At 38.6% G+C, this 57671-nt stretch carries 43 protein-coding genes and 2 tRNA genes (1 of these 45 running past the window's edge); 31 read left to right on the top strand and 14 right to left on the bottom strand.

Going from position 1 to position 57671, the window contains the following annotated elements; genetic code table 11:
- The 7 genes in view from rsmH to I2F23_RS03645 are tightly spaced (at most 43 nt apart) and all read left to right on the top strand, a layout consistent with a single transcriptional unit that may run on beyond the window.
- Window positions 1-475 carry the 3' portion of a 16S rRNA (cytosine(1402)-N(4))-methyltransferase RsmH gene (gene rsmH / locus I2F23_RS03675; RefSeq protein WP_195771220.1) on the top strand. Its footprint begins 452 nt before the window's first position, so the window shows 475 of its 927 coding nt (coding positions 453-927); its start codon lies beyond the left edge, outside the window; it ends in the stop codon at window positions 473-475.
- Window positions 472-810 carry a cell division protein FtsL gene (gene ftsL / locus I2F23_RS03670; RefSeq protein WP_195771219.1) on the top strand — a complete coding sequence of 113 codons (339 nt, stop codon included), beginning with the start codon at window positions 472-474 and terminating at the stop codon, window positions 808-810. Before rsmH ends, ftsL begins: the two co-directional genes overlap by 4 nt.
- Window positions 811-819: 9 nt before the next feature.
- A complete protein-coding gene (ftsI, locus tag I2F23_RS03665; RefSeq protein ID WP_195771218.1) occupies window positions 820-2643 on the top strand; it encodes a penicillin-binding protein PBP3 in 1824 nt (607 codons plus the stop codon).
- A gap of 10 nt (window positions 2644-2653) precedes the next feature.
- Window positions 2654-4156: a UDP-N-acetylmuramoyl-L-alanyl-D-glutamate--2,6-diaminopimelate ligase gene (locus I2F23_RS03660; protein WP_195771217.1), complete on the top strand. Its 1503-nt coding sequence runs from the start codon at window positions 2654-2656 to the stop codon at window positions 4154-4156.
- A complete protein-coding gene (locus I2F23_RS03655; RefSeq protein ID WP_195771216.1) occupies window positions 4156-5556 on the top strand; it encodes a UDP-N-acetylmuramoyl-tripeptide--D-alanyl-D-alanine ligase in 1401 nt (466 codons plus the stop codon). The genes I2F23_RS03660 and I2F23_RS03655 overlap by 1 nt, the downstream gene beginning before the upstream one ends.
- Window positions 5557-6675: a phospho-N-acetylmuramoyl-pentapeptide-transferase gene (gene mraY / locus I2F23_RS03650; protein WP_195771215.1), complete on the top strand. Its 1119-nt coding sequence runs from the start codon at window positions 5557-5559 to the stop codon at window positions 6673-6675.
- A gap of 43 nt (window positions 6676-6718) precedes the next feature.
- The gene (locus I2F23_RS03645; RefSeq protein WP_228284747.1) at window positions 6719-7561 is read left to right on the top strand and encodes a putative RNA methyltransferase; all 843 of its coding nucleotides are present in this window, start codon (window positions 6719-6721) and stop codon (window positions 7559-7561) included.
- A 19-nt stretch (window positions 7562-7580) separates the two neighbouring features.
- Here the strand turns inward: I2F23_RS03645 and I2F23_RS03640 are convergent, their stop codons facing one another.
- A complete protein-coding gene (locus I2F23_RS03640) occupies window positions 7581-10127 on the bottom strand; it encodes a penicillin-binding protein 1A (RefSeq protein ID WP_195771214.1) in 2547 nt (848 codons plus the stop codon).
- Window positions 10128-10298: 171 nt separating this feature from the next.
- Here I2F23_RS03640 and I2F23_RS03635 point away from each other — a divergent pair, with 171 nt between their 5' ends.
- The 19 genes from I2F23_RS03635 to I2F23_RS03545 all read left to right on the top strand — a co-directional run bounded on the left by I2F23_RS03635 (window position 10299) and on the right by I2F23_RS03545 (window position 31508).
- Window positions 10299-11357, top strand: coding sequence for a pilus assembly protein PilM (locus I2F23_RS03635; protein ID WP_195771213.1), 1059 nt, complete (start codon window positions 10299-10301; stop codon window positions 11355-11357).
- The gene (locus I2F23_RS03630; RefSeq protein ID WP_195771212.1) at window positions 11357-11992 is read left to right on the top strand and encodes a PilN domain-containing protein; all 636 of its coding nucleotides are present in this window, start codon (window positions 11357-11359) and stop codon (window positions 11990-11992) included. The genes I2F23_RS03635 and I2F23_RS03630 overlap by 1 nt, the downstream gene beginning before the upstream one ends.
- Before the next feature lie 3 nt (window positions 11993-11995).
- Window positions 11996-12706: a type IV pilus inner membrane component PilO gene (locus tag I2F23_RS03625; protein WP_195771211.1), complete on the top strand. Its 711-nt coding sequence runs from the start codon at window positions 11996-11998 to the stop codon at window positions 12704-12706.
- Window positions 12706-13230 (top strand): pilus assembly protein PilP, encoded by a 525-nt coding sequence (locus I2F23_RS03620; protein WP_195771210.1) that lies wholly within the window; start codon window positions 12706-12708, stop codon window positions 13228-13230. Before I2F23_RS03625 ends, I2F23_RS03620 begins: the two co-directional genes overlap by 1 nt.
- 57 nt (window positions 13231-13287) lie before the next feature.
- Window positions 13288-15390, top strand: a complete 2103-nt coding sequence (locus I2F23_RS03615; RefSeq protein ID WP_195771209.1) for a type IV pilus secretin PilQ — start codon at window positions 13288-13290, stop codon at window positions 15388-15390.
- A 36-nt stretch (window positions 15391-15426) separates the two neighbouring features.
- A complete protein-coding gene (gene aroK / locus I2F23_RS03610; RefSeq protein WP_195771208.1) occupies window positions 15427-15957 on the top strand; it encodes a shikimate kinase AroK in 531 nt (176 codons plus the stop codon).
- 29 nt (window positions 15958-15986) lie between these two features.
- On the top strand, window positions 15987-17075 hold the full coding sequence (gene aroB, locus I2F23_RS03605; protein ID WP_195771207.1) for a 3-dehydroquinate synthase: 1089 nt from the start codon (window positions 15987-15989) through the stop codon (window positions 17073-17075).
- Between the two features lie 2 nt (window positions 17076-17077).
- On the top strand, window positions 17078-17806 hold the full coding sequence (locus tag I2F23_RS03600) for a hypothetical protein (protein ID WP_195771206.1): 729 nt from the start codon (window positions 17078-17080) through the stop codon (window positions 17804-17806).
- A gap of 145 nt (window positions 17807-17951) precedes the next feature.
- On the top strand, window positions 17952-18092 hold the full coding sequence (locus I2F23_RS03595) for a hypothetical protein (RefSeq protein ID WP_195771205.1): 141 nt from the start codon (window positions 17952-17954) through the stop codon (window positions 18090-18092).
- Window positions 18093-18195: 103 nt separating this feature from the next.
- A complete protein-coding gene (gene gltB, locus I2F23_RS03590) occupies window positions 18196-22671 on the top strand; it encodes a glutamate synthase large subunit (protein ID WP_195771204.1) in 4476 nt (1491 codons plus the stop codon).
- Window positions 22672-22747: 76 nt separating this feature from the next.
- Window positions 22748-24169, top strand: a complete 1422-nt coding sequence (locus I2F23_RS03585) for an FAD-dependent oxidoreductase (RefSeq protein WP_195771203.1) — start codon at window positions 22748-22750, stop codon at window positions 24167-24169.
- 354 nt (window positions 24170-24523) lie between these two features.
- Window positions 24524-25012, top strand: coding sequence for a pilin (locus I2F23_RS03580; protein ID WP_195771202.1), 489 nt, complete (start codon window positions 24524-24526; stop codon window positions 25010-25012).
- A gap of 63 nt (window positions 25013-25075) precedes the next feature.
- Window positions 25076-25543, top strand: a complete 468-nt coding sequence (locus tag I2F23_RS13880; protein ID WP_323127650.1) for a pilin — start codon at window positions 25076-25078, stop codon at window positions 25541-25543.
- Between the two features lie 388 nt (window positions 25544-25931).
- Window positions 25932-26008, top strand: a tRNA-Met gene (locus I2F23_RS03570).
- An 80-nt stretch (window positions 26009-26088) separates the two neighbouring features.
- Window positions 26089-26165 (top strand) — tRNA-Met (locus I2F23_RS03565).
- Between the two features lie 210 nt (window positions 26166-26375).
- Window positions 26376-26888, top strand: a complete 513-nt coding sequence (gene rimP / locus I2F23_RS03560) for a ribosome maturation factor RimP (RefSeq protein ID WP_195771201.1) — start codon at window positions 26376-26378, stop codon at window positions 26886-26888.
- Window positions 26889-26918: 30 nt separating this feature from the next.
- Window positions 26919-28403: a transcription termination factor NusA gene (nusA, locus tag I2F23_RS03555; RefSeq protein WP_195771200.1), complete on the top strand. Its 1485-nt coding sequence runs from the start codon at window positions 26919-26921 to the stop codon at window positions 28401-28403.
- A 10-nt stretch (window positions 28404-28413) separates the two neighbouring features.
- Window positions 28414-31110 carry a translation initiation factor IF-2 gene (gene infB, locus I2F23_RS03550; protein WP_195771199.1) on the top strand — a complete coding sequence of 899 codons (2697 nt, stop codon included), beginning with the start codon at window positions 28414-28416 and terminating at the stop codon, window positions 31108-31110.
- On the top strand, window positions 31110-31508 hold the full coding sequence (locus I2F23_RS03545) for a ribosome-binding factor A (RefSeq protein WP_195771198.1): 399 nt from the start codon (window positions 31110-31112) through the stop codon (window positions 31506-31508). The genes infB and I2F23_RS03545 overlap by 1 nt, the downstream gene beginning before the upstream one ends.
- Before the next feature lie 26 nt (window positions 31509-31534).
- Here I2F23_RS03545 and I2F23_RS03540 read toward each other — a convergent pair whose 3' ends face one another.
- From I2F23_RS03540 to I2F23_RS03515, 6 genes are read right to left on the bottom strand one after another with little or no spacing between them, the layout of a single operon-like run.
- Window positions 31535-31960 (bottom strand): Na+/H+ antiporter subunit G, encoded by a 426-nt coding sequence (locus I2F23_RS03540; RefSeq protein ID WP_195771197.1) that lies wholly within the window; start codon window positions 31958-31960, stop codon window positions 31535-31537.
- A gap of 14 nt (window positions 31961-31974) precedes the next feature.
- The gene (locus I2F23_RS03535) at window positions 31975-32250 is read right to left on the bottom strand and encodes a monovalent cation/H+ antiporter subunit F (protein WP_195771196.1); all 276 of its coding nucleotides are present in this window, start codon (window positions 32248-32250) and stop codon (window positions 31975-31977) included.
- A complete protein-coding gene (locus I2F23_RS03530; protein ID WP_195771195.1) occupies window positions 32247-32768 on the bottom strand; it encodes a Na+/H+ antiporter subunit E in 522 nt (173 codons plus the stop codon). The genes I2F23_RS03535 and I2F23_RS03530 overlap by 4 nt, the downstream gene beginning before the upstream one ends.
- Complete coding sequence (locus tag I2F23_RS03525; protein ID WP_407647993.1) at window positions 32769-34589, bottom strand: monovalent cation/H+ antiporter subunit D; 1821 nt, start codon at window positions 34587-34589, stop codon at window positions 32769-32771.
- Complete coding sequence (locus I2F23_RS03520; RefSeq protein ID WP_195771193.1) at window positions 34589-34960, bottom strand: Na+/H+ antiporter subunit C; 372 nt, start codon at window positions 34958-34960, stop codon at window positions 34589-34591. Before I2F23_RS03520 ends, I2F23_RS03525 begins: the two co-directional genes overlap by 1 nt.
- Before the next feature lie 5 nt (window positions 34961-34965).
- Complete coding sequence (locus I2F23_RS03515; RefSeq protein ID WP_195771192.1) at window positions 34966-37791, bottom strand: monovalent cation/H+ antiporter subunit A; 2826 nt, start codon at window positions 37789-37791, stop codon at window positions 34966-34968.
- A gap of 853 nt (window positions 37792-38644) precedes the next feature.
- Between I2F23_RS03515 and fbaA the strand changes: the two genes are divergently transcribed.
- On the top strand, window positions 38645-39724 hold the full coding sequence (gene fbaA, locus I2F23_RS03510; RefSeq protein WP_195771191.1) for a class II fructose-bisphosphate aldolase: 1080 nt from the start codon (window positions 38645-38647) through the stop codon (window positions 39722-39724).
- Between the two features lie 38 nt (window positions 39725-39762).
- Here the strand turns inward: fbaA and I2F23_RS03505 are convergent, their stop codons facing one another.
- The 6 genes from I2F23_RS03505 to I2F23_RS03480 form a co-directional block, all read right to left on the bottom strand.
- Window positions 39763-41241 (bottom strand): UvrD-helicase domain-containing protein, encoded by a 1479-nt coding sequence (locus tag I2F23_RS03505; RefSeq protein WP_195771190.1) that lies wholly within the window; start codon window positions 41239-41241, stop codon window positions 39763-39765.
- 1 nt (window position 41242) lies between these two features.
- Window positions 41243-42028 (bottom strand): bifunctional phosphoribosyl-AMP cyclohydrolase/phosphoribosyl-ATP diphosphatase HisIE, encoded by a 786-nt coding sequence (gene hisIE, locus I2F23_RS03500; RefSeq protein ID WP_195771189.1) that lies wholly within the window; start codon window positions 42026-42028, stop codon window positions 41243-41245.
- A gap of 95 nt (window positions 42029-42123) precedes the next feature.
- On the bottom strand, window positions 42124-43743 hold the full coding sequence (locus tag I2F23_RS03495; protein ID WP_195771188.1) for an ABC1 kinase family protein: 1620 nt from the start codon (window positions 43741-43743) through the stop codon (window positions 42124-42126).
- A gap of 3 nt (window positions 43744-43746) precedes the next feature.
- Window positions 43747-44418, bottom strand: a complete 672-nt coding sequence (locus I2F23_RS03490; protein ID WP_195771187.1) for a ubiquinone biosynthesis accessory factor UbiJ — start codon at window positions 44416-44418, stop codon at window positions 43747-43749.
- Window positions 44419-44435: 17 nt separating this feature from the next.
- Window positions 44436-45362 (bottom strand): bifunctional demethylmenaquinone methyltransferase/2-methoxy-6-polyprenyl-1,4-benzoquinol methylase UbiE, encoded by a 927-nt coding sequence (gene ubiE, locus I2F23_RS03485; protein ID WP_195771186.1) that lies wholly within the window; start codon window positions 45360-45362, stop codon window positions 44436-44438.
- Between the two features lie 137 nt (window positions 45363-45499).
- Window positions 45500-46204, bottom strand: coding sequence for an FFLEELY motif protein (locus tag I2F23_RS03480; RefSeq protein ID WP_195771185.1), 705 nt, complete (start codon window positions 46202-46204; stop codon window positions 45500-45502).
- A gap of 127 nt (window positions 46205-46331) precedes the next feature.
- Between I2F23_RS03480 and I2F23_RS03475 the strand changes: the two genes are divergently transcribed.
- Window positions 46332-47747, top strand: a complete 1416-nt coding sequence (locus I2F23_RS03475) for a phosphate--AMP phosphotransferase (RefSeq protein ID WP_195771184.1) — start codon at window positions 46332-46334, stop codon at window positions 47745-47747.
- Between the two features lie 15 nt (window positions 47748-47762).
- Here I2F23_RS03475 and I2F23_RS03470 read toward each other — a convergent pair whose 3' ends face one another.
- Entirely contained in the window at window positions 47763-48272 is a 510-nt protein-coding gene (locus I2F23_RS03470) for a class I SAM-dependent methyltransferase (protein ID WP_195771183.1), read from the bottom strand.
- Window positions 48273-48490: 218 nt separating this feature from the next.
- Between I2F23_RS03470 and I2F23_RS03465 the strand changes: the two genes are divergently transcribed.
- From I2F23_RS03465 to recD, 3 genes are all read left to right on the top strand, one after another.
- Window positions 48491-52165 (top strand): exodeoxyribonuclease V subunit gamma, encoded by a 3675-nt coding sequence (locus I2F23_RS03465; protein WP_195771182.1) that lies wholly within the window; start codon window positions 48491-48493, stop codon window positions 52163-52165.
- A 19-nt stretch (window positions 52166-52184) separates the two neighbouring features.
- On the top strand, window positions 52185-55922 hold the full coding sequence (locus I2F23_RS03460) for a UvrD-helicase domain-containing protein (protein ID WP_195771181.1): 3738 nt from the start codon (window positions 52185-52187) through the stop codon (window positions 55920-55922).
- Window positions 55923-56019: 97 nt separating this feature from the next.
- Window positions 56020-57671, top strand: a 1652-nt coding sequence (recD, locus tag I2F23_RS03455) for an exodeoxyribonuclease V subunit alpha (protein ID WP_195771180.1), incomplete at its 3' end; no start/stop codon positions are given.

The following is a 57671-nucleotide window of genomic DNA, read 5'->3' as shown; positions in this document are numbered from 1 at the left end:
TCAATATGGTGAAGAGCGTTATAGTCGCCGTATCGCACGTGCAATTAAGCAAGCAGGTGATATTACAACAACAGGTGAATTGGCTGAAATTGTAAAAAAAGCACATCCTAAATGGGAAAAAAATAAACACCCTGCAACACGTGCATTTCAAGCGATTCGAATTGCAATTAATAAAGAACTTGAAGATATTGAAGTTTTTTTACCTCAAGCAGTGGCATTGATTCAACCACAAGGTCGTCTAGCTGTGATAAGCTTCCATTCGCTTGAAGATAGAATGATTAAACAGTTTATTCAAAAAGAATCGACATTGTCTGAAGATAGCGGTTGGGGGATGCCACAACAACAAGAAGATACAAGACGACTCAAAAAAGTTGCGCGTATTTGTGCGAGTCCTGAAGAAGTAAAAAGTAATCCAAGATCTAGAAGTGCATGGCTTCGTGTTGCAGAAGGGCTTGTAAATAAAGGCAAAAAATGAACTTAGAAGAAGCAATAGCACCTCAGCCTTCTCGGCTGAGCATTACTCATAAAAAAATCATTGCATATGTTGTTCTTGTACTTCTTATTTTTGCCAGTGCAACAATGGTTGTATTTGAAGTATTTGAATATCGGCATGACTATAGACAAATGACAACCTATTTACGTGAAGAAGATGATTTAAATGCGGAATGGGGTAGGTTGCTGATTGAACAACAAACTTTCGGATCGACCTCCCAAATTGGAACGCGTGCAGTAACACAGTTAAGAATGTTTTCCCCACCTACTGCAGATACTGTTGTAATTTCTTTACCTTCTTTGGAGCAAAAAAAGTAAGGTTGCTCTATGGCTGAAAAACAAATGAAGCAAACACGTAAACTAAAACGTTCAATTACAGAAAAACCAACCGCTACATTTGATCAATGGCGTTTCTATTTAATTTGGGGTGTTATTCTATTCTGCTTTGTCGCATTGGTATGTCGTGCATTTTATGTTCAGATTATCAATAAAGAATTTTTGCAAAATAAAGCAAATGCTTTAATTCAGCGTGATCAGACCGTAGAACCTATGCGTGGGGTTATTAGTGATCGTAATGGAATTCCATTGGCGATTAGCTCCCCAATTATGAAAATTGTTCTTGATCCAAAAGATTATTTTGAAAATAAAAAATTATATGAATTGATGACAGCACCATCTGCAGATGGTAAGAAACGTAAACCAAAACAAAAGCTTCCAGATAAAGATTTTAATTTAGATGAGTTGGCTGATGCTGTTGGAATGGATCGTGCAACACTAAAAGCACGCATGAAGGCACATCCAAATTCGCGTTATTTGGTATTAAAAACCGAAGTGCCACCACCTGAAGCAGATATGATTTTACAGCGTAACTTTCAGGGGGTATACACTGAAAAATCGTATAAAAGATATTATCCACAGCCTCAGCCAAATGCTCAAATTATTGGTTTAACCAATAATGATGGTAAAGGTGTAGAAGGCTTGGAAATGAAGCTAAATACACAGTTAACAGGGCAACCTGGTTTACAAACCAATATTCGAGATAAATTTGGTAACCGTGTACGCGATCCAGATATCATTCGACCTGTTCAAAATGGTCAAGATTTTACATTAAGTATTGACTCTCGGATCCAATACTTGATGTACCGTGAGTTAACCGCTGCAGGTGTTGCAAATAACGCACGTTCTGCAACAGCAATTGCTGTTGATGTAAAAACAGGTGAAATTTTAGGGCTTGCCAGTTGGCCATCATATAATCCGAATGATAAAGACGATCTAAATAATAAAGATGCGATGCGTAACCGTGGCGCAATTGATATGTTTGAACCTGGTTCGACCATGAAGCCATTTACTATTGCAGCTGCACTCGAAAGTGGAAAATATACGACCAATTCGATTATTGATACACATCCAGGTTCTATGCGTATAGGTTGGCATACAATTCGTGATACACATGACCATGGTGTGCTTACACTTGCCGGTGTCATTATAAAATCTTCGAATGTGGGTGCTGCAAAAATTGCATTGTCTTTACCAGCCACTACCTTACCAACGACTTTTAAGCGTTTTGGTTTTGGTTCTAAATCGGCAGTTCATTTTCCAGGTGAAAGTGCTGGTTTAATTTTGCCTCAAAAATATTTAAATGTTTCTGAAATTGGCACAATGGCATATGGTTATGGCTTAAATGCCACTGTATTACAACTAGCACAAGGGTATGCCATGTTGGCCAATCATGGTAAAGAGCTACCATTATCTTTGTATAAGCTAGATCAACCTGCCGAAGGCAAACAAGTACTAGAACCTAAAATTGCTGATGAAATTGTGAATATGCTTGAGCAAGTCACATTACCAGGAGGGACTGCACCTCAAGCACAAATTCCTGGATATCGTGTTGGAGGTAAAACTGGTACAGCGCATAAATTAAACCCAGACCGTAAGGGATACTCTAAAACGCAGTATCGTGCATTGTTCGCAGGTGTTGCACCGATTAGTAATCCGCGCATTGCAATGGTGGTTGTAGTAGAAAATCCACAAGGTGCTTACTATGGTGGTTTAGTTGCGGCTCCAATTTTCTCAAGAATTATGCAAGAGTCTTTACGTCTACTTAATGTTCCTTTAGATAAGCCATTACAATCTACGAATGTTCGGCGATAAGTGAGTTTTTATGTCTATTACGTTGCAAGAAATTTATCCCGTTGAATCTCAGGAATCTTGGGTAAATCAACCTTTCGAAGGTTTTTGTTTAGATAGCCGATATATTCGTTCAGGGCAAATTTTTATTGCATTAAATAGCTATACTCAACCTGAGAAAACACTAGAATTTGCACAAGCTGCTTTAGCTCAGGGCGCCTTAGGTATTATTTCTGAGCAGCCATTAAATATTGAACACAGCATTTGTTGCCCAGATGTTCGGTATTTAATGGGTGCATGGCAAAAGCAATACTTAGAAAAAGTACAACCAGTTCAACCTGCACAAATTCTTGCCGTAACAGGTACCAACGGTAAAACGACAATTGCACGTCTGATAGCAGAGCTATTAACCCTACAGCATAAGCGCTGCGCAGTGATGGGAACGGCAGGAAACGGAATCTTACCTCATCTTACACCATCCTCTCATACCACATTAGATGCTTTACATTTACAACGCGAACTTCACCACTATGCTGAACAGAGCGCGCAGTTTGTTGCATTAGAAGCGAGCTCACATGGATTGGTACAAGGCCGTTTAAATGGCTCGAATATTGAGGTTGCTGTTTATAGTAATCTCAGTCGAGATCACTTAGATTTTCATGGAACATTAGAAAGTTATGCACATGCAAAGGCTCAACTTTTTGCGTTTCAGAGTTTGAAAACGGCTGTCATTAATATTGACGATGCATATGCCCATGTGATGTATGAAGCTGCACGAATGAATCCAAGTCAGCCAAAAGTCTTAACATATTCAATGAAAACTGCTACGGCAGATTTTTATGTATCTGATATCTCATTTAGCTTGGAAGGTGCCAAATTTACCTTGCATACAGCAGAGCAGAACTATGCTGTAAATAGCCCATTGTTAGGTCATTTTAATATTGAAAACCTCATTGCTAGCTTAATTGCTGTATCTGAGATGGGTGAGTCGCTTGATGCATTAATAGATTACTGTACGCAACTAGAAGGTGCACCAGGGCGAATGCAGGTGATTCGCGATGATGAGCGCATTTTTGTGGTTGACTATGCACATACACCAGATGCTTTAACACAAGTGCTTAAAAGTTTGAGACGTCATGTGCATGCTGAGATTTGGGCAGTATTTGGTTGTGGTGGTGATAGAGATCGCGGTAAACGGATTTTAATGACACAAGCCGCCATAAGTGGTGCAGATCGTATTATCTTAACTTCAGACAATCCACGTACAGAAGATCCAGCACAAATTTTTGCAGATATGAAGCAAGGTTTGACCTTGTCTGAAACATTACAAGAAATTGATGATCGAAGAGAAGCGATTAAGTATGCTGTCAAATATGCTAAGACAGGCGATATTGTGGTCATAGCTGGTAAAGGACATGAAAACTATCAAGAAGTAAGTGGTGTAAGACATTGGTTTGATGATGTGGTTGAAGTGAGATCTGCAATAGAAGCACAACATATACAGCCAAATGCATACTCAGTAGGAGATCATCAGTAATGCATACGTCGACAACAAGCTCTGGAGAGCTTACACCATGGTCAGCAGATGATTTAGTACAAGCAACACATGGCTATTGGTATAAAAATAATAAACCCACGCAATTATTGAAGCGAATACTCACCGACTCTCGTCATGCCGAAAAAGGAGATATTTTTCTTGCATTGAAGGGTGAGCGTTTTGATGGGCATAGTTTTATTTCACAAGTAATTTCAAATGGTTGTACAGTTGCAATTGTTTCTGAACCTATAGATATAGAAAATCTTTGTCAGCTCGTTGTACCCGATACACGTATAGCACTTGGCCATTTGGGTGCATTTCGTCGTCAAAGTTGTCAGAACTTAAAAGTAATTGCACTGACTGGTAGTAGTGGCAAGACAACCACAAAAGAAATGTTAAACAGTATTTTAAGTGGTGTTGCACCTACACTTGTTACACGTGGCAATCTAAATAATGATTTAGGTGTACCCATGATGTTATTAGAGCTATTGCCTGAACATCGTTATGCCGTTATGGAACTTGGTGCAAATCATCAGGGTGAAATTGACTATACATCAAACTTAGTACGTCCTGATGTTGCTGGTATTTTAAATATTGGTACGGCTCACTTGGGTGAGTTCGGTGGTCGCGAAGGTATATGTCGTGCAAAATCTGAGATATATCGTCATTTATCTCAAAATGGTACTGCTATTGTGCCTGCAAAAGATGACTTCACCATCAATATTTTAAATACTACTCAGCATTTAAATACACTTAGCTTTGGTTTAGGTGGTGATATTTTTGCTACAGATATTCAATTAGAAGCACAGCGTTCAATTTTTTGTCTGCATACTCCTCAAGGCAAAGCAGATGTCAGTTTGCCGTTTGCTGGAGAGCATAATGTATTCAATGCATTGGCAGCAGTCGCATTCTCAATGGCATTAAATATTCCACTTCAACAGATTGTTAAAGGCCTTGAGCATGCAGTTGGTGCTCAAGGTCGTTTAAATTTTATTCAGCATCATCAATATACTTTTATTGATGACACATATAATGCAAACCCAAGTTCGATGCTTGCGGCTGCAGATGTACTGTTGAAGCAAAATGGCTTAAAAGTCATGGTAATAGGCGATATTGGTGAGTTAGGTAGTGAAGCAGAACGTGAACACGTTGCTTTAGGCCAAAAACTTGCCGAAAAAGAGATCGACTACATTGTGGCTGTGGGTCAGTATTCAAAAGCGATTAAGTCGGGTGCCTCGGCATCGGATAAAATAATAAATTTTGAGACGCAGGCACACGCGTTGCCTGCTTTAATTCACATGATTGAAAAACATCAACCTCAGTCTATGAACTTCTTGTTTAAAGGTTCTCGCTTTACCCATATGGAGACGTTGATGGCTGACTTGATGGAGAAGCTTTAAATGCTGTTATGGTTGTTTAAACAATTGGCAGGGTTTGATACATCCTTCCTTGTTGTTCGGTATCTGACATTGCGTGCCTTACTAAGTGTAATCACGTCATTGTTAATTGGCTTGGGTCTTGGCCCAATAATGATTCGAAAATTACGTGCACTTAAATATGGCCAAGCTGTAAGTAGTTTTGCCCCTGAAGGTCATGCGCAAAAAATGGGTACACCAACAATGGGTGGTGTGCTTATTCTTATGTCAATTGGTATTAGCACATTATTGTGGGCAGATTTGTCCAACCCATACGTATGGATTGTATTGGGTGTAATGGTCATTTTTGGCGCTGTTGGTTGGGCAGATGACTGGATTAAGATTCGCTACAAAGATAATGCTGGTTTACCTGCACGTAAAAAATTCTTTTGGACGTCAGTTGGTTCACTCGGTGCAGGTATTGCATTGTATTGGATTGCGAATTCACAGGGTAATCCGATTGTTACTCATAACATGTTAGACCTCCTTGTACCTTTCTTTAAAAATATTAGTATTCCACTGTCTGCTATTCCATTTGGTCTTGCATTTTTGGCTTTTACTTATTTAGTCATTAATGGTGCATCGAACGCCGTAAACCTAACAGATGGTTTAGATGGCCTTGCAATTATGCCTGTGGTTCTTGTAGCAGCAGGTTTGGGTGTCTTCTCTTATTTGTCTGGCGATATTCGTTTTGCGAGTTATTTACATATTCCTTATGTGAAATATACCTCTGAGCTTGTCGTGATTTGTTCTGCTATGGTGGGAGCAGGTCTGGCATTCTTATGGTATAACGCACACCCTGCACAAATTTTTATGGGCGATGTAGGTGCTTTAGCACTTGGTGCTATGCTTGGTACAATTGCGGTCATGGTAAGACAGGAAATTGTATTTGCGATTATGGGTGGTGTTTTTGTTATGGAGGCAATTTCTGTTTTCTTACAAATTGGCTCACTCCGTATGCGTAATAAACGTGTTTTTTTAATGGCGCCTTTACATCATCATTATGAGAAAAAAGGTTGGAAAGAAACTCAAGTTGTGGTTCGTTTCTGGATCATTACGATTTTCTTAGTAGTTTTAGGTCTAATGACGTTAAAATTACGATAAGCTAAAAAGAAACAAAAAAGCTGGCAATTGACCAGCTTTTTTTATGATGGAGTCTGAACAAGTGGAAGCAATTGCTAAACCTTATTTAATGTGTCCTGTTTGTCGGGAAGCACTTCTCTTGCAGGAAAAAACTTGGCAATGTGTTCAAAAACATAGTTTTGATGTGGCGAAACAAGGCTATGTAAATTTACATATAGTTCAGCACAAACATAGTAAAACACCAGGAGATACGCCTGAGTCTGTGACTGCAAGACGTGCTTTTTTATCAGAAGGCTATTATGCACCTTTAAAACAAGCGATTACTGCTTGTATAAAAAAGTATGGAGTAAAATACTTACTTGATATTGGTTGTGGTGAAGGGTATTACACCAGTTCGATGCAAGCATCGACGGATATTTGTGTAGGTGTAGATATTTCTAAAAGTGCAGTACAAAGCGCCGCAAAAACAAATAGATCGGTCACATGGATAGTAGGTACAGGCGCTGTTTTACCCGTGCTTGATACATCTATGGATATGTGCACAACACTTTTTAGTCCTATTCCTACTGATGAAATATTAAGAGTTTTAAAGCCTGAAGGTTATTGCTTGGTGGCTGTTGCAGCATCTAAACATTTGTATGCAATGAGAGAGGCCTTGTTTGGTGAGGTGAATTTACATGATCCTGATAAAATTGAAAAACAACTTGAAGATCACTTTGAACTTGTTGAAAAAGAATGTATTCATGCTCCTTTAAACTTAAACCAACAGGCTTTAAAGAATTTAATTGCGATGACACCTTATGCGTATAAAGCAAAACAAGAGCGTCGTGAACAATTAGAATTACACACCTCTTTTGATGTGGTTGCGAGTTTTCAGCTATATCTATTTAAAAAGAAAGCCGCTTAATTAAGCGGCTTCCCTAATCTTATTGAACTTGATTAATAAGCTGTTCTAAATCATCTTTTTTACTTGATGGTGCTGGCGTAGGTGCAGGATTTGCGACCTTATTTGTCGAGTTGTTTTCATTTTCACTCTCTGGGATAAGACCGGAATCTTCAGGTAAGTTTTCAAAATCTTTATTGATTTTTGGTTTTGCAGGCACAACTGCGCGATAAATAGGATGAGCTAATGGTGGTGATGCTCGATCATCACTTTGAGAAAGACGCTGTTGAGGTGTCATATGCAGATCGGGATCGGAAGCATTTTTATCGAAGCTGACCCATGCATATGGTGTACCATTTAAAGCATTTTTCATGAAATTTGCCCAAATAGGAAGGGCAGCGACACCGCCGTACTCTCTCTTACCTAGCGTTGTTGGTTGGTCGAAGCCTACCCAAGTAACTGTTACTAGCTTTCCATTGAAACCTGAGAACCATGCGTCTCTTGCATCATTGGTTGTTCCTGTTTTACCACCTAAGTCATCTCGTCCCACTGAAAGAGCCGCACGACCTGTACCAATCTGAATAACATCGTGGAGTATATTCGCCATGTCATAAGCTGAACTTGATTTCAAAATTCTTTGTGCTTGACGGTAATCACTTTGGTTTTGATCGACTTGTTTTAGCTTTGGCACATTTTGGTTGTTTTGATGGTGAGTTGTAAATGCTTCATCATCTGGCGTACTTGAAATTTGTCCTGCTTTCTTTGCACTTTCCTCATCTATGCAGGGAATACATGCATAATCTGGATTAGCACGATAGATCGTTTTGCCGTAAGCGTCATCAATATGATCAATGAAAAAAGGCTCAATTCGATAACCACCGTTAGCAAAGGTTGCATACCCTGTTGCCATTTGAATAGGTAATACTTCGGGAGTCCCTAATGCAATAGTATAGTTTCGAGGAATTTGGTTTTCTTGTAAACCAAAATCCATAAGTAGTTGTCTAGCACGTTCAATACCGACGCTTTGTAGCAATCGTACAGATACTGTATTTCTAGAAAGATATAAAGCGGTACGTAAAGGAATCATACCTAAAAAACGACCATCTGAGTTTTTAGGTGACCATTTTCCAATGGTAATTGGATCATCATCTACCATCGTATTTGGTGTCATGCCACGTTCGAGTGCCAATGCATAAATAAATGGCTTGATTGTAGAACCTGGTTGTCTCCAGCCTTGTAATGCTCTGTTAAAGGTTGATTGATAGTAACTGTATCCGCCCACAATTGCTTCTACAGCCCCATTGTTTGGATTTAATGCAACAAGTTGACCTTGAACCTTTGGAATTTGAACAAGTGACCATAACGTTTGGTTAGCGTTTGGGCGCAGTCGAACAATATCATTTATTTTAACAATTTGAGATGCTTTTGTTGGTGCAGGGCCAACACTATTTGCATTTTGGTACGGTCTTGCCCATGCCATGCCTTCCCAAGAAACAGTCACTTTCTTACCATCTTTTTGTTCAGCAACAAAACTGGTTTGGTTTACTTCAACCACTTTTGCAGGGTAAGTATTTGCATAAGCGAAAAATTGACTTAATGGCTTGTCGTGTGCTTCTGCACCACGCCATCCGTGACGGCGATCATATTCTTCTAAACCATTTTGAACTGCTTCTTCTGCATAAGCCTGACGTTTGCTATTAATTGTGGTATAAATCTTAAAACCGGCATCTACAGCTGCTGTACCAAATTTGCTTACAATTTCGGAACGAACTAACTCACCAATATATGGGAATTGTGTGGTAATACCTCGATCTGGCATATCTAAATTTAATGATTCTGCAACAGCAATTTGATATTCATGCTGGTTAATATAGCCAAGTTGTAACATTCGACCGAGAATCCAGTTTCTTCTTTCTAGAGCTCTCTCTGGATTTGCAACGGGATTGTATTTAGATGGTGCTTTAGGTAGACCTGCAATCATGGCCATTTGAGCCAAGCTAAGTTGATTTAAATTTTTGTTGTAATAAATTTTAGCTGCAGCAGCAATACCATAAGCATTTTTTCCGAGGAAGATTTTATTCACATAAAGTGATAAAATTTCTTCTTTGCTTAAATTTTGCTCGAGTTTTCGGGCAAGGAAGACTTCTGTAAGTTTTCTCTTTAATGTTCTTTCGGGACTAAGGTAATAATTTTTCGCAACCTGCATGGTAATTGTTGAACCACCAGTTTGCACGTCGGAGCCTGAGATACTCTCGCTAACTGCGCGTCCAAGGCCTTTTAAACTAATACCACTATGTTCGAAAAAGGAGGAATCTTCAGCAGCCAAGAATGCATGAATGAACTGGGGAGGAATTTGCTTGTATTCGATAGGTACTGAAAGCCTTCCACCATATTCACCAATGAGTTGATTATCGGAGGTATAAATTTGAATTGGTTTGAGTAAAGGGGCTTTTTTGATGCTACTCATATCAGGAAGAGATGGTGCAATGTAGAGATACATTCCATAAAAACCGACCGGAACTGCTATAATAATGATAACTAGTAGCAAAAAAAGTGGGTAAATTCGACCTGAGCAATATGAATTTTTCATAATATGTATTAGTTTTGATATATGAATTGGGCAGCAGAATGAAAGTATAGCTTAGAATGTTCGCATAAAAAGTACTATATACGTTATTATATTGGTTATCTTGCGAACAGTAGTTTTAAGTTATCGCGTTTGTTCTTATAAAAATAGATTGTTTTGATTGGGATATTTATTGTGCTTAGGTTAAATAGTAAACCGAAAAAGGGGTTAGTGGGAGTTGATATTAGTTCAACTTCTGTGAAGATTTTGGAACTTTCTGTGAAAGGCGGTCGCTATGAAGTTGTAAGCTATGCGATTGCACCCCTACCAGAAGGTGCCGTGGTAGAAAAAAATATTGTTAATCCGGAAGCTGTTTCGGAAGCAATTCAAGCTGCGATTGAGCAAGGTAATCCTCGCTCAGATGCGGCTGCGTTTGCAGTGCCAACTGCAAGTGTAATTTCTAAAGTCATAGAAATGGATCAGGATATGAATGATGATGAACGTGAAGTTCAAATTCGTTTAGATGCTGAGCAATATATTCCATTTGCATTAGACGAAGTCAGTTTAGATTTTGAAGTGTTATCTGTTGTACCAAACAAGACAAACAAAGTGAATGTTTTATTGGTTGCGACAAGAACAGAAAATGTAGATACGCGTAATGAGGCATTAATTTACGCTGGTCTTACACCTAAAGTAGCGGATGTTGAAAGCTTAACGGTTGAGCGTGCCTTTACTGTTTTTGAAAATACACTACCAATTGCAGCAAAAGTTATTGCACTTTTCGATATTGGTCACTCGATGATGACTTTGTCGATTCTAGATCATGGAAAAATTGTTTACACACGTGAGCATAATTTTGGTGGTCGTCAATTAACGCTCGACATTCAGGACCGATATGGACTGTCTTATGCAGAAGCAGGTCGTGCCAAAAAAGAAGATACTTTACCTGATGATTATGAATCGGAGGTATTGCACCCATTTATGGACTCGCTAGCACAACAAGCCATGCGTTCATTACAGCTTTTTTTCTCAGCATCGCCATATGATGAAATTGACCATGTCTTACTTGCCGGTGGAACAGCAAATCTAGAGGGTTTAGCAAAGTTTTTGCAAAGCACATTAGGTTATCGCGTGACGGTTGCTGATCCTTTCCTACAAATGACCTTTTCTCCTCAAGTCAATATTAAACAGATTAAACAAGATGCGCCGTCGTTAATGGTTGCTTGTGGTGCTGCGTTAAGGAGTTTTGATTAATGTCTAAAATTAACCTGTTACCTTGGCGAGATGAGCTTCGAGAAGCTCGGAAAAAAGCATTTGTCTTTATGTCAGTGGTTGCTGCTTTAATTGGGGTATTTATCGTTGCAGCAACATGGTTCTTCTTTGATCAAAGACTCACAGATCAAAACCAAGCGAATCAGATCATCGTAGATCATAATAATCAGCTTAATCAGAAGTTAAGTTCTTTAGATGGTCTTCAAGAGCGAAGAAAAGAAATTGTAGATCGTATGCATCTGATTCAAAATCTTCAATCTCAACGTCCTGTTATTGTACGCATTGTTGATGAATTGCCACGAGTTATTCCTAAAAACGTATATTTAACTAAATTTACGAGAAATGGCGACAGCTTTACATTAGAAGGACGTGCTGAAAGTCCAAATGCAGTTGCGGAATTAATGCGTCTGATGTCGGCATCTCCTTGGTATCGTAATGTGTTTATGAGTTCTTTCTTAGCAAATGATACAAAGTCAAATCCAACTACACCTGGTTCGGTTGTCCCACGTGACGAAGACAAGTATGGCATGTTCGTAGTGACGGCAAATCTAGGCGAGAAAGCAAAAGATATTAATGCATTAACGACAGTTGATGAAGACAGAGAAGAGGGGGAGTAAACCATGAGTCAAGAAAATGATTTGAATGATGTGTCAACACAACCCCCTAAGTCGAAGATGACATTTAAAAAGTTTACCCAGCAGTTTAACTCACTCGATCCAAATAACTATGGAAGCTGGCCAATTATTGTTAAGTTTACATGTTGGCTGTTCATTACATTTGTCATTTGCGTAGTGGGTTATTTTGTTCTTGTGAGCAGTGTCATCGATCAAATTTCGACAGCACGTGCACAAGAAGAGAATTTGCTGAATGAGTATCGTCAAAAAGAATCTACATTAAGAAACTTAGAGCGTTATGAGCAACAGCTCAAAACAATGCAAGACAGTTTTAATGAACAACTTCAACAATTACCAAAAGAGTCTGAGATTCCTGGGCTGGTTGAGGACATTAACGTTACTGGTGTAGAGTCTGGTTTGAAGTTTAAAAATATCCGTCTTGACCCAGAAATTCGACAGAACTTTTTCTTAGAGCAACCGATTTCGATTGAAGCGACTGGCGATTTCCATGCATTCGGTCAGTTTGCAAGTGATATTGCTTTATTGCCACGAATTGTCACTTTACAAGATTTTTCAATTACGGCACAGCCGAATAGCAATAAAAAATCTGAAATACCTGAGCTAAGCTATATTGTAAATGCAAAAACATACCGCTATTTAGGCAATGAGCTGAGTTCGTTAGGCAGTCAACCGAATTCAAGTACAGGGGCCAAATAATGCGTTATCAATTAACTTGCTTAACTTGCGTTTTGCTTCTTCTTTCTGGGTGTGGATCGAGAACGAGTGTTGTCAATCAAGAAATGGAGTCTATTAAAAATCAACCTCCATTACCTGTAGAAAAAGCACCAATATTTGAAACAACACCCTCTTTTCAATATGGGGCACAAAATTTACGTAGTCCTTTCCTACCAAGCTCTTTGTATACAGAGCTCAAGGTTATGGCAGGTAAACGTGTTTATCCGAATTTTTCTAGAGCACAACAACCGCTAGAGGTATATCCACTTGAGTCGTTAGCGATGAAAGGGACTTTACGCGGTGCAAATGGTAATGATATTGCGCTCATACAAGCACCTGACTCACAAATTTATCGTGTTCAGGCGGGTAACTATATGGGACTTAATCAAGGCCGAATTGTGAAAATATCTCCAACCAAGATTGATTTATTAGAAGTTATCTCTGATGGCAATGGCGGATATGTTGAGCGACCACGAGCTTTAGTTTTATTGGGTCAAACATCTTAATTTTTTGGGGATAATAATGAAAATTGTAATTCAATATTTTTTGGGGATGATCACAGCATGAACTCTATCTCTCGTCAACTTCTTTTAGGTACAGCAGTAGTTGCAATCATGCAAGCTGCACAGGCTGGTGTTGCTGTGACTAATGTTGTGCCAATGCAGTTAAATCAGGGTACTGAAGTACGTGTTATGTTTAATGGTTTGCCTCCGCAGCCAAAAGCATATCAAGTACAACAGGCATCTCAGCTTATTTTAGATTTTCCTGATACGGCAAATTCTACAACACAAAGTCAAATTCCATTCTCAAACGATCAGGTAAGTGCACTAAACTTATCGTCAGACAATGGGCGTACTCGTTTAAATGTTGACTTAAAACAAAATAGTAAGTTTTCTACACGTGTTGAAGGGAATACTTATATTTTAAAGATTGTACCTGCATCGCAAGTAAACGATGTTAAACCTGTATCTACAGTAGCATCGGCTGTACAAGGTGTTTCAAATATCAGTTTCCAAAGAAATGATAAGGGTGCGGGTCAGATCATCATAGATCTTTCAGATCCGAAAACACCCGTAGATGTGCAGCAACGTAATAATAAGATTATTGCACGATTTGCTGGAAATAAAATACCAATGTATTTGGCACGTCGTTTGAACGTGAATGATTTTGCTACGCCTGTTTCTGTTGTAGATAGCTATAACGATGGCAATAATGGAATTGTTGAAATTCAAGCAAACAATAGTTTTGACTATATGGCTTATCAGGCTGAAAATAAGTTAACTATTAATGTAAGTAAAAAGGTTGATCCAAGCCAAAGGGCAACTCAAGCACCTAAATATACAGGTAAAAAGATTTCTCTAGATTTCCAAGATATTGAAATTCGAAGAGTTCTCCAGTTGCTTGCAGATTTCTCGGGCGAGAATATCGTTGTTGCAGATAATGTTCAAGGAAGCATTACACTTCATTTAAAAGATGTTCCTGCTGATCAAGCACTTGCATTAATTCTTCAAACGAAAAACTTAGATCAGCGCCGTACAGGTAATGTTATTTGGATTGCAGCAACTGCTGACATGATTAAGTATGATGAAGAGCAAGCCAAATTATATTCACAATCAATTAAACTTGCTCCTTTACAGACTGAATATATTCAGTTGAATTATGCAAAAGCATCAGATATTCAAAAGCTGATTTCTGCAACTAAAAAGTCAGGAAATACAGATGGAAGAGAACCTACTGATGGTAATGATAATGGCGGTGGTTCGCTTCTAAGCCCAAGAGGTACAATTTCTGTAGATGATCGTACAAATACAATCATTGTAAATGATACTGCCAATAAAATTTCTCAAATCCAAGATTTATTGAAACAACTCGACATTCCTGTTAAACAGGTTATGGTTGAAGCACGTATTGTTCGTGCGTCTACAGATTTCTCTAAATCGATTGGTGTGAAATGGGGTTATACTGGGCGTAGTGGTGTTGTAACAGATGGAACCAATACACGTAGTACAGGTACACTAATTGGTAGCTCAATTTCAAATGTAAATACGCTTAGAACATCAAACACTCTTTCAAATAACTTAAGTGTTGATTTGGGCTCTACAATTGCAGGTTCTTCAAGCATTGCTTTTGGTATTTTAAACACAGCAGATTCATTACTTTCTTTAGAATTATCGGCATTACAGACCGATGGTTTAGGAGAGGTATTGTCTACACCTAAAGTCATGACTGGTGATAAACAAGAAGCAATTATTAAATCTGGTGCAAAAATTCCGTATGCAACTACAAGTGCCAATAGTGGAACGACGACAACATTCCAAGATGCAGTACTTGAGTTAAAAGTCACACCAAGTATTACACCTGATGGCAAAGTTCAAATGAAGTTAAATATTTCTAAAGATACTTTAGGTCTATTAACGAATGCAGGATATGCAATTGATACCAATACATTGCAAACGAATGTGTTAGTTAATAATGGTGAGACTGTTGTACTTGGTGGACTTTACGAGAATACAACGTCAAATAGTGTCAACAAGGTTCCATTACTTGGAGATATTCCGGGGCTAGGTAATTTGTTCAAGAACAGAACACGTTCAGAACAAAAAAGAGAGCTACTGATTTTCATTACACCACGAATTGTTAATGACACTGTTTCAAGAAATCATTAATATAAGCTTAATTGATGTAATGAAGTAGGTGGCTCCTTGCCAAAAAAAGCAATAACTACCCTACCAAATATATATTTGGTAGGGCCCATGGGGGCTGGGAAAACAACAGTTGGACGTCATTTGGCTGAAATTCTTGGACGAGAGTTTATAGACAGTGACCATGAAATAGAAAGAAAAACTGGTGCCTCCATTCCTTGGATATTTGAAAAAGAAGGCGAACTTGGATTTCGTCAACGAGAAGCTTGTGTTTTAGGTGAGTTAACTCAGCAAAAGCAGATTGTACTTGCCACAGGTGGTGGTGCTGTAACCCAACAAGTAAATCGACAATTTCTCAAACAGCGTGGTATTGTCATTTATTTATTTGCACCTGTAGAAATTCAATTGCAACGAACATACAGAGATAAAAATCGTCCACTATTACAAGTTGAAAATCCAGAGCAACGTTTGCATGATTTACTGACGATTCGAGATCCTCTATATAGAGAAGTTGCACATTTTGTTATAGATACCCATAGTGGTGCAGCAAAAGATCTAGCGTATCAAATTCTTGATGAAATTCTAGAGTAATTCCCTAATTTTAAAACTGGTTTAATTTTATGCAAACATTACATGTTGAACTTGGAGATCGCCGTTACCCTATATTTATTGGGAGTCAACTCAATATAGCAGATTTGTTGCAGCCATATGTTTTGGGTAAACAAGTCATGATTGTTACGAATGAAACGGTTGCTCCTTTATATCTAGATGTATATGAAAACGCATTAAATAAATTAGATAAAAAAACGGCATATTGTATTTTGCGTGATGGTGAAAAATTTAAAAATATTGAAAATTTAAATCTTATTTTTGATGCTTTATTATCTGCAGGTTTTAATCGTGATTGCACTGTCTTGGCTTTAGGAGGTGGAGTAATTGGTGATATGGCAGGTTTTGCAGCAGCAAGTTTTCAGCGTGGTGTGAACTTTGTTCAAGTACCAACAACGTTATTGTCACAAGTTGATTCGAGCGTAGGTGGAAAAACAGGAATTAATCATCCTTTAGGTAAAAATATGATTGGTGCATTTAAACAACCATCAGTCGTATTTGCAGATATGTCACAGTTGGCATCATTACCACCACGCGAACTTTCAGCAGGTCTTGCAGAAATTATTAAATATGCACTATTGGGCGATGTCGAATTCTTATCTTGGTTAGAACAAAATATTCATCAACTTACTGCGGGAGATGAAAAAGCCTTGGCCGAGGCTGTTTATCGTTCTTGCGCACATAAAGCACGTATTGTTGCAAATGATGAGCATGAAAAGGGTGAGCGCGCACTGTTAAACCTAGGACATACATTTGGTCATGCAATTGAATCTTATTTAGGATATGGTGCATGGCTACACGGTGAAGCAGTTGCTGTTGGCATGGTTATGGCGGCAGATCTATCTCATTTAATGGGCTGGATTTCGTCTGAAGATTTAGCACGTGTTAAGCAAATTATTCAAAATGCAAACTTACCGATTGCATGCCCGACCATACCGCTAAATGAATTTTTGGCTTACATGTCTCATGACAAAAAAGTATTAGATGGTAAAATTAGATTAATTCTAATGAAACAACTTGGTCAAGCTGTAATTACAGATGACTTTGATGTAGACGCAATGAAGCAAGCCATCTTAAATAATCAGAATAAAGGGCAATAAATATGTCTAAGCAGCAAAAAAAACAGCGTAGTTTCCTACCATGGGTTTCGCTTGGAATAGGCACTATTTGTTTATTTGCTGCACTATTTTTAAGTCTGACAGCAAAAGCATTGCCTAAGCCAGAAAAGAATATTGAAGAAGAGGATATTCATCCACAGTTTCAATCTGAAAAAGTTGCTGCCATGACCAATTTGGGTGTGTTGGATGATCAAGTAAAACCACTACAGCAAACAACACGCGCCATTATTTCTGGTACACATGAAGCAGAATTTAGGGGAACTAAATTTATTCAACGTAATCCATACGGTTTTACATTAGAGTTGCTGACAGTCGGTAAAGAAGAAGTGATTAGAGACTTCTTAAAGCAAAGGGAAGATCGCGATAAATTTATTTATTTTAGGCTTTCTAACGAGAACCAACCAGACCGTTATATTTTGGCTTATGGTTTGTACCCGAATGAACCACAAGCCAATCGTGCACTACAAAATCTTAATTTGAATTTACCTCATTCGTTACATCCAGCAGTACAGCCATTATCAACCTATGCAAAACATGTCAATGACATGGGTACAGATGAACTATCATCGGATGCAAAACTTTATGAAGTGAATCTAACGAATGCTCCTGTACCTCGAGCAACAAGTTTACCTAATCCGATTCAAACAGCTACAGATGTACTTGAGCGATCTTCTTCTACTGCTTCGGAGCCACAAGCTCTAAATGTGCACTAAAATGGTGATGTAAACACGCAATTTTTTTCTATTACATAAAATACAGTGCACCATCTTAAAAAATTAACATGAATAAATACAAGAAAATGATTTTCTACTCTCTAAAAATTACACCTTTTGGCACTTATTTTGCATGTATTGGTGCATGAGCTTGTTTATTTGTTATCCATTTGGTGCAAAATTACCAAATATTATTCAAATAGCGCTTTTATTGCATCAAAAGTGTGCATTTATTCAGATGAACTCATATCTGATGAATCAAAATAAAGATAGCGATCCTGTCTAAAAGTCTAATTTATTTCTAAAAGATATAGGAATAAAGTAATACAGAAAATTTACTATGTGTCGCTCATTCAGGAGCATCAATTAAAGAAGGGTACGCTATGCACATGCCATCGCTAAAAACAGTAGCTCCCGCTCAAGGTTTATATCAGCCAGATGAGTTTAAGGATAATTGTGGTTTTGGCTTAATTGCTCATATGGAAGGCAATGAGAGTCATGACTTGGTAAAAACAGCCATTCATAGTTTAAGCTGTATGACCCACCGAGGAGGGATTGCCGCAGATGGCAAAACGGGAGATGGGTGTGGCTTATTACTTGCGATGCCAAAAGCATTTTTTAGACAAGAAGCCCCTAAAATTAGTGATATTACCCTGAGTGAAGTTTTTGCTGTAGGCACTGTATTTTTAAGTCTTGATGATGAAAAAGCACAGCTTGCGAAAGATACTTTAAGAAGAGAAATTGAAGAAGAAGGGCTACGTGTTATAGGGTGGCGTGTTGTTCCAACAAACAACGATGCATTAGGTGAAATTGCGTTAGAGTCTCTACCTCGATTTGAACAAGTTTTTGTGAATTGTCCAATGGGTGTGACAGAAGTTGAGTTTAACCGTAAATTATTTTTAGCACGTCGTCGTGCAGAACAAAAACAACAACACGATGCAGATTTTTATATTACTACCTTGTGCTCGACCGTCATTAGCTATAAAGGCTTAATGATGCCAGAGGCAATTGCAGACTTTTATACAGACCTTGCTAACCCTGCACTTGAGTCACATATTGTTGTATTTCATCAGCGCTTTTCTACCAACACATTACCACGTTGGCCTCTTGCACAACCGTTTCGTTATTTAGCACATAATGGTGAAATTAATACCATTACAGCAAACCGTAATTGGGCTGCTGCACGTACACCAAAGCTTAAAAATCCATTATTACCAGGTTTAACTGAGCTTAATCCAATTGTGAACCGTAGTGGTTCGGACTCTTCAAGTTTAGACAATATGCTTGAGATCCTTGTGGGTGGAGGTATGGATTTATTCCGTGCGTTACGCATGCTTGTACCACCTGCATGGCAGAATGTTGAAAACTTAGATGCAGACTTGCGTGCTTTTTATGAGTTTAACTCTAAACATATGGAAGCATGGGATGGTCCTGCAGGTCTTGTAATTCAAGACGGTCGTCATGCAATTTGTATGCTCGATCGTAATGGTCTACGTCCAGCACGTTGGGTTATTACAAAAAATGGTTATATTACACTGGCTTCTGAAATTGGTGTTTGGGATTACAAGTCTGAAGATGTTATTTCTAAAGGACGTGTTGGCCCGGGCGAGATGCTCGTTATTGATACCTTTACAGGTAAAATGCTAGATACCACAGACGTAAATAATCATTTAAAACGTATGCGTCCGTATCGTCAGTGGTTACGTGAAAATGCTTTTCGCTTACAAGTGAGCCCACAGTTAGAAGAGCATTTGGCAGATAAAGGCCTAACAGGCGATCAACTCAAAGCTGCACAAAAAATGTTCATGGTAACGTTTGAAGAGCGCGATCAGGTACTCAGACCAATTGCTGAAAATGGTCAGGAGTCAGTTGGGTCTATGGGTGATGATACCCCAATGGCTGTCTTATCTAAACAGGTGCGCCATGTTTCTGACTACTTTAGACAACAGTTTGCGCAAGTGACCAATCCACCAATAGATCCATTACGTGAATCTATTGTCATGTCTTTAGAGACGTGTCTTGGGCGTGAGCAAAGTGTATTTGAGCAAGGCCCTGAACATGCTGACCGTCTCATTATTTCAAGTCCTGTACTTTCAAACTCTAAAATGCATCAACTGCGTACATTGGGTCGTACAGGTTATGAAATTGCTGAAATTGATCTGAACTATGAAGTAAGTGAAGGTCTACAACAAGCGATTACTCGTATTTGTGAAGCATCTGCACAAGCGATTCGTGATGGAAAAACTGTACTTATTCTGTCAGATAAAAAAATAAGAGAAGGCTATTTACCTGCCAATGCTGTAATGGTTACAGGTGCAGTACATCACTACTTAATTCAAACAGGGTTAAGAGCAGATGCAAATATTATTATTGAAACTGCTTTAGCGCGTGATCCGCATCAGTTTGCTGTGATTTTAGGGTTTGGTGCAACTGCAATTTACCCTTATTTAGCATATGATGTGATTCATGACCTTGTGGCGAAAGGTGAATTACTTGGCGATCCAATTCAAGCGCAGAACAACTTTAGAAAGGGTATAGATAAAGGTTTACTCAAAGTCTTGTCTAAAATGGGTATTTCAACAGTTGCTTCATATCGTGGTGGGCAGTTGTTTGAAGCTGTTGGTTTATCGAGTGAAGTGGTCGATCTGTGTTTTAAAGGCGTTGCAAGTCGTATTCAAGGAGCAACCTTTGCAGATCTAGAAGAAGATCAAAAGAAACTTGCTACTTTGGCATGGAAACATCGTCAACCGATTGATCAAGGTGGAATGCTTAAGTTTGTGTTCGGTAAAGAGTATCATGCATTTAACCCAGAAGTGATTAACTCGTTACATAAAGCCGTTCGCTCAGGTGACTATGCAGACTTTAAAGCGTATGCAGAGCTTGTAAATACAAGACCAATTGCAACTATTCGAGATTTATTAAATCTTAAAACAGATCATTCAATTGCTTTAGAAGATGTTGAACCAATTACATCGATTTTACCAAGATTTGATTCGGCAGGTATGTCTATTGGTGCATTATCACCAGAAGCACATGAAGCTATTGCAATTGCGATGAATACGATGGGTGGTCGCTCTAACTCAGGTGAGGGTGGTGAAGATCCTGCACGTTATGGCACGATTAAAAACTCTAAAATTAAGCAAATTGCTTCAGGACGTTTTGGGGTTACACCTGAGTATTTGGTCTCTGCTGAAGTGCTACAAATTAAGGTTGCACAAGGTGCAAAACCAGGTGAGGGTGGACAATTACCGGGTGGTAAAGTCAACGGTTTGATTGCGCGTTTACGTTATGCTGTACCGGGTGTAACACTTATTTCACCACCGCCGCACCACGATATTTATTCGATTGAAGATTTATCTCAGCTTATTTTTGACTTAAAACAAGTTAATCCAAAAGCGATGGTATCTGTGAAACTGGTATCTGAGCCGGGTGTAGGGACAATCGCAGCAGGTGTGGCAAAAGCCTATGCAGACTTTATTACCATTTCAGGGTATGACGGTGGTACGGCAGCATCGCCACTTTCATCTATTCATCATGCAGGTTCTCCATGGGAGTTAGGACTCGCAGAAGCGCATCAAGCACTACGTGTCAATGACTTGCGTGGCAAAGTACGTGTGCAAACTGATGGTGGCTTAAAAACTGGTTTAGATGTTGTGAAAGCAGCCATTCTAGGTGCAGAAAGTTTTGGTTTCGGTTCAACACCAATGATTGCTTTAGGATGTAAGTATCTACGTATTTGTCACTTAAATAACTGTGCAACAGGTGTTGCAACACAGCAAGAAGGCTTGCGTAAAGAACATTACATTGGTGAGCCTGAAATGCTCATTAACTTTTTCCAATTTATTGCAGAAGAAACGAGAGAATGGCTTGCTGCACTGGGTGTGAGTTCGTTAAAAGACTTAATTGGACGTGTTGATTTATTGGAAGTGCTTCCGGGTGAAACTCAAAAGCATGCACATTTAGATCTTTCACCGCTTTTACAATCACATGCTTTTGCAGAAGGCAAAGCACAGTATTGCCAAGTAGAAGGGAATGCACCTTTTGATAAAGGCATACTCGCAGAGAAAATGGTTTCTGAAATTCTGCCTGCGATTGAAAGTAGTTCTGGTGGCGAGTATCAGTTTAAAATAGGTAACTGTGATCGTTCTATTGGTGCGCGTCTGTCAGGTGAAATTGCACGCCGTCATGGCAACTTAAATATGGAAAGTACACCTGTTGTTGTTAACTTAAAAGGTACAGCAGGACAGTCGCTTGGTGTTTGGAATGCAGGTGGCCTACATATTAAGTTAGAAGGCGATGCCAATGACTATGTTGGTAAAGGTATGGCAGGTGGTCGAATTTCTATATTCCCGCCAAAAGGCTCTCAGTTCCAAAGCCAAGAAACGGCAATTATTGGTAATACCTGTCTCTATGGTGCAACAGGCGGTAAGGTCTTTGCTGCGGGTACAGCAGGAGAGCGTTTTGCGGTGAGAAACTCAGGCGCATTTGCTGTCATTGAGGGTGCAGGTAACCACTGCTGTGAGTATATGACAGGCGGTATTGTCACTGTTCTTGGAAAAGTGGGGCATAACTTCGGTGCAGGTATGACTGGAGGTTTTGCCTATGTACTTGACTTGGATAATGACTTTGTCGATCGTTATAACCATGAATTAATTGATTTAACGCGTATTTCTACAGAGTCTATGGAAGAGCATCAAGAAAACTTATTGCGTATTCTTGATGAGCATATTAAAGAAACTGGAAGTGCTTGGGCATATAAAATTCGTAATGAGTTTGACTTTTATAGTCGTAAATTCTGGTTAGTTAAACCAAAAGCTGCAAATTTACTGACCTTGCTTAAAACAACCCAAGCAGATCCGCAATAAATTAGGCCTTTATGTGAAATGAATAGGTAGGTGTGAATGGTATTTCTTCATTCACACGGACCCCATGGAGAAGAAAATGGCACAGCGCCTTAGTAATGACTTCCAGTTTTTAGATGTTGCCCGTCACGACCCACAAAAAAAAGCAATAGATGTACGTAAAGCAGAGTTCGTGGAAATTTATCAACCTTTTCATAAGGAAGAGGTGCAAGATCAAACTCACCGTTGTTTAGGGTGTGGTAACCCTTACTGTGAATGGAAGTGCCCAGTACATAACTATATTCCTAACTGGCTGAAACTTATTTCAGAGGGTCGTATTTTTCAGGCGGCAGAGTTATGCCATCAGACCAATACATTACCTGAAGTATGTGGTCGTGTATGCCCACAAGACCGTTTATGTGAGGGTGCTTGTACCTTAAATGATGGTTTTGGTGCAGTAACTATTGGAAATGCAGAAAAGTATATTAATGATACGGCATTTGCTTTGGGGTGGCGACCAGATATGTCTGATGTGAAATGGACAGATAAAAAGGTTGCAATTATTGGTGCAGGGCCTGCAGGGCTAGGTTGTGCAGATATCTTAGTTCGTAATGGTGTTAAGCCTACTGTTTTTGATAAACGTCCAGAAATTGGTGGTTTACTTACATTTGGTATTCCTGAATTTAAAATGGAAAAAGATGTAATGAAGCGCCGTCGTGAAATTTTCACAGGTATGGGCGTTGAATTTAAGCTGAACACCAATATTGGTACAGATGTAACAATTGAAGACCTTCTAAAAGACTACGACGCTGTCTTTATGGGCATGGGTACTTACACCTATATGAAGGGTGGTTTTGTTGGTGAAGACTTGGAAGGTGTACATGATGCACTTGACTTCCTGATAGCTAACGTTAACCGTTGTCAAAACTGGGAGAAAGACCCAAACGAATACATTTCTATGGAAGGGAAAAAGGTGATTGTTCTTGGTGGTGGTGATACCGCAATGGACTGTAACCGAACCTCTATACGTCAAGGTGCAGAACAAGTCATTTGTGCTTACCGTCGTGATGAAGAGAACATGCCAGGGTCACGTAGAGAAGTTCGCAATGCACGTGAAGAAGGCGTAGAATTTTTATTTAATCGACAACCAATTGAAGTAGTGGGTGAAAATGGTCAAGTGACTGGTGTTAAATTTGTCACTACACAATTGGGCGAGCCTGATCATCGTGGACGCCGTAGCCCAGAGCCTATACCAGCGTCTGAAGAAATTGTCCCTGCAGATGCAGTTCTACTGGCTTTTGGTTTTCGTCCAAGCCCTGAATCTTGGTTTAAAGATGTAGATATTCAATTAGATGGCTCAGGACGTGTCTTGGCTTTTGAGGAACAAAAATTTAAATTTCGAACATCACATCCGCAGATTTTTGCAGGTGGAGATATGGTAAGAGGCTCAGATCTTGTTGTTACTGCAATTTGGGAGGGACGACAAGCTGCTGAGGGAATATTAGATTATTTAGAAGTTTAATAAAAAACCGGGCGATATTGCTCGGTTTTTTTATATAAAGTATTTTTTTTCATATTCATTAAGTAAAAGATCTATTTTTTATAAAAATGAAAGAAGCCAGTTGTATTATGTGAATATAGTCGAATATTTTTAATTAAAATGCGCTTCAAGTAATGTAATAAAGTGACAATTTTTGTCAAATTATTGCCTTAATTGACCAATTTTTTTTATAAAAAGAAAAATAAACTTGCTTAAATGGATGAAAATTGTATTAAAATAGGTTTGGCACAGTAGTTGCTGTAATATAGATGTTAGGTAAACCTGTTAGCATACATGCTTCAGTTTACAATTTTATAAACACATTGGGGTAATATTATGAATGCTCAAAAGGGTTTCACTCTTATTGAATTAATGATCGTTGTTGCGATTATTGGTATTTTGGCAGCAATTGCAATTCCACAATACCAAAACTACATTGCACGTTCGCAAGTAAGCCGTGCAGTTGCTGAAGCAGGTAGTATTAAAACTGCTGTTGAAACTTGTTTGCTAAATGGTCAAACTACACTCGGTGTAAATGCAGGCGAATGTAATCTTGGTGCAACTGGTTCTAATATATTAACTGGAGATGCTCAAGGAAATGGAACACCTAAACAGGCAGATGGTACTGGTGTACCGATAGTTTCTGATTTAAAAACTAATCCTGTTACGATTACAGCAACTTTTGGTAATAATGCTGCTACAACGCTTACGACAGCTGGAAAAAATGCTGTACGTTGGTCACGTGATGCTACTGGTACTTGGACTTGTGCTGCGAGTGTTGATGCTAAATACCGCCCAGCTGGTTGTATTGTAGACTTAAAATAATAATTTTATGAATTAATAATAAAGTACACCCTTTTGGGTGTACTTTTTTTTGGGGTGAGAAACATGCAAAAAGGGTTTACACTTATTGAAATTCTAATTGCCATAGCAATTGTTGCAATTATATCTGCAATTGCACTCGTGCAATATCAAATTTATATTGCGAAGACACAGATTAATACAGTTATACAAGAAACCGCAAGCCTCAAGAACCCGGTCGATATTTGTCTTTTAGAGGGTCAGTTAGAATTGGGAGAAAGTAATGAAGGCTGTCATTTACCTATTATTGCTTCTAACTTGCTTACAGGAAACCGTCCAGATGGACAAAGTAGTGCTCCCAATACAGGGTCACCACAAATTACCTTTCCATTGGTTGCAAATCAGCAAATTATTGGAGTTTTTGGCAATCGGGTAAGTAATCGATTAAGTGGTAGAAGGCTTGTTTGGTTTAGAGATGCAAACAGTGGAACGTGGACTTGTCGAACAGATGTAGATGTAAGTTATCGTCCGAATATGTGTTCGCAAGATTTATAATATAAAAAACACAAACCCGAGCAAGCTCGGGTTTATAGAGTAACATCCTCATTTACATCCATTGTGTCGATCTTTCCGTGATCTATTCAACTTGTGTCCGTACTTGCTTAAATCCTATAAGCACTTTCCGTTGTTGATAAAGCCATAATAAGTATATTCATTCATTGAATATATACGTTTTAACAGCTTCCCTTGTAAGTTAAAGCTTACATTAATGAGAGCATTTGATCTTTTTCAAGTAAATAAAAATATCTTTGTTTAAAAAATGAGTCATTGTTTTTTTAATAAAGAAAACCTCTTGCCTAAATCTATTTTCCTCTATACAATGCGCTCCATCAAGTTAATTAAATACTTGGTGCTTACTTTAAACCAGAAAGTAAGTTGTCGGTGCGGGATGGAGCAGTCTGGTAGCTCGTCGGGCTCATAACCCGAAGGTCGTTGGTTCAAATCCAGCTCCCGCTACCAATTTAATGAAAATTGCAAATTCATTAAGCTAATTTAAACTTGAGTTTTTCGCTTAAATTAGATATATTATTGCACACTATTGCGGGATGGAGCAGTCTGGTAGCTCGTCGGGCTCATAACCCGAAGGTCGTTGGTTCAAATCCAGCTCCCGCTACCAAGATTCTTGCTAAAAGGGCTCACAAATAGGTGGGCCTTTTTGCACAGTGGGCAATGCTTTTCTGTGTTAAAAGGGCGGATGTGGATTCTCGCCCTTTTTTTATTGGCTATCGTGTAGTGTCGACATCAATTGGTCAAAAAGACATGCTTCACTACAAGAGGTTTGGTCGGCAAAGGCCGGTTGTTGTATTGCACAAAATGACGAGAGTACATGAAATTATCAAATAAAACGCAAGAGCTACAAGACATGATTGCCCCAGCAGTAGCTGCTTGTAATGTTCATCTATGGGGTATTGAATTTTTGCCTCAAGGTAAACGTTCAATGTTACGTATCTACATTGATAAACCATTAACAAATGCTTCTGAGACAGGTGAAACAGAAGAAAATGGTCGTGGTATCAGTGTCGAAGATTGTGTTCGAGTAACCCAGCAAGTGGGTGCGATCTTAGATGTACATGATCCAATCTCAGGAGAGTTCTCTCTTGAAGTTTCATCACCAGGGTGGGATCGCCCTTTCTTTGAACTATCTCAAATGCCAGCCTATATTGGACAACAAGTTGCATTACGTTTAATTAGCGCTGTAGATAATCGTCGTAAATTTCAGGCAAAACTTGTTGCAGTCAATCTTGATGATGAGACGATTCAAGTGGAAGTAGAAAAACAGCAAGTGTTGGACATCGATAGTCACAATATCGATAAAGCAAATTTGGTTTATCAAGACTAAACTTAAGAAAATTTGAAATATAGGTGACTTATGGGTCGTGAGATTCTTACCGTTGCAGAAACGGTTAGTAATGAAAAAGGCGTGAGCCGCGAAGCCATCTTTGAAGCATTAGAGCAGGCACTCGTTGCTGCAACTAAGAAAAAGTTCTATGAGGGTACAAACTCAGAAGAAGCACGCTTACGTGTACAAATTGACCGTAAAACGGGTGAATATAGTACATTTCGTCAATGGGAAGTGGTTGCAGATGAAGACCACGAAATGCCCGCTTGCCAAGATGCGATTTCTGATGTAGATCCTGCTAAATGGTCAATTGGCGATATTCGTGAGCTTGAAGTTGAATCTATTGAATTTGGTCGTATTGCTGCACAAATTGCAAAGCAAGTCATTGTTCAGAAAATACGTGAGGCTGAACGTGCACTTGTTGCAGATGCTTATGCGTCTAAAGTAGGTGAGCTCATTTACGGTGAAGTGAAGAAGCAAACAAAAGATGGTTTTATCATTGACTTAGGTGACAATGCTGAAGCTTATCTTGCGCGTGATGAAATGATTCCTAAAGAGTTACTTCGTCCAAAACAGCGTGTTAACGCTATTTTATATGAAGTTAACCGCGAAGGACGTGGTGCACAGTTATTGCTTTCTCGTGCAAAACCAGAAATGCTTATTGCTTTAATGCAAAAAGAGATTCCTGAAATTTCTGAAGAAATTATCGAGATTAAAGCAGCGACGCGTCAACCTGGCGTACGTGCTAAGATTGCTGTAAAAACAAATGATCATCGTATTGACCCTGTAGGTGCTTGTATTGGGATGCGTGGTACGCGTATTCAGGCAGTTCAACAGGAACTCAATAATGAACGCATTGATGTTGTAGTATGGTCTGATGATCCTGCACAATATATCGCAAGTGCGTTAGAACCAGCAGATGTATCTGGTATTGTTATCGATGAAGATGCAAAAACTGCAGATATTATTTTTGCAACAAGCGATCAATTGGCAAGAGCAATTGGCTCACAAGGTCAAAATGTTCGCTTAGCATCTGAGTTGACAGGCTATAAACTAGATATGATGCTTGAAGATGAGTATCGCTCACGCCAACAAAATGAAGCACAACAATATTTAGATATGTTTGTAACACGTTTAGATATTGAAGAAGATCTAGCAATGGCACTTGTGGAAATGGGCTTTACTTCCCTTGATGAAATTGCATATGTTCCTGCAGAGACATTTAATGAAATTGAATTAGATGCAGAAACAGTAGAGCTTTTACAAAGTCGTGCAAAAGAAGTTGCTTTGGCAGATGCCTTACAGCAACAAGAAAATATTCAAGAGCCAAGCTCAGAATTATTAAATATGGAAGGCATGACGCAAGAAATTGCATATGCACTTGCTAATCGTGGTGTGATTACAATTGATGATCTTGCTGATCAAGCAACTGATGATATTGCAGATATCGAAGGACTTGGTACAAAACAAGCAGGTCAATTGATTATGAAAGCCAGAGAATCATGGTTTAACTAGGAGGTAATAAATGACGGACAAGTCTATAAAAGAGTTGGCGCAAAGCGTGGGACGTCCTGTTGAGAAGCTCCTAGAGCAAGTGAAAGATGCAGGATTGCCACAGCGAAAAGCTGATGATGTCTTGACTACTGAACAGCAAAACACTCTCGTAGATCATCTGAAAAAAGTGCATGGTCAGACTGAGAGCAATGCAGGAAAAATTACTTTGAAACGTAAAACAACCGGTACAGCAAAAGTTGCAAGTACATCTGGTAAAGCGAAAACAATTAACGTTGAAGTACGTAAAAAGCATACTTTTACAAAACCAGATCCTAAGCAACTTGCTGCTGAAGCAAAGGCAAAAGCTGAGGCTGAAGCAAAGGTAAAAGTTGAAGCTGAAGCAAAAGTAAAAGCAGACGAAGCTACAAAATCGAAAGCAGAAAGCAAAGCAAATGCAACATTAGAAGCAATGCGTGCTGCACAGCAAAAAGATAAAGGAACAGATGCACCGAAAGCTGCAGCTGTTGTCGTAAGAAAGCGTGGCGGTGGCATGGTTAAACCAAATACCAAGCCATCTAAAAATGCAGAACAGAAAAAAGCGCTACAAGCTCAAGAAGCTCAACTGAGAGCTACTGAGGAAGCGACACGTCGTAAAGCTGCTGAAGAGGCGCAACAACGTACGCTTGAGCAAATGCGTCAAATGGCATCAAAATATTCAAATGATGACAGCACTGCAAAAATTCGCGTTGTCGATGATTCACCATTAGCGGCAGGCCTTGTTGGTCAAGCTTATGAAGAATCATTCAAGAAAGAAGACCGCGAAATTAAACGTGGTGGTGGGGCAAAAGATGGCCGTAAGAAAGGTCGTAACAATCAAGAAGAGCAAAACTTCAGCAAAAATAACCATCATAAACGTGGCTTAAAGACAAGCCAAGGCAACAAACATGGTTTTGAAAAACCTGTTAAAAAGCAAGTTTATGATGTTGAAATTGGTGAAACCATTGTTGTTGCTGATTTAGCACAAAAAATGGCAATTAAAGTTCGCGAAGTAATTAAAACGCTTATGAAAATGGGCGAACTCGTGAACCAGAACCAAGCAATTGATCGTGATACAGCGTCTTTAGTTGTTGAAGAAATGGGTCACAACCCAGTGTTGGTTTCTGATAATGCAGCTGAAGATAACTTAATTGAACAAGCTGAGCAAAAGCGTGGTGAATTAACGACACGTCCGCCAGTAGTTACAATTATGGGCCATGTTGACCATGGTAAGACATCATTACTTGACCGTATTCGTCGTGCTAAAGTGGCTTCAGGTGAGGCAGGTGGTATTACACAGCATATTGGTGCTTACCACGTTGAAACAGAGAAAGGAATTATTACTTTCTTAGATACACCTGGACATGCTGCGTTTACATCAATGCGTTCTCGCGGTGCAAAAGCAACAGATATCGTGGTACTTGTTGTTGCTGCTGATGATGGTGTAATGCCACAAACAGCAGAAGCTATTGATCATGCGCGCGCTGCAGGTACACCAATCATTGTTGCAATGAACAAGATGGATAAAGAGTCAGCTGACCCTGATCGTGTGTTAAATGAGTTAACAGCAAAAGAAATCGTTCCTGAACAATGGGGCGGTGATGTTGCTGTAGCAAAAGTATCTGCACATACAGGTGAAGGTATTGATGACTTACTTGACCAAATCTTGCTTCAAGCAGAGGTTATGGAACTTCAAGCATCTGCTGAAGGTGCTGCACAAGGGGTTGTGATTGAAGCACGTGTAGATAAAGGCCGTGGTGCTGTTACTTCTATTCTTGTACAAAATGGTACATTGAATGTTGGTGATTTAATCCTTGCTGGTTCATCTTACGGTCGTGTTCGTGCGATGTCTGACGAAAATGGTAAGCGTATTAAGTCGGCAGGTCCTTCAATTCCAGTAGAAGTTTTAGGTTTACCTGAAGCACCAATGGCTGGTGATGAAGTACTTGTTGTAAATGATGAGAAAAAAGCGCGTGAAGTTGCAGATGCACGTGCAGACCGCGAGCGTCAAAAACGTCTCGAGCGCGCAAGTGCAATGCGTTTAGAAAACTTAATGTCTTCTATGGGCAAAAAAGATGTTCCTACAGTAAATATTGTTCTAAAAACTGATGTTCGTGGTTCGTTAGAAGCATTACAAGTTGCGTTATATGAACTTGCAACAGATGAAGTAAAAGTACGTGTAATTGGTTCTGGTGTCGGCGCGATTACCGAGTCAGATGTAACACTTGCAGAATCTTCTGATGCTGTTTTACTAGGCTTTAACGTTCGTGCAGATGCAACTGCACGTCAGAAAGCAGATCAGGACGAAATTGACATTCGTTACTATAGCGTTATCTATCAATTGATTGATGATGTAAAAGCTGCAATGAGTGGTAAGTTAGCACCTGAGCATCGTGAAACAATTCTTGGTGTGGCACAAGTGCGTGAAGTATTCCACTCAAGTAAGTTTGGTGCAGCAGCAGGTTGTATGGTTATGGAAGGTACAATTCATCGTAATAAACCAATCCGTGTATTACGTGATGATGTAGTAATTTTCCAAGGTGAACTTGAGTCTTTACGTCGTTATAAAGAAGTTGTTGAGGACGTACGTGCAGGTATGGAATGTGGTCTTGCAGTTCGAGGCTATAAAGATATTAAAGCACTGGATAAAATTGAAGTTTACGACGTACAAATTATCAAACGGAGTCTTTAATGGCAGGTAGTCAGCGTCTTAAGCGTATGGCCGATACAGTTCAGCGAGAACTCGCTGAACTGATTCGTCAAGAGCTTAAAGATCCTCGTTTAGGTGGTTATGTAACCATTTCTGCTGTAAAAGTAAGTCCTGACTTGGGTTATGCAGAAGTCTATGTCACCGTTATGGGGCGTGATTTACAAGACGATCAAACTGAAGAAGCGCATAAAGAGACACTGAGTGTTTTAAACAAAGCATCAGGTTTCTTACGCCAAGAGTTGAGTCGTCGTTTAAAAACACGTGTAACGCCACGTTTGCGTTTTCATTATGATAAGACCAATGCTCATGGTAACTACATGTTTGGCTTAATTGAAGAAGCAGTAAAAGATTTACCAGAACGAAAAAAAGATGAAAATTAAAAAAAGCCACCTTCGGGTGGCTTTTTTTAATCCTGATTTTTCTGTGAAATCGTATGGATTGCACTATCTTTTTTAATTTTACCTTTAGGAACAAAGCGATACTTTGACCAAGGTAGTGGGCGTTCAATACTTTCTGGAACTTCACCACTCAACGAGCGTAATTTTAGATGTAAAGCTGCTTGTGCCATAAGGTTGGCAGATACAGGGGCAGTAATAAATGCTAGAAAAGTAAGTAAAAGTTCAGAAAAGCCCAAATGTCCTTGAAAGTAACCGTATACAATTGAGGCAATTAAAAAACTTCCGAGACCCAAAGTACTAGATTTTGTAGGTGCATGTAATCGAGTGAATAAATCTGGAAGTCGAATCATTCCTATGCTTCCTACCAACATAAAAAAGCTACCAAGTAGGAGAAAAAAAGAAACAATGATCTCCATAAAGAGTTGTGCAGACATAAGAAGCTTTCCTTTTAATCAATTACATGACCGCTAGTGAAGTAACGTGCAAGAGCCATTGTTGAAATAAAGCTGAGCATGGCAATAAGTAGTGCACCCTCAAATAAATATGTGGTTGTCCAATAAATGCCTAATACAATAATAAGTGCACTTGTATTTAAGAATAACGTATCTAGCGCCAATAGCCGATCGACAATTGATGGGCCAATAATCATACGAATTAGGCACAGTGACATTGAGATAGTGATACATAATAAGCAAATCCCAAGAACATATGGCAGGATAATCATGTATTTTCTCCTGACTGAGCCGAAAATATTTTAATGAGTAACTGTTCGTAGCGTTTTTTTATCTCTTTAATTTCAGCATCTGTATCTGTTGAATTTAAGGCATGTACAAGAATGTCACCACGTTTTTGGTCAATACCTGCGCTTACCGTACCAGGAGTCGTGGTAATAATCATTGCGAGCAATGCATTGACTTGTTCATTTTGCGTGGCTAAAGGAATACGGAACCATTTGGGCTTTAAATTCTTCTTAGGTCCTAATACCAGTTTTGCAACTACAAAATTGGAAATCACAATATCTATTAGTAGAGTAAAGAGTAAACGGATGGCAGAAGGCCAATGAATACTTGGCGTCCTTGTAATAAAAGGAGCAACCATTCTTGGAACAACTACTGCCAGTATAATTGCTAAGAGAATATCACTCGTTGCAAGGCTATGATTTAATAATAACCATGTAGCCGCAGAGATAACTGAAAAAAATGGATGCGGAAACCAACGAGAGAAACGAGTTTTTCTTTTCATTTATGGCTCCACAGATTGTAATTTAGCGCCAGTATTTCGAGTTGGAATACTGGTTGATTGATTAAGCTGCTGTTGTTGTATTTCAATCTGCTGTTGTTTGTAGAGTGAAATATGCTCACCATGAAGAGAGTTCGGTGAAATAATATATGGGATAAAGTGAGCATTCGGATCTGGATTCTCACCTGCATACTTAGTTTCGGCAATATATTTAGGATCAAAAGGTTCAACACTAATAAACTCACCACGCATATTTTTGTATAAAATTTCTTTTTGGTATAGATCGCTTTGTGTGAGCATAAATGCTGTTTTAAATAAGTACTGTTGTATAGGATGAGCATAAACAACATAACCAATCAGTACCGCAATGAATAAGTAAATTGTCTTATCATTTCGACTAGGCGCATGGTCTGGGAGTGCTTGATAAGAGAGATAATCTTCTCTTTTTGGATTGGTTTCGGGCTCACTTGCTTGCCAAAATAAAATGAATCCCACACGTATAAAAGCAATAATGCTCAGCAAACTTACAATTAATACACTACCAATAATCCACATTTGATAAGCACTATTTTGCGTTGCTTGTAAAATAAAAACTTTACCAAAGAAACCACTAAATGGTGGTAAGCCGGCCATCATTAACGCAACAATGAAGAAACATATTGAAATGAGAGCATTTTGTTTCATTCGTGGTGCGACATGTAAATGGTCTTTAAAAATGCCACGTTGAGCTGTAATCCAGCCACAGAGTAAATAAAATGCTGCACCAATGAGAGTACTGTGAAACAAGTAATATAAGCTAGCTGCCCATGCTTCAGGTTTATGAAGCCCTAAGCCAATACAAATTGTTCCTAAAGATGAAAGGATCATAAAGCCTACAAAACGTCTCAAACGCACGGCACCTAAAGCGCCAATCACACCGTAAAGAGATGTTGTGAGGCCAATAATGAGTAAAATATCGAAAAGAGGGGATGGATTGTCGAGAAGTAATATCGAGTTAACACGTAATATGGCATAGATGCCAACTTTGGTCATGAGCGTGAATAACGCAGCAACTGGAGTACTGGCAACAGCATAGGTTTTTGGTAGCCAAAAACCCAGTGGAAACACAGCAGCTTTAATTGCAAAAACAGTAAAAAGTAAATAAATTCCTGCAGTGGCAAGATGAAGCTGATCTGGTTGTAACTTATGCATTAGACGCGCAACATCGACCATGTTTAAGCTACCAACATTGGCATAAATAAGTCCAAGACCAATGAGGAAAAGCGCACTTGCAAACAAGTTAATAATGACATAGTGGATACCAAGCTGAAATCTTGCTTTCCCTTGTCCATATGTCAGCAATACATAGGAAGCCATTAGCAGTATTTCAAAGAAGACAAATAAGTTGAATAAATCTCCTGTTAAAAAGGCACCGCACAGTCCCATAAGTAGAAATTGAATAAGTGCATGGAAATAGCGACCTCGGCTATCCCAGTCTTTACTTGCAAACCATACGATAGGCAAAGCTAAAATATAAGTAAGTAAAACCATGAATGCAGACAGTCGGTCAAGCACTAGAATAATACCGAAAGGTGCACGCCACTCCCCAAGCTGATAAATCATCATATGATCTGTAGCTGCTTGGCTAACGTAGAGTATCGCTGTACCTAAACCTGCAAGTGTTGCGATATAGCTTATTACTCTTCTGATAGATTGACGTTTATCATTTTGAAGATTATCTGCGTTTGAACTACCTAAAAGTAAAAGAATAAAGCCAGCAAAAGCAGGAATAAGAATACTTAAAATAGGTGTTTGTAGTTGCCAAAAATTTGATATTTGATCCATCATGGGGCTTTGTCCTCATTAGGATCATTGGCTAGTTCTGTAATTTCTTTGGAGTCGACATGGTCTGTACCTGATTCATAACGACTTCTTAAAGCAAGTTGAATAATAAAAGCAGTTGTTGCAAAACCAATCACGATCGCAGTAAGTACCAAAGCTTGAGGTAGTGGGTCTGTGATAGATGTTGCTTCGGTTAAAATAGCCGGCGAGTTAATTTTTATTCTACCTGTGGCAAATAGGAATAGATTGACGGCATAGCCGATCATTGCTAAACCAAGTACAACGGGGAAGGTTCTTGCACGTAGTAATAGATAGACTCCTGTTGCTGCCAAGAGCCCAATTGCCGAAGCAAGTAATAGTTCAAGACTAATCATAAAATTTACTCCTTGGGTACAACAGGGCCAGACATAGACGAGTGTCTCGAATCACCTAAAACAGAAATCATGAGCATGGTCGAACCAAGCACAGCAAAATATACGCCTAAATCAAATAGTGCTGCAGAAGTCAGATGCATTGATCCTAAGAGTGGAGGGTTTACATATGTATGCGCACTGGTCAAAAATGGTCTTGTCCATAACCATGCAGCAAGTCCTGTCACGCCTGCAATTGTTAAACCAATACCAATCCATTTCTCATAACGTCTTCCTGAGTTTGCACGCAGTAGTCGTTCTGCACGGTCTTGGCCAAGCGCGATATATTGCATAATCAGAGCCATTGCAGTGATGAGCCCTGCAATAAAACCACCGCCTGGATAATTATGTCCACGGAGGAAAATATAAAGGCTGACAATAAGAGCAACTGGGAGTACCCACGACGTACTTGTTCTTACCAAAAGAGGTGAGGGGGTAAATCGATAGGTCAGTCCTTTGGTTGTTGTTGTTCCATGTGCACGCATGCCATCCATAAGACATAGTGTGCCAATACCTGCGATGCCAAGAACAGTAATTTCGCCGAAGGTATCAAAGCCACGGAAATCGACTAAGATGACATTGACAATATTTGAGCCACCACCTAAAGGTAAAGATTGTTGGACGAAGAACCATGAAATTGAGTCGTGATCACGTGTAAGAATTAACCATGCAACCCAGCCTATTCCTAACCCCACTGATGTAGCAATGATAGCATCACGCCAACGTCGTGTTTGCGATGACTCGTAAGGGGTTAGCTGTGGTAAAAGTGATAAACTCATGAGTAAAAGAACAGTAGAAACAACATCTACAGTAATTTGCGTTAGTGCTAAATCTGGTGCGGACAGTGTAATAAAAACAATAGAAACAACGAGACCAATTGCTCCCATGATGAGTACTGCTTTAACACGCTCATGATGGAACCAAAGTAGCATCCAACAACCTGTAAACAGTAATGCCCAAAGTACCACAGCGATTGGAGAAGCATGTGTAAGTACACGTGTGCCCGTAGATATTGGCGTTGAAATTAAAGGAATTGCAACTAATGCCACCGCAAAGATAATAATCCAAAATAAGTAGCCTTGTAGACGACCTGTTTCAGTGGCTAATTTAATTTTCTTTGCAGTTTTTTCGGCAAAATTTAAGATTCCTTCAAAGATGATCTTACCTTGGAAATTTCCTAAGTAAGACTCTAGTTCAATATTTTTAATTTTTCCATGACGTGCGAGTAAAGCGTAAAACCCAATTCCACCAAAAAGTGCAATTAAACTCATGACAAATGGTAGGTTTAAGCCATGCCAGATAGAAAGATGTGGTGAAGGAATATTGTGTTGTAAGGCTGCTTCGCTTACAGCTATAACAGTGTGCTCTGCAAAAAAGGCTGGGGCAACACCAACCAAGATACATAAGATTGCAAGTAGTAGAACCGGTGCACGCATACCAAATGGCGGTTCATGTGCATCTTTATTTGAAATGTCGTCACCTAGCTTGCCATTAAAAAATATGCCATGAATCATTCGTACCGAATAAGCAACAGCGAATATACCTGCGCATGTGGTCGCAATAATAGCAAGAAGTGCATTTGTTCCACTAAATGTTTGCGCAATTTCTGTAAAGAACATTTCTTTAGAAATAAAACCATTGGTCAGTGGTACACCTGCCATTGCCGAGGCTGTAATAAAAGTAAGTGTGCCTGTAAATGGAAGTAACTGCCAGATACCTTGTAGCTTACGTAAACTACGGGTTCCCATTTCATGGTCAATAACACCAGCAATCATAAATAATGCTGCTTTAAATGTTGCATGGTTGATAATATGAAAAATTGCAGCAGCAACAGCAAGTGGTGAGCCAATACCTAGTAGACACATAATTAGACCCAAGTGACTAATGGTCGAGTAGGCCAATAAACCTTTTAGGTCTTCTTTAAAGACGGCAAAAAAGGCACCAATGCAGAAAGTAATTAATCCAACCACGGTAACTAATTGATGGAAAAGAGCATATCCTACGAAGATAGGTAAAAGCCGTGCGACCATGAATATTCCAGCTTTCACCATTGTCGCAGAGTGAAGATAAGCAGAAACTGGAGTGGGTGCTGCCATTGCGTTAGGTAGCCAGAAGTGAAAAGGAAATTGAGCACTTTTGGTAAATGCACCTAATAAAATAAGTAATAGTGCAGGTGTAAAAAGAGGACTTTGTTGTAAGACACTCCCCATATCGAGGATTTGGTCTATTTGATAAGTACCAGCAATTTGTCCAAGGAGGATGAATCCTCCTAGCATAGCTAAGCCACCCATGCCTGTAATGATAAATGCCATACGTGAACCACGTTGGGCTGCATCGTACTGTTGCCAATAAGAAACCAGTAGGAAAGAAGAAATACTGGTTAGTTCCCAAAATACCATTAAAACAATTAGGTTATTTGACAGAGATATACCTAGCATGGCAGCCATAAATAGCATGAGAAAACAATACAGCTTGCTTAAGCTACTTTTTTCACTTAAATAATAATAGGCATAAATGAAAATGAGTGTGCCAATACCACTAATGAGCAATGAAAACAGTAACCCTAAGCTGTCGAGCCTAAAACTCCAATTGATACCCATGTCAGGCAACCATTGCCATTCTTGTAGTAAGGTTTGACCATTGAATATCATATTTGCTTGGGTAAGCAATAATGTAAAACAAGTGAGGCTAATACCAACAGCTATTAGCATTTTTATCAGTCGTGGGATTTGATGCAAACTTGCACTGAGTACAGTACCCAAGAGCAAAGGTAAAAGTATGATAATCGCTAGCACACTTGTGTCCTTTTTATGATATAGGCCGACCGTAATCACCTAGGTTAGTTTTTTTAAACTTCAAAGGAAAACAAGGAATTATCCAATATTCAAAGTTTAACGCGGAGGTATCTTTTGAAAACTTACAATATTTTCAGGGATAAAGTCGTAGAAAAATACAGTAAAATTTTAAGATATATTGTAATCAATAAATAAACCAATATCTGACCTTTTAACATTAAAAAACAGCATATTTTCATTAAATATTAATATTTTCTTAAATGATAAACGATTTCTATTCTTTCACCTAGTTAGAAGCAAAATTGTTTGTTAAAAATCATGAAAATTGAAAAAAATTTATGCAGGGCAGAATAAATCTGCTATCTTGTTTTTTGCTCTATTTTTATGATGTCACTGTATCTTAAGTCGTATATCGCAGGTCTGGCTTTGTCTGTAGAGTAACTTAGGGAAAATATGAAGTCAGTATGAGTATCATATTGTCTAAATAAGTAAGCAGATACTTTTACTATAGTGTTAGGTTCAGTTATATTTAAAGTCGTATAAGAATCTAGGCAAGTAGGATATTGCTGAGAATAGAATAGGATGTTTTAGGGCAGAGCAATATTTACAGAGTACGCAGCAATAGCAACGCACTTTGATGATTGTAATATTTCAAGTCACATTCATGTTCTTTTCTCTTCAGCCTTCAGTAGTTTAGTATGCTTAATGAAAGCTTGATCAATGATTGAAATAGCGAGAGCTATGAAACTCATTATAGAAATATATACGATTGTGTGAATCAGGTTATACTGAAATTACACGCTTTTTGTAATCCGAATGAATCCATCTGATTGATGAAATAGGAAAACATGATATGTCTAAAATTTTTGATTTTGTGAAACCGGGTGTTATCACTGGTGATGACGTTCAGAAAGTGTTTGCTGTTGCAAAAGAAAATGCATTTGCACTTCCTGCGGTAAACTGTGTAGGTACCGATTCAATTAATGCTGCACTTGAAGCTGCTGCAAAAGTCAAAAGTCCAATCATCATTCAGTTTTCTAATGGTGGGGCAACATTCATTGCTGGTAAAGGCTTAAAAACAGAACAGCCACATGGTGCTGCTATTTTAGGTGCGATTTCTGGCGCACATCACGTACACCTTCTGGCAGAGCATTATGGTGTACCTGTTATTCTACATACAGACCACTGTGCTAAAAAATTATTACCATGGATTGATGGTTTGTTAGATGCGGGTGAAAAGCACTTTGCAGCAACAGGTAAACCATTATTTTCTTCACACATGATTGATCTATCTGAAGAATCACTAGAAGAAAATATTGAAATCTGTGCAAAATATTTAGAACGTATGTCAAAAATTGGTATGACGTTAGAAATTGAATTGGGTTGTACTGGTGGCGAAGAAGATGGCGTGGACAATAGCCATATGGATGCTTCTGCACTATATACACAGCCTGAAGATGTTGACTATGCTTATGAAAAACTTAATGCAATTAGTCCACGTTTTAGTATTGCTGCTTCATTTGGTAATGTTCACGGTGTATACAAACCAGGTAACGTGAAATTAACACCAACTATTTTACGTGATTCACAAGAGTACGTAAGTAAAAAGCATAATCTAGAGCACAACTCACTCGACTTTGTATTCCATGGTGGTTCTGGTTCTTCTGCTGAAGAAATTAAAGAATCGATTAGCTATGGCGTGATTAAAATGAACATTGATACAGATACTCAGTGGGCAACATGGGATGGTGTTTTACAGTTCTATAAAAAGAACGAAGCTTACCTACAAGCGCAGTTGGGCAATCCTGAAGGTGCAGATAAACCAAATAAAAAATACTATGACCCTCGTGTTTGGTTACGTGCAGGTCAAACATCTATGGTGACACGTCTAGAACAGGCGTTTAGAGAATTAAACAGTATTGACCGTAACTAAAATGAAATTTAAATAAAAAAGGAGCGAAAGCTCCTTTTTTATTTTCTTGGTTTTTTGTTTTTAATCTGCTGAATTAGATCATAAATATAGTGAATATTTAAACTTGATTTTGCACGTGTGCATGCAACGTAAAGCAAACGAAGTTCTTCATCACTAATTTTATAGTCGTGCTGATTGAGTTTAAATTGGTAGTCATCTTCAAGATGAACACGATCCCACTCAAGTCCTTTTGCTTTGTGTGCTGTTGAAATGACATAGTCAGCTTCATCAATGGGCGTAATTTGAGTGAGTGCTTTTTTTAATGGGCCTGAACCATGTTCATCGACCAATCTAACTAAGGGTTTGATATCACTCCCTTCATGCGTTTCACAGTATTCATGTACATCATGCCATGAGTTAAACCATGCAAGTTCAGGCACATCTGTGACGCGTTTTCCTTGCTTGAGCATACTTGCTGCATCGATAAAACGTCCTAAACGAGCATGATCTGCTTGTAAGGTAACTTTGTCATGATTTACTAAACCTGCAAGCAACAGCTCCATTGCACGTGCATTGGTACGACATAAAATAGCATCACGTTGTTTGGTATGTGGTTTATTGACCACTTTTGAAACTTGATTGGGGTTACCCAGTAGAGGGACAGTTTCATCTAAGCCACTTAACAATAAATTCGCAACTTGAGCAATCTCATCACCAAAACGAAATGAGGTTGTTAAGCGAGAAGATGGTAAGGGAAGCTTTTGCATGGCATTGACTGCACCACGCCATGCATAAATTTGTTGATGTGCATCTCCAACATAAATAACCTGCGTTTGTTGCTGTTTGAGCAAAATACCAAGCATGAGAGGGTCGGCATCTTGTGCTTCATCAAATAAAACATAATCTGCAGGAATAATTGGATTAGACAATGCCCATAATTTTAGATAAATGTCGTGCCCAATACCTGCTTGATGTTCAGGGTGGATTGACTCAAGCCAACGTCGCTCTAAAAAAGGGTATAAATGTTTTTGTAATGCATCAATATCGTCTGTATGTAGCCAATTGGGTGCCTGAATATGACGAGGTGCTGGATATTGTGAATTTGTTGAACAGAAATACCCGACAGCATTTACGACAAGACCTGCCAAACGACTCGGCATAATCGTATATTTTTCATAGCGACCACCCATTAAACGTCTAAGCGTAATTGGTTCTAGACGATACTCTTTAGCTAAAAAACTAGGACTCAAACGAGGCAGGCGTAGTTTATCGGTTACTGCACGTGGCACGCTACGAAATGCTAAGGAGTGAAATGTTCTACTGTCGACTTGTCGATCAAACTTTTTTTGTGCTTCACTTGCAATCGCCTTATTGAATGCTAAATACATACCACGCCGTTGAGGCATGGCATGGCTAATCATTTGTAAAGTTGTCGTTTTACCTGTACCAGCATAAGCAACCACTTTAAATGATTCACCAAGCAATGCATGTTCAATGGCAGTATTTTGTTCGTTAGTAGGCTTAGGTGTTGTGGTCATCTTAATGAGTACGATTTGCCTTTTCTACAAGACCAGAAAGGCCTTGGCGTCGTGCAAGCTCATTTAAAATATCTTGTGGATTTAAGTTGAAGTAGCCCAACATGACAATGCTATGAAACCATAGGTCTGCAACTTCATAGACAAAGTCATTTTTATTATTTTGATTTTTTTCTAAATCGAACTCTTTTGCAGCCAGTACAGTTTCAAAGCTTTCTTCGCCCACTTTTTCTAAAATTTTATTTAAACCCTTATGATATAGCTTGGCAACATATGAGCTGTCTGGGTCAGCTTTTTGGCGCTCGACCATCATTTGACCTAAATAATCTAAAATTTCTACTGTTTCTGCTTGGGTCGTTGAACTTTCCATCGCAAGTGTATGGGCATTTTTTTCAGAGGTAGTCGCATAAATTTCTTTAGGGTCTTTGAGTGGGTGGTCTACTGTTTCCCAACCATTTTCTGTCAGTTTTCTATAAAAACATGACTCTCGACCTGTATGGCATGCAATACCACCTTTTTGTTCAACTTGTAAAATAATGACATCTGCATCGCAGTCTAAACGAATTTCGTGAACAACCTGAAAGTGGCCTGAAGTTTCACCTTTATGCCATAATTTTTGGCGTGACCGAGAGAAGTAAACAGCTTGTTTCTTTTCTGCAGTCATTTCAAGTGATGTACGATTCATCCACGCAACCATAAGTACGCGACCAGTTTGATGATGCTGTGCAATAGCAGGAATTAAACCTTGTTCGTTAAACTTTACCTCATCAAGCCATTGCACGTTATTCATGGAAATCACCAAAATTAAACTAAAAAAGAAATACGGTCTATCACAGACACGTGCTTATAGTTTACGTGAAATTGTGCCATTTCTAAACGCTTTTCTTAGCGAACTAGACGCCACATCACTAATAAAGTACTGATAATAATGAGTGGTACAGAAATAAACCACGGTGCAATAATCGCAATAGAAAGTACAATTAAAAGTACACTACCAAAAATCCAGTTTCTTTTTTGTTGATATTCAAGCTGTAAACGGAGTTGTTGTATTTCACGTAACTGCTTATCTTGCCATGTAGATTGATTTTTCAATCCATTCAGGCTATCTACAATTAGACTCGGTAAATCTTGTGCACCGAGTAAGAGATCGGGGATTTGTTTGCCAAATTGTCGAATGTTATAAATAGGATCCATATTTGCTTTGACCCATTTTGTTAAAATAGGTTTTGCAAGTTTCCAAATATCTAACTCAGGGTAGAGATCTGTTCCTAAACCTTCAATATGTACCAATGTTTTGAGAAGTAACATGAGTTGAGGGGGTATTTCTAATCTAAAGCGACGGGCAATATCCATAATTTGCAGTAAGATACCTGCAAAGTCGAGCTCATGCATTGGTTGTGAAATCATAGGGCCGACGGTACGACGCATCTCGCGCGCAAGCGCATCTTGATTTGTACCCGGTGGAATCCAACCTGCTTGATGTACGACTTGAATAAGTTGCATGAAGTTACCGTTCATCACGGCAAGCAGCATGCGCGCAACAGTCATTTGATCTTGTTTGGACAGCTCACCCATAATTGCACAGTCAAGCGCAATATATCTTGGATTTTTAGGATTAATTGTTTCTACAAAGACATTACCCGGATGCATGTCTGCATGGAAAAAGTTATCTCGAAAGACTTGTGTGAAAAAGACAGTAAGTCCTTTCTCGGCTAAATCTGCACGATCCATTCCCAAGCGGTCAAAGGTTTCTGTATCTGATATAGGGACACCTGTGATGCGTTCTGCGATCATTGCATCGGTACTGTCCATATAGACTTCAGGAACATACATCATACTAGAGCCAGTAAAGTATTGACGCATACGGCGAGTATTACTGGCTTCTAATGAAAGATCGAGTTCATTTAGTATGGTTTGACGGTACTCTTGAATAATTTCAAGCAGATGAATAGCACGTGCGGCTTCAATTCGACTTTCTAAGTGTTGTCCAATCCATGTGAGTACTTCAAAGTCTTGAATGAGTTGAGGACGTATATCTGGACGCGTTACTTTAACGACAACTTCTCGGTCATCGTGTAAAGCGGCTGTGTGAACCTGTGCAATGGATGCTGCCGCAAGAGGTTGGTCATCAAATCGTTTAAATAATGTGTTTAAATCTGCTTTAAATGCTGACTGAATACGATCTTTGGCAATCTGAACAGAAAAGGGTTTCACTTGATCTTGCAACATAACCAATTGTTGTAAGATTTCAGGTGGAATGAGATCTCGACGGGTAGAGAGTAGTTGCCCCATTTTAATTGCGAGGGGGCCCATATCCTCTAGCGCTTCTTTCAGTTTAAGTGGATTATCTAAATGTCTACTTGACCATGCAGCAGGGTGTAAACGAATGAGTTTTAGTAAAGGGCGTGCTTTGGGTGGAATATCTTCCGCAGAGATTAAAGTATCTAATCGATAGTGGGCAGCAATACGCCATACTTCGAATAAGCGAGAAATATGCGGAATCATAACTTAATCACCCGTATGGTTTAAATGGAGTTTTTTTTGAAGCAGTTTAATTTTTGCATCGAGGCGATCAATATTTTGTTGTAGTTGTCGCGTACCCTGATTAAGATCATCCATCTCCCATCTGGCAGCAAAGAGTTTACTGTCTTCCTTGATGATGTCTTCTAAAAAGAAGATTTGGCTTTGAATTGAGCGCTGAATGTATTTAGGAACCACTTGAAGTGTGCCACCAATTCCACTAGACAAATTCACACCAATCCATGGCGACATAGATGTTGCAATATCAGGTTTCATGTGTTGCAGAATGTCCTGAATTTTTTGCAATAAATGATAATCTCCTTGTAAAGGAATATTACCTACATCTTGGTTTAGTAAAAGCTTTGCGAGTTCGACAAGATTTTTAACATGGAGTGTGGCAGTGGCTTCTACGACATGTTGCTTCTTATCAAAAGGCCGTTGTTTAAATAAAGAGGGTGCAGATGTATGTCCTGTGACCGTAGGCTCAAGTCGAATTTTCTCAGCATCGAAAAGTACATCTATAGAAATTTGAGGCGAGTCAATAATGACACGTAGCCTCTGGCCTTCTAGTGAATTCAATTGAATGCGTGTAAGTGTATCTAGGTCAACCCAGTGGTTGACCATTTTCTCTGCTGTACTTAGAGCCAGTACTGACCACATGACAAATACCTTGAATTTTAAAGCTTAAAGCCACGGTGAACAGCGACAATTCCCGCCGTCAGGTTATGATAGTCACAGTTTTGGAAACCTGCATTTTCCATCATTGCTTTGAGAGTCTTTTGGTCTGGGTGCATACGAATAGATTCCGCAAGATATTTGTAGCTTTCAGAATCGTTTGCAATAATTTTTCCCATTAAAGGAAGTGCTGTAAATGAGTAGGCATCATATAATTTTGAAAAAGGTTCAAAGATTGGTTTTGAAAACTCAAGAATGAGTAAGCGACCACCGGGTTTTAGCACACGTAACATTGACTCAAGCGCTGCTTCTTTGTTGGTAACGTTACGTAAACCGAAGCTAATAGTTACAAGGTCAAAACTATTGTCTTCAAAAGGTTCCAAAGATTCAGCATTTGCTAAAACAAAGTCGACATTTGTACAACCTGCATCAATAAGACGGTCACGCCCTACATTTAGCATAGATTCATTAATGTCAGACAGAACGACATGCCCTTGTGGCCCAACTTCACGACTAAATACTTTTGCAAGATCGCCTGTTCCACCTGCAATATCTAAAACGTGTTGACCACGGCGTACACCAGACATTTGGATTGCAAAGCGTTTCCATAGACGGTGAATACCAAATGACATTAAGTCATTCATGAGGTCATATTTTTTTGCAACAGAATGAAAAACATGAGCGACTTTTTGCTCTTTTTCTTCTGTGCGTACAGTTTCAAAACCAAAATGTGTGGTTTCTCCAACCTGTTCATTTTTATTTGCACCTTTTGGAAGCGTATATTTACTGTCGCTTTTAGAAGGTTCGATCGCATCTTTTTGACCTTGAGGAGTACCTTCAGGTAGTGGCGAAGATAAAAATGGACTCACTTTGTCTGACTGAGTAGCCGTATTTGATGTTGTTGTAGGCGTTTGGTTTTCATTCGACATGGAGTCTCTCCTGATCACGAAGAATAGTTAGAAGCTGTATTAAACAAGGAATCTTTGTTTAATGTGCTGTAATGCATAGATAGGTCAATAATATACAGAAAAAATCTGTTGTTGTGGCATTTTATCTTACGAACAGCTTAAGCAAATGGTGATGGATGCCCTGTATGTAATTTTTCAATGACTTGTCGTTCTTTATTCGTAAACGTTTTTACAAAATTTGCCGCTGAGTTTAATGGTTTTAGTGCAATAAACCCTTCATGCATAAAACGATATAGCGTATCGAAGCGATGTTTATATGCGAGAGGTTTACCCATTTTAAAGGCGGTTTGCAACATAAAAGAACGTAAATGACTGTCGAGGTAGCATCCTAGTTTATCTGTCATTTCGAGCTGTTTTAGCCGCTCTTTTTCCTGTTTTACTTGAATATAGCATTGTTGCATCATGCTATTATTTAATGGTGTCTGTGGGTCATAATGTTTTAGGAGCTCTTCTGCAACTTCTTCATCGAGTTGTACGGCTAAAATAGAAAGTTCTATTCCATGTGTCCCTGTTTGAATCGCAGTACTTGGAATAAGTCGTTCTATTTTATGTGCGTGCTGAATTAAACGAGAAACTTGTTCTGCAATAAGGTCGAAGTCGGGTCCGCCATAAAGGCGTTGAACAAAGTAATGTCCCATCAGCTCATGGTTTTTCTGAGAAAAAAACTGCTCATGTGCTTTGCATAATCTATTTTTTTGCCATTGTTGCACATCTTGTAAACGTTTTTTTAATGCAGGATTATTATGGTATTTAAGTTGTTGATACCGCAATACGAGATCATCAAGTACAGCAAGTTTTGTCATATGAATATAAAACAACAAGAGAAAACATATTCATCATAAATTGACTTGATTAAAAATAATATATTTATCGCGTAAAAATACGGTATAAACTGAGTACATGTAAAAATAAAAATAACAGGATATTATTATGATGAATCCAATGAAGGTAAACGAAGATGAATTGTCACTTGCTTTAATTGAGGCTCAATATGCATTTAAAAAAGCACGTGGCACAAGAAATGGAAAAAGCTTACTTATTCTAGTCAGTGGTGTAGAGCTTGCCGGCAAAGGCGAAGCAGTAAAACAGTTAAGAGAGTGGATGGATCCACGCTATTTACGTGTAAAAGCGGACACACCACATTTACTTAATCATGAACACCCTTTTTGGCAACCGTATACTTCATCTATACCTCGAGAAGGTCAAATAGTTGTACTTTTTGGTAATTGGTATAGTGACTTATTAACCACAGCTATGCATATTAATCATCCATTTGATGAAAGTACATTCAATGGTTATGTGCAACAAATGCAAGCATTTGAAGAAGATTTAAAAAATAATGCTGTAGATGTCATGAAGTTTTGGTTTGATGCTTCATGGAGTAACTTGCAAAAAAGATTAAAGCACATCGACTTATCTGAAAAGCTATTACATCGGTTACATGGCGTAGACTGGCAAAAGAAAAAGCAATACGAAAGTGTACAGCAACTACGTCAACGCTTTACACAAGACTGGATTGTGATTGATGAAGAGGATGAGGCGGTTCGTAGCCGTAAGTTTGCAGTGCATATATTAAAACACCTTAAACATGATGCGTTGTCTTGGACAGGAAATGCAGAGCTTTGGACGCAGTCAGCACTGAATGAAAAACTTACGCACGTGGAACAAAAATCGCTCGATCATACGTTATATAAAAAACGCTTAAAAAAGTTAACCAAACAAGTGGCTCATTTATTGCGTGAAGATCAACGGCGTATTGTGATTATGTTTGAAGGTATGGATGCTGCAGGCAAAGGGGGAGCAATTAAGCGAATTGTAAAGAAACTTGATCCACGAGAATATGAAATTCATGCAATTTCTGCACCTGAAGAATATGAGTTAAGACACCCTTATTTATGGCGTTTTTGGACAAAAACCAATCAGGATAAAATTACGATTTTTGACCGTTCTTGGTACGGGCGTGTATTGGTCGAGCGTGTAGAAAAACTTGCAGATGATATCGCGTGGCAACGTGCTTATGGAGAGATTAATCGTTTTGAACACGATCTGGTAAGTAACAATACGGTTTTAATTAAGTTTTGGTTGTCTATTGATAAAGACGAGCAAGAAAAAAGGTTTAAGGCTAGAGAAAATACTCCCCATAAACGCTTTAAAATTACAGATGAAGATTGGCGTAATCGTGAAAAGTGGGATGACTACTTGCAAGCTGCTTCAGATATGTTTGCTAATACTGACACAGCATTTGCACCGTGGCATATTATTTCTACCGATGATAAACGTCATGCACGCTTACAGGTACTAGAAGCGATTGTTCAGCAAATGAAGGTGGGGTATTCACCTTCATAAGCAATGAATGAACAGTTATGCACTGACTGTTTTGGGTTGAGATTTCTCTTGAATACTTTTAGCAAGTTTATAACCATCTTCAATATGTGTTTCTGCAATTTTTTTGAAGACAATATAGCCTAGACTTGCTGAAACAATTTGACCACCCAGTGGGATGAATTTGGTAACTTGCTTGGTAAGCATACGGCTAATAAAACCATTAATTGATTTCTTTACGCCTGTGCGTGCGACCATAAGGCCTGTAAACTCTACACCACGCTTACGTAGCTCATCCCATTTGACTTCCTTCGTCTTTGGGTTAAATACACTGACATATTCTTTCGATAGTCCAAAGCGTTGGTTCATTTCAGGAATAAGTGCGGTGAGTAAACCAACATCAATCATTACGTCAAAAAATGGAATGGGTACAATTGCAGCCCCAGCCGAAATATAAGCACGTTTTTTTATCAGCTCTAAACATTCGCGTTTTGCTTGTTCTAAATCTAAATGTGGATCAATATATTCGGGTACATTATCAATATTCATATCATAATACCTTTAAAATTGTTGTTGCCGAGGAAAGTGACAAGTAAGCTTAATATTTATATAAATTTGGCTTGATAAAATAAGGTTACATTTAATGCAGTGATCTTCGCAAGTCTTTACGTATATAAAAAAAGTAATTGGTACGTAAAGTAACCTGAACTACTTTAGATAAATAGAGTGGTGTAATATGCTTCCTCTCAAAAGGAGGAATATAAGAAATGGGTATTCATGTATTTCAGAGTCAGCAGCTTGAAGTGCTTGCACAGATGCTACTTCAGCAACAATCTAAAGTCACGAATGATCCATTTCGCGTGTTAGAAACACAACACTTTATTGTGCCCAATCAGGCGATTGAGCAGTGGTTAAAGCAATATATTGCAGAGCAACAAGGCATTAGTGCAAATCAGATTTATCATCAACGTATTCAGACTTTTCAGTGGTATGTTTATCAGCAAGTGATGACCGATAAGGATCAGGTTCGTCAGGCAAATATTCCCCGACTCGTAATGAAATGGCGTATTTATGAAGCTTTACGTCCTTTTATTTCTTCGGCCCAGCTCGAATTATCAGAAGAGCATGCATTATTTGGCATTGTGTCACGTATTTTTGACAGTGCGATACATTTAACCGACCCGACACAACGACAAATTAAAAAGCAAAGTATGTTGTATTGGGTTGCAGAGCATGTATCTCGTTTATTTAGCCATTATATGTTGTATCGTGGCTATTGCCTTGAAGGGCATGCAGAGGGAAAGTGCAGTTGTAATCAAAATTGGCTAGATGCTTGGGGACGTAACCAAGCCATTGATATTGAAAAATTAATCTCACCTCAGTCAAAAAATATTTCTTTATATAATTTAGAACAAGCCGAGTCATTAGAGGCATGGCAACGTTGGTTATGGCATGAAGTATTTCATGACGATTTTTTAAAAATTAAAGAAATTGATACGCAATTTTGGCAAATTTTGGAAGCGACAAAAACAACGGCATTGAAGCAATTGCCGCGAAAAGTGACTATTTTTACTCTCTTAGATTTACCCCCCAATCAGTTACAGTTTTTGCGTCGTTTGGGACAGTATATTGATGTTACGATTTATCATTATAATCCTTCGCAGGAGTACTGGGCAGACAGTGTCGATCCTCAGTGGAAGAAAACATATGATGCTCAAGCAATACAGCGTTTTAGAGAAAAGAATGAGCGGTTAAAGAAAAAGTTGACAGATGAGGACATTGAAGCATTTATTCAAACCTTTAATGTAACGTTTAATGCAGAAGCAAGGGAGTCTAGACACCCGCTATTAACTCGATTTGGTAAGCAGGCGCGTGATCATTTTTCACTGTTAGCAGGTTTGTCATCAGGTGAGGAGGGAGTCTGGCAAGATCTATTCTTTGATCACTATCAGGATACCTTACTTGGAAAAATACAATCTGATATTTTATTCCTTATGGAACCTGAAACACATGCCTATCCATTAGATTCAGCAGATCAGTCGATACAAGTACATGTATGTCATTCAAATTTAAGACAGCTTGAAGTTTTAAAAGATCAGTTGATGCATTGGTTATCTCAAGCCACAAAAGAAGCACCACGCCGTTTAGATGATATTTTAGTAGTTGCACCTGATCTGGGTATGCTTGAACCGATGATTCGTAGTGTATTTGCACCACCGCCACGATCACAAGGCCAGCGTCAAGAAAGTTATTTACCGATTAAAATTGTAGGTGTACCGCAGTTCGACTTAACCAATGCATGGTTGGCGGTCATTGGTCGAATTCAACTTCCACAAGGACGCTTTAGGTATAGCGACTTTGCAGATTGGCTGAGTTTATTACCCACGCAACACTATTATGGCTTAGATCATGAACAAGTGACACGAATGCTTGCACTTCTTGAGGGTGCAGGTTTTAAACGTGGTTTGGATGATGCGCATTTAAAGCGTTTTCTTTTAGAAGATGATCAAGATTATCGTTTTACGTTTAAGTTTGCGTTAGACCGTTTAGCAATCGGAATTGCTGTACCTGAGCATACCTTGGTATTAAAAACACTCAGTTATCGTGATGTACAACCTGAAGACTTTCTGCTTATTGGTCATTTAATTCAGATTTATAAAGACTTGAACCATCGTCGTGATTGGCTCATTTGTCATGAAAAAGGCGAGCATTATAGTGTTGAGTATTGGTTAACTGTACTTGCTGATGAAATTGCTCAATTTCAGCAACAGGGTGAAGATATTTTACGTACCGTTGCAGAGTTGATTCAAAAGCATATTCGTATGCTCACCCTTTCAGTCACGTATGAAAAGCGTAATCAGCAAGAAAAAATGGGACAGTTAGATGACCTTACTTTACCACTTACCTATGTTATTTCTGAAATTGAACAAGGTTTAGAAAGTCAGCTAGAAAATGCTGAACCGAGTGGTCATATTACATTTAGCGAAATTGGTCAGATTCGTCCTATTCCTTATAAATTAATCGTTGTACTAGGTTTAGATAGTGGTATTTTCCCAAGCCGTCATCAACATGTGCCATTCGATTTAATGCAAGTGCTACGTCCAATTTTAGGTGATCGTTCACGTTTAGAAGATGATCAAGGTGCATTTTTAGATGCATTGCTCTTAGCAAAAGATAACTTTTGGTTGTTTTATAATGGTTTTGATGAAAAGAGTGGTGAGCTCATGCAACCCTCAAGTGTATTGCAAGAGTTTGTAGACCATTTGGCTCTTATTACTCAAGATGTATTAACCCAAGAAGTTTCGGTCGAAAAATCTAAGTATTTAAAAGACATGAATGTGCCGATGCAACTGGCATCTCTATATCACATTCATGCATTACAACCTTTTGATACTATTAATTTTGTAGATTCAGGGGCAATACACTATGAGGATCAATGGTTTGCCGTCGCTAAACAGTTACAGCATTTTTCAGGAAAAAGACAGCCTTGGATAGATCAGCCTTATCAAGTGAATGATCCTGACATGAGCATATTTGACAGTATGCAATGGATTAATGATGTCACTTTTCCAGCCCAACTTTACTTAAAAACATTAGGTATCGAAAATACGAAAAGTGTTGTAGACAATATTGATGAAGAGCCATTGCTATTAGATGGTTTAGCAAGATATGAAGTCAGACGTTTTTTTCAAGCTCAAGATATGCTTGTCGAAAATATGCAGGTGTTATTAGATCAATTGCCTGTGGGCAAAGTACAAGAGAGTGCTTGGCAACAATCGCAACAAGAGTATCGCACTTTATTGGAACGCTTGCATTGCTATGCAGATCATCCTACACCTACGACGCAACAAACGTTATGTCTTTCAGATCATTTATATTTACGTATTACTGTTCCAAAACAAAATACAGAAACACAATGGGTTGAGTTGCAAATCTCTAGTGCTCGTGCTGAACGGCGTGCAAAAGCGTGGCTTAATTATTTATTATGGTTGCGTTATCTAAATTTGCATGAGCAGGGGAAAGAGTATCGTTATATTGTTGTCTTTAGCGATCAAACTATTATTTATGAAGGTGTTAGCTCAAATCAGGCAAGGGAGTTTTTAAACCATTGGTGCCAGTTATGGCAACAGGCAATGACCACTCCAGTTGTACTACCTGCCGCACTTTTAATGAAGCCAAGTGAAAAGAATAAGCCTTTAGATTGTACAGAAGACAATGGTTTAGATGAGAAAATATGGCAGACATTGTCTAAACATTGGAATGACCCACAAAAATATAGTGAGGTTTTTTCAGCAAGTGACGATAAAGCATCGAAATATCATCAAGATTGGCAATTTATTTTACAAGAACAAGATGCAAGTCTGCTATTAGAAAGTCATTGCCGTGAATGGGCATATCGTTTATATGCGCCAATTTATGACTATTTAACTGTTGATGAATAACTGAAAGGAAAAGAGAGTTGTGAAACGAGTTGCACCAGAAGTATCTTTTCAACCGATTCAAGATATTCAGTTTCAAGGGTTACATTGGATTGAAGCATCGGCAGGTTCAGGAAAAACATTTACACTTTCGAGCTTAATTGTACGAATTCTGCTAGAAAAATACTTACCTAAACAAGTTGTTGCAACGACATTTACACGCGCTGCTGCGGCTGAACTGAAACAGCGTATTCGAGCTCGAATCATTGAAATGCATGCTTTCTTTAAAGAGAGAATTGCTTTTGATGACCAAGCTAATATTGTCTACTTAGAAACACTTAAAACTGAGCAAGCTGATCCATTAAAAATTATTTTATTGGAAAATTTTTCGATACAAGTCAGTTATGCATGTAGCCGATTACAATTGGTTTTGGAACAGCTTGATGAGTTATTTGTAGGAACGCTCGATAGTTTTAGTCAAAAATTACTTAGAGAGTTTGCATTTGAAAGTGGTAAAATTGAACGTGTAGACATTACAGACCAATCGAAGCAATATACGCAGCAGCTCATTCATGATGTATTACGTGAATGGTTACAGCAACAGTCGCAACAGCAAGTTGACTGGTTTTATATGAGTGGTCGTTTAAAGCCAACTCAGCATTATATAAAAATAGTTGAAGATGCCCTCAATTTTACCAGTGCATATTTTAAACCTGTAGAACCTCCAAAAATACAAATAGAAAAATTCTTAGTATTGAGAGAAAAATTACGTGGTGTGAACTTTACTCATTTAACACCTTATTATTTGGCGGAAGGCCAGTTTTTTTCTACAGTAAATAAAAAAATATTTACTAAAGATAGTTTTACGGTTTTATTTGAGCAAACTATTCCTAATGCTATAGAGCGTATTTTAAAAGAAGATGGACGTTACTTTTTTTTAAAAGAGTTTGCAGAGGCTCGGGCAGCACTGGAAAAGTTTTTAAAAAATATTCAAGACAGTAAAGTTTTTACAAAGAAGTGTTCAGAACAAGACGCAACACAGTTTTATACCGATACCGTGCTACTCAAACTTTTAGATGTTTTAGTGCATGTACAGCAGATGGAAAATGCACTGGTTGAAACAGAGGGTTATCTTAAATACTACTTGTGTGAACAAGTTAAACTTCGTTTACCTGCATTGTTACAACAGCAAGGTGAGACTACTTTTTCACAGCAAATAAAAACATTATCTGAAGCACTACAGGGGGAGCAAGGCGAGCATTTCGCTGCTTTTGTACAGACAAGCTATCCACTTATTTTAGTCGACGAATTTCAAGATACGAACCAAGAGCAAGACAATATGCTTGCCAGTATTTGGCGTTCACCTACAAGGTATGAAAAAAGCTGCATGATTATGGTGGGGGATCGTAAGCAGGCCATTTACGGATTTCGTGGTGGTGATATGCTGACATTCATTGGTGCTTACCATGATGTTGTGGCAAAAAAAGGCTCTTTTTATCGTTTAAAATACAATCATAGAACTATAAAACCTTTGGTTGAGGCGGTAGATGCATTATTTTTACAAAATGCCGATTTTGGTGAGCAAGTGATTTATGAGCCTGTAGAAGCAGGCACACGACCGCATCCACAACTTATTGAAGATGAAGTACACAATCCAAAACCACTACGCTGGTTACATATAGAAGGTGACATTCAGGCTGAAATACAAGTTGCATGGAAAATATCTACACTATTACAACAAGGCCAACAAGGAGCGTTATATCTAGCGAAAAATGAGATCAATACTCCAATTATTGCAGATGATATTGCCGTATTATCTAAAAATCATGATGGCTTAGATAAAGTTCAGTTTGAGCTAGAGCGTTTAGGTATACGAGTAAATCGACCTTCTAAAAGAAGTGTTTTTGATGGTTTACTGGCACAGGATGTTGCTGCTATCTTAACAGCGATGATGAATCCTTATGATGAAAAGAAAGTAAAGCGTGCTTTGCTCAGTCGAATGTTGGGTTATACGCTTAAAAATTTAAATGAATATGAACATCAAGCGGATGGCCTAGGGCAATTTATTTCAGTATTTAGTGAAATTCGTGAGATTTGGTTTGAACGACATTTTTTAGCAGCGTGGCAGTATTGCTTACGATATTTTGATGTCTGGCGTAATTTAGTTCGCTTTGAGAGCCGAGATAATGAGAGAAGTGTTGTCAATTTAAGGCACTTGTCTGACCTTTTAAGTCAGCATAGTGGAAAGTATCAAGGGCCTAAAAACTTATTTAACTGGTATTTGAAACAAGTTGCTTCACCGAGTGACCGAGAGTGGGAGTTAGAGCGGAGCTTATCTACAGATGCTGGTATCCAGCTCATGACGATTCACCAATCGAAAGGGCTAGAGTTTAAAATTGTTTTTTTACTCAATGCCAATGGATCATTTCGTGAAATTAATAAAACACTTAATTTTTCCACAACCGAGCGTTTAAGTGAAAAAACGAATCAATTGGAACAACAACGCGTCATTGCAATAGATGATAAAAATGCATTAACTGAGGAAGAGTTACAACAACACCAATCACGTGCGCAAGCAGAGCAAAACCGATTGTGGTATGTTGCTTTGACTCGAGCCAGTCATCGTATTTATGCTGTACTTAATAAAGGAAAATCTGAAACAACGACTGGGATTAACTACTGGAGAGTTCAACCTGCATTATTTACACACCCTGCAACGACAGATGAACCTCTGTTAGAGAGTAAGCCACGACCTTATAAAGAAGATCGCGAATTAACAGTACAGTTATATGCGATGGCACAACCTCAGCTTAAGCTTTATCCAAGGTTGAAGACCAGCTTTTCTGCTCTGGCACAGCATTTAACCAAGCAACAAGCATTAGACGTCTTAGCGAATTATATCAATGATGAAACTGCTGCTGAGGATGAGGTCTTAATTGCTGAACCCATAAACGATGTTGATACTGATGTACATGATGAAGAAAGAATTACATGGATTGCACGAAATTTTCCAATGGGCACACATGCAGGTAATTTCTTACATGAGATTTTTGAACATATTCATTTTCAAGATGAAAACTCATGGGATCTAGAGATTTATCGTCGTTTTAAGAATGATTATAGTGGTCTTAAAAAACAAGTTTTTGAAAAGTATCAAATGCTTTTTAGTGAGCAATTAAGTGAACAGTTTTTAGAAGAGCGTTTAATTGCAGATGTAAAATCATGGTTAAGTGATATTTTAGCGACACCATTTGGAGATGGAATACAATTAGGACAATTGACATCGGAGATGTATCTTTCTGAGTTTCCCTTCTACTTAGCACTGTCAGATCAGGTCTTTGCAAGTCAGCGTATCCATCAATTGTTTCAAGAGTACGATATCTTTATTCCAACGTTAAATCCTGCTGAGTCTGCAAGATTTTTAAATGGGTCAATCGATTTGGTCTATCAATTTGAAGGTAAATATTATATTGCCGACTATAAAAGTAACTTTCTTGGTGAATCCATTCAATGTTATACCCAGCATGAAATTGCTAAGAACATGTCTCAAAGTAGTTACTGGTTACAAGCAAGTTTATATTTAGTGGCATTGCATCGTTATTTGAAAGAGCGATTAGTAGGTTATGAAATTGAAAGCCATTTGGGTGGGGCAACCTATTTGTATTTACGAGGCATGACAGCAAATAAAGACATGGGTGTATGCCACTGGCAACCCAATGCGGAGTTTATTGAGCGCTTAGATGCAATACTTGGGTATTATGCTGTACAGAAGTTGGCTTAAATAAATTATAAATCTTTGAAAAACAAAATGTTGAATTGTGGATAATCGTGAGTATAACTCTGTTGATATCTGTGTGAATAAGTTTGAGGATAACTGTGTGAGTAAGTCATTGGATAAGTTAGAAAAATATGATGAATGGATGATACTGTGGGCAGAATATCTTACCCAAGCGTCGTATTTCGATGAGCCTGATGACAAAGAATACGCACAAGAAATGATCCAAAATATTTTGCTCTCTAATACACAAGGCAATAGTTGTTTGTCTACAGATATCGCCTCTTTAGAGAGGTTGCGTAGTCTAGTGGCTTTTCAAGAGAAAAGCCACACTTGTCCTTTTGTTTTTGACGGTGAAGCAGTCTATTTGTACAGATACTATGCGTTAGAACAACGCTTAGCCCAACAGATTGCACGTCTTATACAGCAGCCCGACTCAAATTTAGATCTGTATGGCTATGAAAACTTACTTATTGACGAATATCAGCAACAGGCATTAAAAATGGTCGTGCAACACCATTTTGGAATTATCACTGGAGGCCCCGGTACAGGAAAAACTTATACATTGGCACGTATTATTGCTGTTTTAAATAAATTAATACCTGACCTACGCATTGCAATGGCAGCACCCACAGGGAAAGCGGCACAACGTATGCAAGAGGCATTACAAAACGCATTTCAAGATCCCACACTTCAAAGTAAAGGCTTAATTACTGATAATTTACATCGTATACAACCAGTTACATTGCATCGATTACTGGCCATGGGAAATAGAGGCATTGCTAAATTTCATCTTAAACAGCCGTTACCTTTTGATGTCATTGTAATTGATGAAGCCTCCATGCTTGATTTAAATCTTGCGACAACACTTTTTGAAGCAATTCCAGATGGAGCAAAATTAATCTTATTAGGAGATGCAAATCAGCTTGCTTCTGTTGGTGTGGGGTCAGTTTTAGCAGATTTGCAAAATATGGACATACTATCTAGGTATCGAACTCATTTAGTTCATAGCCGAAGATTTAGTGATGAAGCTCAAATTGGAAAAATAGCAAAATTTATTCAAAATGTGGGTCAAACATCGGTAGATACGCATGAGAATGTACTAGACAAACTCAGTAACGAGGTCATTACGCCTTCAGTCATTCAGAAAATTGACCTGAAAAAGGTAGAGATAGATCAAATTCAACTTGAATATTTACCCAAATTAATGGCAGCAGAGGATGTCGAGCGATGTTTAGAGCAACTTTGGTTAGGGTATCAAGAATATGCAGAATCAGTGAAAGTGTATAATTTAAATGAAGGAAGTGAAGCGCATGATCTAGCTCAACTCAGAGATAATATTTTAAAAAGATTTAATGACTACCGTATTTTGAGTGCAATGAATGTTGGTACGTTAGGTGTAAAACGTATTAACCATTATATTGAACAACACTTTAAGTATGCTGTTTTAGGGCAGACTACTTTTTATGGCGATTGGTATGTTGGTAGACCCATTATGGTCACGGAAAATGATTATCAGCTTGGTATCTCTAATGGCGATATTGGTATATGTTTTAAGCATCGACAAAATCGTGCACAGTATGAAGTATACTTCCCGAGTTTAAATAAATGGGTGATGGCCACACGCTTACCACAAACGATTCAAACTGCATTTGCAATGACGATTCATAAATCTCAAGGTTCAGAATTTGAACATGTGGCTGTTGTCTTGGAACAGGAAGCTGAAAAGCTCTTAAGCAAAGAGCTGTTGTATAC

Source organism: Acinetobacter pollinis, assembly GCF_015627175.1.
Lineage (GTDB): Bacteria > Pseudomonadota > Gammaproteobacteria > Pseudomonadales > Moraxellaceae > Acinetobacter > Acinetobacter pollinis.
This window is presented reverse-complemented; position numbering and strand designations above follow the sequence as displayed.

Excerpts from the sequence above, each read along its gene's own strand:
- I2F23_RS03495 (WP_195771188.1), bottom strand. The coding sequence starts at position 43,743 with ATGATTCCGCATATTTCTCGCTTATTCGAAGTATGGCGTATTGCTGCC.
- I2F23_RS03480 (WP_195771185.1), bottom strand. The coding sequence starts at position 46,204 with ATGACAAAACTTGCTGTACTTGATGATCTCGTATTGCGGTATCAACAA.
- I2F23_RS03660 (WP_195771217.1), top strand. The coding sequence starts at position 2,654 with ATGTCTATTACGTTGCAAGAAATTTATCCCGTTGAATCTCAGGAATCT.
- I2F23_RS03615 (WP_195771209.1), top strand. The coding sequence starts at position 13,288 with ATGAACTCTATCTCTCGTCAACTTCTTTTAGGTACAGCAGTAGTTGCA.
- I2F23_RS03585 (WP_195771203.1), top strand. The coding sequence starts at position 22,748 with ATGGCACAGCGCCTTAGTAATGACTTCCAGTTTTTAGATGTTGCCCGT.
- ftsL (WP_195771219.1), top strand. The coding sequence starts at position 472 with ATGAACTTAGAAGAAGCAATAGCACCTCAGCCTTCTCGGCTGAGCATT.
- I2F23_RS03595 (WP_195771205.1), top strand. The coding sequence starts at position 17,952 with ATGAGCTTGTTTATTTGTTATCCATTTGGTGCAAAATTACCAAATATT.
- I2F23_RS03620 (WP_195771210.1), top strand. The coding sequence starts at position 12,706 with ATGCGTTATCAATTAACTTGCTTAACTTGCGTTTTGCTTCTTCTTTCT.
- I2F23_RS03540 (WP_195771197.1), bottom strand. The coding sequence starts at position 31,960 with ATGTCTGCACAACTCTTTATGGAGATCATTGTTTCTTTTTTTCTCCTA.
- I2F23_RS03520 (WP_195771193.1), bottom strand. The coding sequence starts at position 34,960 with ATGATTAGTCTTGAACTATTACTTGCTTCGGCAATTGGGCTCTTGGCA.
- I2F23_RS03530 (WP_195771195.1), bottom strand. The coding sequence starts at position 32,768 with ATGAAAAGAAAAACTCGTTTCTCTCGTTGGTTTCCGCATCCATTTTTT.
- mraY (WP_195771215.1), top strand. The coding sequence starts at position 5,557 with ATGCTGTTATGGTTGTTTAAACAATTGGCAGGGTTTGATACATCCTTC.
- ftsI (WP_195771218.1), top strand. The coding sequence starts at position 820 with ATGGCTGAAAAACAAATGAAGCAAACACGTAAACTAAAACGTTCAATT.
- I2F23_RS03505 (WP_195771190.1), bottom strand. The coding sequence starts at position 41,241 with ATGACCACAACACCTAAGCCTACTAACGAACAAAATACTGCCATTGAA.
- ubiE (WP_195771186.1), bottom strand. The coding sequence starts at position 45,362 with ATGTCGAATGAAAACCAAACGCCTACAACAACATCAAATACGGCTACT.
- hisIE (WP_195771189.1), bottom strand. The coding sequence starts at position 42,028 with ATGAATAACGTGCAATGGCTTGATGAGGTAAAGTTTAACGAACAAGGT.
- aroB (WP_195771207.1), top strand. The coding sequence starts at position 15,987 with ATGCAAACATTACATGTTGAACTTGGAGATCGCCGTTACCCTATATTT.
- I2F23_RS03475 (WP_195771184.1), top strand. The coding sequence starts at position 46,332 with ATGATGAATCCAATGAAGGTAAACGAAGATGAATTGTCACTTGCTTTA.
- I2F23_RS03645 (WP_228284747.1), top strand. The coding sequence starts at position 6,719 with ATGATGGAGTCTGAACAAGTGGAAGCAATTGCTAAACCTTATTTAATG.
- I2F23_RS03625 (WP_195771211.1), top strand. The coding sequence starts at position 11,996 with ATGAGTCAAGAAAATGATTTGAATGATGTGTCAACACAACCCCCTAAG.
- I2F23_RS03600 (WP_195771206.1), top strand. The coding sequence starts at position 17,078 with ATGTCTAAGCAGCAAAAAAAACAGCGTAGTTTCCTACCATGGGTTTCG.
- I2F23_RS03535 (WP_195771196.1), bottom strand. The coding sequence starts at position 32,250 with ATGATTATCCTGCCATATGTTCTTGGGATTTGCTTATTATGTATCACT.
- I2F23_RS03490 (WP_195771187.1), bottom strand. The coding sequence starts at position 44,418 with ATGTGGTCAGTACTGGCTCTAAGTACAGCAGAGAAAATGGTCAACCAC.
- I2F23_RS03545 (WP_195771198.1), top strand. The coding sequence starts at position 31,110 with ATGGCAGGTAGTCAGCGTCTTAAGCGTATGGCCGATACAGTTCAGCGA.
- I2F23_RS03525 (WP_407647993.1), bottom strand. The coding sequence starts at position 34,589 with ATGGATCAAATATCAAATTTTTGGCAACTACAAACACCTATTTTAAGT.
- gltB (WP_195771204.1), top strand. The coding sequence starts at position 18,196 with ATGCCATCGCTAAAAACAGTAGCTCCCGCTCAAGGTTTATATCAGCCA.
- I2F23_RS03580 (WP_195771202.1), top strand. The coding sequence starts at position 24,524 with ATGAATGCTCAAAAGGGTTTCACTCTTATTGAATTAATGATCGTTGTT.
- I2F23_RS03470 (WP_195771183.1), bottom strand. The coding sequence starts at position 48,272 with ATGAATATTGATAATGTACCCGAATATATTGATCCACATTTAGATTTA.
- I2F23_RS03640 (WP_195771214.1), bottom strand. The coding sequence starts at position 10,127 with ATGAAAAATTCATATTGCTCAGGTCGAATTTACCCACTTTTTTTGCTA.
- nusA (WP_195771200.1), top strand. The coding sequence starts at position 26,919 with ATGGGTCGTGAGATTCTTACCGTTGCAGAAACGGTTAGTAATGAAAAA.
- I2F23_RS13880 (WP_323127650.1), top strand. The coding sequence starts at position 25,076 with ATGCAAAAAGGGTTTACACTTATTGAAATTCTAATTGCCATAGCAATT.
- infB (WP_195771199.1), top strand. The coding sequence starts at position 28,414 with ATGACGGACAAGTCTATAAAAGAGTTGGCGCAAAGCGTGGGACGTCCT.
- I2F23_RS03465 (WP_195771182.1), top strand. The coding sequence starts at position 48,491 with ATGGGTATTCATGTATTTCAGAGTCAGCAGCTTGAAGTGCTTGCACAG.
- I2F23_RS03655 (WP_195771216.1), top strand. The coding sequence starts at position 4,156 with ATGCATACGTCGACAACAAGCTCTGGAGAGCTTACACCATGGTCAGCA.
- rimP (WP_195771201.1), top strand. The coding sequence starts at position 26,376 with ATGAAATTATCAAATAAAACGCAAGAGCTACAAGACATGATTGCCCCA.
- I2F23_RS03630 (WP_195771212.1), top strand. The coding sequence starts at position 11,357 with ATGTCTAAAATTAACCTGTTACCTTGGCGAGATGAGCTTCGAGAAGCT.
- fbaA (WP_195771191.1), top strand. The coding sequence starts at position 38,645 with ATGTCTAAAATTTTTGATTTTGTGAAACCGGGTGTTATCACTGGTGAT.